General features: G+C 69.3%; 49 protein-coding genes and 2 pseudogenes (1 of these 51 running past the window's edge). 26 read left to right on the top strand and 25 right to left on the bottom strand.

The genetic code is table 11. The features are described 5' to 3' along the window. From L0977_RS07930 to L0977_RS07910, 4 genes and pseudogenes are all read left to right on the top strand, one after another. Positions 1-341 (top strand): annotated as a pseudogene (locus L0977_RS07930) (methyl-accepting chemotaxis protein); the annotation flags it as partial. Between the two features lie 32 nt (positions 342-373). Then, positions 374-1,939, top strand: coding sequence for a methyl-accepting chemotaxis protein (locus tag L0977_RS25555; protein ID WP_284309134.1), 1,566 nt, complete (start codon positions 374-376; stop codon positions 1,937-1,939). Positions 1,940-2,009: 70 nt separating this feature from the next. Then, the gene (locus tag L0977_RS07915; RefSeq protein WP_234264314.1) at positions 2,010-3,509 is read left to right on the top strand and encodes a M20/M25/M40 family metallo-hydrolase; all 1,500 of its coding nucleotides are present in this window, start codon (positions 2,010-2,012) and stop codon (positions 3,507-3,509) included. An 8-nt stretch (positions 3,510-3,517) separates the two neighbouring features. Beyond that, entirely contained in the window at positions 3,518-4,369 is an 852-nt protein-coding gene (locus L0977_RS07910) for an alpha/beta hydrolase (RefSeq protein ID WP_234264313.1), read from the top strand. Between the two features lie 16 nt (positions 4,370-4,385). On the opposite strand, the gene L0977_RS07905 is transcribed toward L0977_RS07910, so the two are convergent. From L0977_RS07905 to L0977_RS07890, 4 genes are all read right to left on the bottom strand, one after another. Continuing rightward, on the bottom strand, positions 4,386-4,877 hold the full coding sequence (locus L0977_RS07905) for a YidB family protein (protein WP_234264312.1): 492 nt from the start codon (positions 4,875-4,877) through the stop codon (positions 4,386-4,388). A gap of 72 nt (positions 4,878-4,949) precedes the next feature. Further along, the gene (locus L0977_RS07900; protein ID WP_234264311.1) at positions 4,950-6,125 is read right to left on the bottom strand and encodes an MFS transporter; all 1,176 of its coding nucleotides are present in this window, start codon (positions 6,123-6,125) and stop codon (positions 4,950-4,952) included. A 156-nt stretch (positions 6,126-6,281) separates the two neighbouring features. Then, positions 6,282-7,004 carry a 16S rRNA (uracil(1498)-N(3))-methyltransferase gene (locus L0977_RS07895; protein ID WP_234264310.1) on the bottom strand — a complete coding sequence of 241 codons (723 nt, stop codon included), beginning with the start codon at positions 7,002-7,004 and terminating at the stop codon, positions 6,282-6,284. Between the two features lie 11 nt (positions 7,005-7,015). Next, a complete protein-coding gene (locus L0977_RS07890; protein WP_234264309.1) occupies positions 7,016-8,119 on the bottom strand; it encodes an aminoglycoside phosphotransferase family protein in 1,104 nt (367 codons plus the stop codon). A 246-nt stretch (positions 8,120-8,365) separates the two neighbouring features. On the opposite strand from L0977_RS07890, the gene L0977_RS07885 reads away from it, so the two are divergent. From L0977_RS07885 to rsmA, 3 genes are read left to right on the top strand one after another with little or no spacing between them, the layout of a single operon-like run. After that, positions 8,366-10,741, top strand: coding sequence for an LPS-assembly protein LptD (locus L0977_RS07885; protein WP_234264308.1), 2,376 nt, complete (start codon positions 8,366-8,368; stop codon positions 10,739-10,741). Beyond that, on the top strand, positions 10,734-12,128 hold the full coding sequence (locus tag L0977_RS07880) for a peptidylprolyl isomerase (RefSeq protein WP_234264307.1): 1,395 nt from the start codon (positions 10,734-10,736) through the stop codon (positions 12,126-12,128). Before L0977_RS07885 ends, L0977_RS07880 begins: the two co-directional genes overlap by 8 nt. A gap of 23 nt (positions 12,129-12,151) precedes the next feature. After that, a complete protein-coding gene (rsmA, locus tag L0977_RS07875) occupies positions 12,152-12,943 on the top strand; it encodes a 16S rRNA (adenine(1518)-N(6)/adenine(1519)-N(6))-dimethyltransferase RsmA (RefSeq protein ID WP_234264306.1) in 792 nt (263 codons plus the stop codon). 215 nt (positions 12,944-13,158) lie between these two features. On the opposite strand, the pseudogene L0977_RS07870 reads toward rsmA, so the two are convergent. The 5 genes and pseudogenes from L0977_RS07870 to bfr all read right to left on the bottom strand — a co-directional run. Then, a pseudogene (locus L0977_RS07870) lies at positions 13,159-13,554 on the bottom strand (barstar family protein); the annotation flags it as partial. A 51-nt stretch (positions 13,555-13,605) separates the two neighbouring features. Further along, positions 13,606-14,040, bottom strand: coding sequence for a ribonuclease domain-containing protein (locus tag L0977_RS07865; protein WP_234264304.1), 435 nt, complete (start codon positions 14,038-14,040; stop codon positions 13,606-13,608). Between the two features lie 209 nt (positions 14,041-14,249). Continuing rightward, positions 14,250-16,553: an NADP-dependent malic enzyme gene (locus L0977_RS07860; protein WP_234264303.1), complete on the bottom strand. Its 2,304-nt coding sequence runs from the start codon at positions 16,551-16,553 to the stop codon at positions 14,250-14,252. A gap of 194 nt (positions 16,554-16,747) precedes the next feature. Continuing rightward, a complete protein-coding gene (locus L0977_RS07855) occupies positions 16,748-16,978 on the bottom strand; it encodes a (2Fe-2S)-binding protein (RefSeq protein ID WP_234264302.1) in 231 nt (76 codons plus the stop codon). Between the two features lie 157 nt (positions 16,979-17,135). Then, positions 17,136-17,612 (bottom strand): bacterioferritin, encoded by a 477-nt coding sequence (gene bfr, locus L0977_RS07850; RefSeq protein ID WP_234264301.1) that lies wholly within the window; start codon positions 17,610-17,612, stop codon positions 17,136-17,138. Positions 17,613-17,813: 201 nt separating this feature from the next. Between bfr and L0977_RS07845 the strand changes: the two genes are divergently transcribed. The 15 genes from L0977_RS07845 (at position 17,814) to L0977_RS07775 (ending at position 32,347) form a co-directional block, all read left to right on the top strand. Then, positions 17,814-20,051 carry a TonB-dependent hemoglobin/transferrin/lactoferrin family receptor gene (locus L0977_RS07845; RefSeq protein ID WP_234264300.1) on the top strand — a complete coding sequence of 746 codons (2,238 nt, stop codon included), beginning with the start codon at positions 17,814-17,816 and terminating at the stop codon, positions 20,049-20,051. A 34-nt stretch (positions 20,052-20,085) separates the two neighbouring features. Next, on the top strand, positions 20,086-20,640 hold the full coding sequence (locus tag L0977_RS07840) for a HugZ family pyridoxamine 5'-phosphate oxidase (RefSeq protein ID WP_234264299.1): 555 nt from the start codon (positions 20,086-20,088) through the stop codon (positions 20,638-20,640). A 46-nt stretch (positions 20,641-20,686) separates the two neighbouring features. Further along, positions 20,687-21,769, top strand: a complete 1,083-nt coding sequence (locus tag L0977_RS07835) for a hemin-degrading factor (RefSeq protein WP_234264298.1) — start codon at positions 20,687-20,689, stop codon at positions 21,767-21,769. Positions 21,770-21,782: 13 nt separating this feature from the next. After that, positions 21,783-22,217 (top strand): glyoxalase, encoded by a 435-nt coding sequence (locus L0977_RS07830; protein ID WP_234264297.1) that lies wholly within the window; start codon positions 21,783-21,785, stop codon positions 22,215-22,217. Between the two features lie 36 nt (positions 22,218-22,253). Then, the gene (locus tag L0977_RS07825) at positions 22,254-23,216 is read left to right on the top strand and encodes a heme/hemin ABC transporter substrate-binding protein (protein WP_442786619.1); all 963 of its coding nucleotides are present in this window, start codon (positions 22,254-22,256) and stop codon (positions 23,214-23,216) included. After that, positions 23,213-23,659 carry a VOC family protein gene (locus L0977_RS07820; RefSeq protein ID WP_234264295.1) on the top strand — a complete coding sequence of 149 codons (447 nt, stop codon included), beginning with the start codon at positions 23,213-23,215 and terminating at the stop codon, positions 23,657-23,659. The genes L0977_RS07825 and L0977_RS07820 overlap by 4 nt, the downstream gene beginning before the upstream one ends. Continuing rightward, positions 23,656-24,765, top strand: a complete 1,110-nt coding sequence (locus L0977_RS07815; RefSeq protein ID WP_234264294.1) for a FecCD family ABC transporter permease — start codon at positions 23,656-23,658, stop codon at positions 24,763-24,765. Before L0977_RS07820 ends, L0977_RS07815 begins: the two co-directional genes overlap by 4 nt. A gap of 27 nt (positions 24,766-24,792) precedes the next feature. Further along, complete coding sequence (locus tag L0977_RS07810; protein WP_234264293.1) at positions 24,793-25,665, top strand: heme ABC transporter ATP-binding protein; 873 nt, start codon at positions 24,793-24,795, stop codon at positions 25,663-25,665. A gap of 47 nt (positions 25,666-25,712) precedes the next feature. After that, the gene (locus L0977_RS07805) at positions 25,713-26,138 is read left to right on the top strand and encodes a hypothetical protein (protein WP_234264292.1); all 426 of its coding nucleotides are present in this window, start codon (positions 25,713-25,715) and stop codon (positions 26,136-26,138) included. A 145-nt stretch (positions 26,139-26,283) separates the two neighbouring features. Beyond that, the gene (locus L0977_RS07800) at positions 26,284-27,513 is read left to right on the top strand and encodes an ABC transporter substrate-binding protein (RefSeq protein ID WP_234264291.1); all 1,230 of its coding nucleotides are present in this window, start codon (positions 26,284-26,286) and stop codon (positions 27,511-27,513) included. Between the two features lie 8 nt (positions 27,514-27,521). Continuing rightward, a complete protein-coding gene (locus L0977_RS07795; protein WP_234264290.1) occupies positions 27,522-28,385 on the top strand; it encodes a branched-chain amino acid ABC transporter permease in 864 nt (287 codons plus the stop codon). Beyond that, on the top strand, positions 28,382-29,368 hold the full coding sequence (locus L0977_RS07790; RefSeq protein WP_234264289.1) for an ABC transporter permease subunit: 987 nt from the start codon (positions 28,382-28,384) through the stop codon (positions 29,366-29,368). Before L0977_RS07795 ends, L0977_RS07790 begins: the two co-directional genes overlap by 4 nt. Beyond that, positions 29,365-30,111 carry an ATP-binding cassette domain-containing protein gene (locus L0977_RS07785; protein WP_234264288.1) on the top strand — a complete coding sequence of 249 codons (747 nt, stop codon included), beginning with the start codon at positions 29,365-29,367 and terminating at the stop codon, positions 30,109-30,111. Before L0977_RS07790 ends, L0977_RS07785 begins: the two co-directional genes overlap by 4 nt. Then, complete coding sequence (locus tag L0977_RS07780; protein ID WP_234264287.1) at positions 30,104-30,811, top strand: ABC transporter ATP-binding protein; 708 nt, start codon at positions 30,104-30,106, stop codon at positions 30,809-30,811. Before L0977_RS07785 ends, L0977_RS07780 begins: the two co-directional genes overlap by 8 nt. Positions 30,812-30,841: 30 nt before the next feature. Next, positions 30,842-32,347, top strand: a complete 1,506-nt coding sequence (locus tag L0977_RS07775) for an amidase (RefSeq protein WP_234264286.1) — start codon at positions 30,842-30,844, stop codon at positions 32,345-32,347. A 5-nt stretch (positions 32,348-32,352) separates the two neighbouring features. Here L0977_RS07775 and L0977_RS07770 read toward each other — a convergent pair whose 3' ends face one another. Then, the gene (locus tag L0977_RS07770; protein WP_234264285.1) at positions 32,353-33,345 is read right to left on the bottom strand and encodes a carbon-nitrogen hydrolase family protein; all 993 of its coding nucleotides are present in this window, start codon (positions 33,343-33,345) and stop codon (positions 32,353-32,355) included. A 107-nt stretch (positions 33,346-33,452) separates the two neighbouring features. Between L0977_RS07770 and L0977_RS07765 the strand changes: the two genes are divergently transcribed. Next, on the top strand, positions 33,453-34,373 hold the full coding sequence (locus tag L0977_RS07765) for a helix-turn-helix domain-containing protein (protein ID WP_234264284.1): 921 nt from the start codon (positions 33,453-33,455) through the stop codon (positions 34,371-34,373). On the opposite strand, the gene L0977_RS07760 is transcribed toward L0977_RS07765, so the two are convergent. The 10 genes from L0977_RS07760 to L0977_RS07715 all read right to left on the bottom strand — a co-directional run bounded on the left by L0977_RS07760 (position 34,370) and on the right by L0977_RS07715 (position 44,678). Then, entirely contained in the window at positions 34,370-35,281 is a 912-nt protein-coding gene (locus L0977_RS07760) for an AraC family transcriptional regulator (RefSeq protein WP_234264283.1), read from the bottom strand. The genes L0977_RS07765 and L0977_RS07760 overlap by 4 nt on opposite strands. Positions 35,282-35,365: 84 nt before the next feature. Beyond that, positions 35,366-36,496 (bottom strand): DUF1513 domain-containing protein, encoded by a 1,131-nt coding sequence (locus tag L0977_RS07755; RefSeq protein WP_234264282.1) that lies wholly within the window; start codon positions 36,494-36,496, stop codon positions 35,366-35,368. A gap of 15 nt (positions 36,497-36,511) precedes the next feature. Continuing rightward, entirely contained in the window at positions 36,512-37,594 is a 1,083-nt protein-coding gene (locus L0977_RS07750; RefSeq protein WP_234264281.1) for an imelysin family protein, read from the bottom strand. Continuing rightward, entirely contained in the window at positions 37,591-39,096 is a 1,506-nt protein-coding gene (locus tag L0977_RS07745) for a di-heme oxidoreductase family protein (protein ID WP_442786618.1), read from the bottom strand. The genes L0977_RS07750 and L0977_RS07745 overlap by 4 nt, the downstream gene beginning before the upstream one ends. A gap of 111 nt (positions 39,097-39,207) precedes the next feature. After that, the gene (locus L0977_RS07740) at positions 39,208-40,404 is read right to left on the bottom strand and encodes an imelysin family protein (RefSeq protein ID WP_234264280.1); all 1,197 of its coding nucleotides are present in this window, start codon (positions 40,402-40,404) and stop codon (positions 39,208-39,210) included. A gap of 99 nt (positions 40,405-40,503) precedes the next feature. After that, entirely contained in the window at positions 40,504-40,809 is a 306-nt protein-coding gene (locus L0977_RS07735) for a hypothetical protein (protein WP_234264279.1), read from the bottom strand. A gap of 88 nt (positions 40,810-40,897) precedes the next feature. Then, on the bottom strand, positions 40,898-43,075 hold the full coding sequence (locus L0977_RS07730) for a TonB-dependent siderophore receptor (RefSeq protein WP_234264322.1): 2,178 nt from the start codon (positions 43,073-43,075) through the stop codon (positions 40,898-40,900). Between the two features lie 58 nt (positions 43,076-43,133). Further along, positions 43,134-43,304, bottom strand: coding sequence for a hypothetical protein (locus L0977_RS07725; protein WP_234264278.1), 171 nt, complete (start codon positions 43,302-43,304; stop codon positions 43,134-43,136). Further along, entirely contained in the window at positions 43,301-44,461 is a 1,161-nt protein-coding gene (locus tag L0977_RS07720) for a PepSY-associated TM helix domain-containing protein (RefSeq protein ID WP_234264277.1), read from the bottom strand. The genes L0977_RS07725 and L0977_RS07720 overlap by 4 nt, the downstream gene beginning before the upstream one ends. A gap of 7 nt (positions 44,462-44,468) precedes the next feature. Further along, positions 44,469-44,678 carry a hypothetical protein gene (locus tag L0977_RS07715; RefSeq protein ID WP_234264276.1) on the bottom strand — a complete coding sequence of 70 codons (210 nt, stop codon included), beginning with the start codon at positions 44,676-44,678 and terminating at the stop codon, positions 44,469-44,471. 356 nt (positions 44,679-45,034) lie between these two features. Between L0977_RS07715 and L0977_RS07710 the strand changes: the two genes are divergently transcribed. Further along, complete coding sequence (locus L0977_RS07710) at positions 45,035-45,538, top strand: hypothetical protein (protein WP_234264275.1); 504 nt, start codon at positions 45,035-45,037, stop codon at positions 45,536-45,538. Positions 45,539-45,554: 16 nt separating this feature from the next. On the opposite strand, the gene L0977_RS07705 is transcribed toward L0977_RS07710, so the two are convergent. Genes L0977_RS07705 through L0977_RS07685 form a run of 5 tightly spaced genes read right to left on the bottom strand, consistent with a single transcriptional unit; the run spans position 45,555 to position 49,965 of the window. After that, positions 45,555-45,851, bottom strand: coding sequence for a DUF2218 domain-containing protein (locus L0977_RS07705; protein ID WP_234264274.1), 297 nt, complete (start codon positions 45,849-45,851; stop codon positions 45,555-45,557). Further along, on the bottom strand, positions 45,848-46,684 hold the full coding sequence (locus L0977_RS07700; RefSeq protein WP_234264273.1) for an ABC transporter ATP-binding protein: 837 nt from the start codon (positions 46,682-46,684) through the stop codon (positions 45,848-45,850). Before L0977_RS07700 ends, L0977_RS07705 begins: the two co-directional genes overlap by 4 nt. Further along, on the bottom strand, positions 46,684-47,757 hold the full coding sequence (locus tag L0977_RS07695) for a FecCD family ABC transporter permease (protein WP_234264272.1): 1,074 nt from the start codon (positions 47,755-47,757) through the stop codon (positions 46,684-46,686). The genes L0977_RS07700 and L0977_RS07695 overlap by 1 nt, the downstream gene beginning before the upstream one ends. A gap of 43 nt (positions 47,758-47,800) precedes the next feature. Further along, positions 47,801-48,769, bottom strand: a complete 969-nt coding sequence (locus tag L0977_RS07690) for an alpha/beta hydrolase (protein WP_234264271.1) — start codon at positions 48,767-48,769, stop codon at positions 47,801-47,803. Further along, on the bottom strand, positions 48,766-49,965 hold the full coding sequence (locus tag L0977_RS07685) for an iron ABC transporter substrate-binding protein (protein ID WP_234264270.1): 1,200 nt from the start codon (positions 49,963-49,965) through the stop codon (positions 48,766-48,768). The genes L0977_RS07690 and L0977_RS07685 overlap by 4 nt, the downstream gene beginning before the upstream one ends. Positions 49,966-50,112: 147 nt before the next feature. Between L0977_RS07685 and L0977_RS07680 the strand changes: the two genes are divergently transcribed. Both L0977_RS07680 and L0977_RS07675 read left to right on the top strand, forming a co-directional pair. Next, positions 50,113-51,099 (top strand): helix-turn-helix transcriptional regulator, encoded by a 987-nt coding sequence (locus tag L0977_RS07680; RefSeq protein ID WP_234264269.1) that lies wholly within the window; start codon positions 50,113-50,115, stop codon positions 51,097-51,099. A gap of 187 nt (positions 51,100-51,286) precedes the next feature. After that, positions 51,287-52,413, top strand: the 5' portion of a protein-coding gene (locus L0977_RS07675; protein WP_234264268.1) for a TonB-dependent receptor. The gene runs 1,000 nt beyond the window's last position; 1,127 of the gene's 2,127 nt are visible here — the first part of the coding sequence; its start codon is at positions 51,287-51,289; the stop codon falls past the right edge of the window.

Here is a 52,413-nt window from a genome sequence, read left to right as displayed (position 1 = left end):
AGATGACGCAGCAGAACGCGGCGTTGGTGGAAGAGAGTGCGGCGGCGGCGGAGAGCCTGCGGGAGCAGGCGCAGCGGTTGGCGCAGGTGGTGCAGGTGTTCCGCGTCGACGCCTCCGCCAGCGCGGTGGCCCCGGTGTCTTCGCCCGTGTCGCCACCGCCGGTGGTCAGGGCGCCGCAACCGGCACCGCGCGTGGCGAGCGCACGGCCCGCCCCACCGGCCCGCAAGCCGGAGCCGGCCGTGCCGGCTGCAGCACGGTCCGCACCGGTACCCAAGCCAGCCCCGGCGCCAGCGCCCGTGGCCGCCAGCCCGTCCGACGAGGGCGACTGGGAAAGTTTTTGACGGCGTAACGCCCACCTGAAAGGACACGGATCATGGGACTGCAAGCCCTTATGCGGCATTTCTCCATTCGCCTGCGGATGCTGGGCGCGATCGGCGTCGTCATCGGCTTGCTGGTCATGCTGGGCGGTTCGGGCCTCTGGGGCATGCAACGCCTGCAGCAGATCAACCACCACTTTGCCGAGCATGCGTTCGCGGAAACGGTGGCCCTGTCCAAGCTGCGTCTGGCGCTGGCGGACCTGAGCCGCCATGAAAAGGACATGGTGATCCAGTACGAATCGCCGGAACAGCTGTCGCTGGCACACATGCAGTGGGAAAAGACCCGCGGCGTGATCCAGGGCCTGATTAACGAGATGTTGCAGGGCGACGAGGACGAGGACAACGTGGTGCTTCGGGCCATGGTGGCCAAACTGGGTGACTATGCGGCCGCGGCCGAGCCGGTGGTGGCCAACATCAAGAACGGTGGCTACGACAGCGCCACGGTCGCCAACCGGATGCTGGGCAAGGCCCATGAGCGCTTCGACAGTCTGTGGAACGACCTGAACCAGATCGAGCGCATCATCGGTGGCGAGGCCGATCGGCTGCAGCAGGCCGGGGCGGACACCACGCAGCAGACCATGATCTGGTTCGGGCTGGCCGTGGGCATCGCGATGCTGATCGTGGTGCCCACCACGCTGGCGAACATGCAGAGCATCTGCCGTCCGCTGGACCGTGCGAAGGACGTGGCCGCCGCCATCACGCAGGGCGACCTGACGCAGGACATCACGCCCGAGGGCAAGGACGAAGTGACCGAGCTGACCACGGCGCTGGCTGGCATGCAGGCTTCGCTGGCCCGCATCGTGGGCGAGGTGCGCCGCAGCAGCGATGGCATCAGCACGGCCAGCATCGAGATCGCGTCGGGCAACCAGGACCTGTCCACGCGCACGGAGCACACCGCCAGCAACCTGCAGCAGACCGCCAGCAGCATCGAGCAGATCAATGGCGCGGTGCGCCAGAGTGCCGAAGCGGCGCGGCAGGCCAGCACCATGGCTCAGACCAACGCCGAGGTGGCGGCGCGCGGAGGCCAGGTGGTGTCGCAGGTGGTCTCGACGATGGAAGCGATCAACCACAGCAGCAAGAAGATCAGCGACATCATCGGCGTGATCGACGGCATTGCCTTCCAGACCAACATCCTGGCGCTGAACGCGGCGGTGGAAGCGGCGCGAGCGGGCGAGCAGGGCCGGGGCTTTGCGGTGGTGGCCGGTGAGGTGCGCAACCTGGCGCAGCGCAGTGCCGAGGCGGCCAAGGAAATCAAGGGCCTGATCGGCGCCAGCGTCGAAAACGTCGAAGCCGGCAGCCGGCTGGTGAGCGAAGCGGGCAACACCATTGGCGAAATCGTGGCCAACGCCGACAAGGTGGCGGCGTTCATCAACGACGTCACCACCGCGGCCAGCGAGCAGTCCCAGGGCATGGGCCAGGTGAACAGCGCCGTGGCCCAGCTGGACCAGATGACGCAGCAGAACGCGGCGTTGGTGGAAGAGAGCGCGGCGGCGGCGGAAAGCCTGCGCGACCAGGCGCAGCGGCTGGCCCAGGTGGTGCACGTTTTCCGGCTGAGCGCCTGAAGCCGGGGCGTGCGGCCCCAGGCCAGGCTGCCTATACTGGCAGGATCGTGTCCGCCAAGGTCTGCCCGCCATGAATGCCCGCCTGCCCCAGCCATTGCCGCTCGAACCCGGTGCCCTGCAAGCGCACGTTGACAGCGCCTGGCGCGAGCACCTCGTCCCGGCGCTGACGCGCTACATCGAGGTGCCGGCCAAGTCGCCCGCGTTCGACGCCGACTGGGCCGCGCACGGCCTGCTCGAACGGGTGCTGCAGTCGGCCGCCGACTGGGTGCGGGCTCAGCAGGTGCCGGGCCTGACGCTGGAGATCGTGCGCCTGAACGACGCCCAGGGGCGCCCGCGCACGCCGGTGCTGTTCTTTGAAGTGCCGGCCAGCGCGGGGCGCGACGGCACGCCGGCCCCGGCTTCCGGCCAGACCGTGCTGATGTACGGTCACCTGGACAAACAACCCGAGTTCACCGGCTGGCGCAGCGACCTCGGCCCGTGGACGCCCAAGATCGACGACGGCAAGCTCTACGGGCGTGGCGGTGCCGATGACGGCTACGCGGTCTACGCCAGCATCGCCGCCGTGCAGGCGCTCAAAGCGCAGGGCGTGGCGCACCCGCGCATCGTGGGCCTGATCGAGACCTGCGAAGAAAGCGGTTCGGGCGACCTGCTGCCCTACATCGACGCCCTGAAGTCGCGCCTGGGCGATGTCGGCCTGGTGATCTGCCTCGACAGCGGCGCCGGCAACTACGACCAGCTCTGGCTCACCACCAGCCTGCGCGGCATGGCCAGTGGCGTGCTCAAGGTCGAGATCCTCACCGAAGGCATTCACTCGGGCGACGCTTCGGGCCTGGTGCCGTCGAGCTTCCGGATCATGCGGCAGGTGCTCGACCGCCTGGAAGACAGCGTCACCGGCCGGCTGTTGCCGGCCAGCTTCCATTGCGAGGTGCCGGCCGAGCGCATCGCGCAGGCACAGGCCACCGCAGCCATCCTGGGCGAAGAGATCTACAAGCGCTTTCCCTGGGCGCACCACGATTGCGGCGGCAGCACGCTGTTTGCGCTGCCCACCACCACCGATCCGGTCGAAGCCCTGCTCAACCGCACCTGGCGGCCCACGCTCAGCGTGACCGGTGCCGAAGGTTTTCCAGCGATGAAAGATGCCGGCAATGTGCTGCGGCCCTACACCGCGTTCAAGCTCAGCCTGCGCCTGCCACCGCTGGTGGACGCGGCCCAGGCGGTGCAGCAGCTCAAGACGCTGCTCGAAGACAACGCGCCCTACCAGGCCAGAGTCACCTTCGAGGGCGAAGGCGCGGCCAGTGGCTGGAACGCACCCGCCACCACCGCCTGGTTCGATCAGGCGCTGCAGGACGCTTCGCAGGCGCATTTCGGCGCCGCCTGCGGCAACATTGGCCAGGGCGGCACGATTCCGCTGATGAATCTGCTCAGCCAGGGTTTTCCGAGCGCGCAGATGATGGTGTGCGGCGTGCTCGGCCCCAAGAGCAATGCGCACGGCCCGAACGAGTTCCTGCACCTGGACTACGCACGCCGCCTGACGGCGTCGGTGGCGCAGGTTATCGCGCGCATGCCCTGACCCAGTCCATGAGCGACACGACCCAGGCCCCTTTCACCCTGCGCGATGGCCTGAACATCGCGTTGTTCGACTGGCCGCTGCCCCCGCGCCAGCGGCCCCGGGCGGTGGTGCTGATCGTGCACGGGCTGGGCGAACACGCCTGGCGGTACGACCCGCTGGCGACGCGGCTGAATGAATGGGGGTATGCGGTGCGCGCCTACGACCAGCGCGGCCATGGCGAATCGGGCGGGCGCCAAGGCACCCTGCCCTATGACGATGCGCTGCTGGAGGACCTGGCCGAGGTGATCGACGACACCCGGCACCACATCGCCCAGCCGTGGTCCTGCCCGCTGATCCTGCTGGGGCACAGCATGGGCGGGCTGGTGTGCGCCAGCTTCGTGCAGCGCGGCCTGGCCCCGGTCGATGCGCTGGTGCTGTCCTCACCGGCGCTGGACGCGGGTCTGAGCGGCCTGCAAAAGCGGCTGATTCCTTTGCTGTGCCGGTGGGCGCCGAATCTGGCCGTGCGCAATGGGCTGGATGCCACCCGCATTTCGCACGATCCGGCGGTGGTGGCCGCCTATGCACAGGATCGCCTGGTGCATGACCGCATTTCGCCCCGCCTGGCCCGTTTCATCGCCACCAACGGCCCCCGGGTGGTGGCAGCGGCACCGCGCTGGAGCGTGCCCACCTTGTTGCTCTACGCCGGCGATGACCATCTGGTGCGGGCCGACGGCAGCCGCGCATTTGCCGCGATGGCGCCGCGCGAAAAGGTGTCGAGCCACTGCTTCGACACCTTCTATCACGAGATCTTCAACGAGCCCGATCCCTCGCCGGTGTACGCCCGGCTGAGGCCCTGGCTCGACGCCCAGGCCCAGACCTGAGCCGGGGCCGATCGCCTCAGCGGCGCAGCAGACCGCCCAGGGCACCGGCCAGCGCGCCCAGGTCGGGCCCCTGGCCACCGGCGCCTCCGCCCAGCAGGGCCCCCAGATCGTTCAGCGCATGGTCGGCAGGCACTTGGCCCTTGGGGGTCAATTGGTCGATCAGCCCGGGCAGGATCTGCGCCAACGTGCCGGCCGCCTGCTGCGAGTTGCCGCCGAACTGGCGGGCCACCTGGCCCAGCAGGTCAGGCCCCAGGGCGCTGCCGAGCGCATCGGCGGACACCGGCTGGTTGGCGCCGTGGCCGATCCACGACTGCACCACGTCGGCCAGTCCGCCCTGCTGCAGCTTGGCCAGCAGGCCCGAGAGGCCCCCGGCCTGGTTGATGAGGGTGGTGGCCAGGCCGATCAGCGCTGCGGCGTCGAGGCCGCCAGGGGCGGAGCCGGTCTTGCCGTTGTTGCCACCCAGGGCGGCGTTGGCGGCGGCGCCCACCAGTGAATCCAGAAGTCCCATGTCGTGCTCCCATGCGAAACCCCGGGGCATCCGGGGCGGGGGTCGAGAAACCGCAGCGGGGCTGCGGCGCGTTCAGGCCGGATTGTGGGACCGGCGCTGCCGCCCCGCAAGCCACAGCAGGGCCGCTCCGGTGAGGCCCACGGGCACCAGGGAACCGAGGTTCAACCAGGTCCAGCCCTGGGTGGTGACGAGGGCGCCGGAGGCGAACGAGGTCACCGCCATGACCGCAAAAACGAAGAAGTTGATGGCGGCCTGTGCGCGGTCTTTTTCCTCAGGTGTGTAGGCCTGCAGCGACAGCGTGGTGCTGCCGGTGAAGAGGAAATTCCAGCCCACGCCCAGCAGGAAGAGCGCGACCAGGAACTGGTGCAGGTCCACACCGGAGAGTGCGATCCCGATGCAGGCCAGGTTCAGAACGACGCCCACGCCCATGATGGGCAGCACGCCGAAGCGCTTGATCAGGTGCCCGGTGAAGAACCCGGGGGCAAACATGCCGATCACATGCCATTCCAGCACCAGGGCCGCATCGTCGAACCCGAAGCCGCAGACATCCATGGCCAGCGGCGTGGCCGCCATCAGCAGGTTCATGACCCCATAACCGAGCGCGGCGCTGGCGGTGGCCACGATGAAAACGGGTTGCCGCATGATCGCTTTCAAGGGCCGGCCGACCGGGGCGTGTGCCCGCTTCGGCGGCAGGGGCGGAAAGCGCAGGAAAGCCATCACCAGCATCGAAACCAGGGCCACCACCGTCAGTGCCAGGTAGGCGCCCGCGAACGGCACCTCGAACAGGTTGCGGGTGCGCGCCGCCAGGTTCGGGCCGAGCACCGCGCCGACCAGGCCGCCGGCCAGCACCAGCGACACCGCCTTTTCCCGGAAGGCCGGCGCGGCGAGTTCGGCTGCGGCAAAGCGGTAGAGCTGGCCGTTCGCGCTGTAGTAGCCCGCGATGACGGTGGCCGTCACGAGCAGCCAGAAGTTCTTGTCGAAAGCGGCCCAGGCGCACAGCAGGGCGGACCCGAGCGCGACCAGCAGCCCGATCTGGAACGAACCCTTGCGCCCGAAGAGCGATTGCGTGCGGGCCACCAGGGGTGTCGACAGCGCACCCCCGACCACATAGCCCATCACCGGCAGCGTGGCCATCCAGCCCTGTGGCGCCAGCGAAAAGCCCACCAGGCCGTTGATGGCGATGAAGACCACGTTGTTGGTCAGAAACAGGCCTTGTGCGGCGGCCAGCAGCCAGAGGTTCCGATTCATAAGTCGACGTTTATACAGCGGCGGACCGACGGACGCCATTGGTGTCCTGTCACGCCTGTGGGCCTTGGGGCGGTCTCTTCGGTGTTGGCGAGAGGACGCTGTTCGTGCAGGCCGATGCGGTGGAGGCCGCCAGTGGCCTGCCGGCGGGGACCTGGATCAGAGCACCGCGCGGGCCAGGGCCGCCAGCGCGGCGGTTTCGGCCCGCAGCACGCGCGGCCCGAGCGTGACGGGCACGAAGCCTGCGCTGCGGGCCTGGGCGTCTTCCTGGGGCGACAGGCCGCCTTCGGGGCCGCTGAGGAACAACAGCGCCGCATCGGGTGGCAGCGGTGCGAGCAACTGGCCCAGCGGTTGCGAGCCCTCGGCCAGCGACAGCACGCAGCGCTGGCCCTGGAAGGCGGCGGTGGAGCCGACCCAGCGGGCAAAGTCCTGCACCGGGGCCACGTCCGGCACCCGGTTGCCGCCGCACTGTTCGCAGGCCGCGGCCGCGACCGATTGCCAGTGCGCCTGTTTTTTGACGGCCCGGTCGCCGCTGAGGCGCAGCACGCTGTGGGCCGTGTGCAGGGGCTGCAGGCCGGCGACGCCGAGTTCGGCGGCTTTTTCCACCAGCCAGTCCATGCGCTCGTTGGCCGGCATGCCCAGGGCCAGGTGCACGCGGCGCCCGGCTTCGCGCTCGGCGTCATCAAAGGTGTCAACCCGCACCGCGACATCGCTGCGGCCCATGCGCAGGACGGTGGCGTGCCATTGCCCGCCGTCGCCGTTGAACAGCGTGATCGCGTCGCCCGGCTGCAGGCGCAGCACCTGCACATGGCGCGCGGCCGCAGCGGGCAGGTCCAGCTCGGCGCCGGCGTGCAGCGGGACGGGGCAGTGAAAGCGCGGCATGTCAGAAGGGCTCAGACGCGGCCGAAAGCGAAGCCGCTGGCGGCCTGCAGGCCTTCCACCTCGTCGATCAGGCGCAGCAGCGGCGCCAGTTCGCGGTAGCGGTGCGCGGTGGCGCGGATGTAGGCAATGAAGCGCGGCGCGTCGGCCAGGTATTTGGGCTTGCCGTCGCGCAGGGTCAGGCGGGCGAAGATGCCGGCCACCTTCAGGTGGCGCTGCAGCCCCATCCATTCGACGGCGCGGTAGAAGGCGCCGAAATCGCTGTGCCAGTCCTCGAAATCCATCAGGCCGGCCTTGCGGGCCTTTTCCCAGTAGCGCACGGTGATGTCGATGACAAAATCTTCCTCCCAGGTCAGGAAGGCGTCGCGCATCAGGCTGGCGATGTCGTAGGTGATGGGGCCGTGCACCGCGTCCTGGAAGTCCAGCACACCCAACTGCTGTGCGGGCGTGGCGCCCGGCTGCGGCGGGATCATGAGGTTGCGCGGCATGAAATCGCGGTGCACGTGCACGGTGGGGGCGGCCAGGCAGCGTGCCACGATGGTGTCGAAGGTCTTCTGCAGGGTGGCGGCCACGGCGCCCTCGACCTTGACCTGCCGGTGTTGCGCCAGGTACCAGTCGGGGAAGAGCTGCAGCTCGCGGCGCAGCAGGGCGTCGTCATAGGGCGGCAGTTCGCCCGGTTTCGAGGCGAGCTGCCAGGCCAGCAGCGCGTCCACCGCCTGCAGATAGCGGGCCTGGTTGGCGGACGGGTTCCCGGCATCGATCCGGGCCATCAGGGTGTCGGGGCCCAGGTCGCTGAGCAGCAGGAAGCCTTGTGCCTCGTCCCAGGCCAGGATCTCGGGCACCAGCAGGCCGGCGCTCTTCATCAGGCCCGCCACCTGGACGAAAGGCTGGCAGTTCTCCCGTTCGGGCGGCGCGTCCATGACGATGCGGCTGCCGCCGTCGGCGGTGTCGAGGCGCAGGTAGCGGCGAAAGCTCGCATCGGCCGAAGCCAGCCGCAGGGAGGCCGGGTCCAGCCCCTGGGTCGCGCTCAAGGGGGTGAGCCAGTGCCGGAAGGCGGCCTCGCGCTGCGGATCGGTCCAGGTGACGGCCAGAGTGGGGTCGGAATGGGAGGGGGTCATCGGTCGAGGACGCCGGTCGGCCCGGGGGGCGGCTGGCATGGAATAATTGGCGCGATTCTACAAATCGGCCCCCCGGCGAAGAGGCCGGCCGCATGTTGCTCCAGGGGCGTCCCGAAATCGGGTCGACGGAGCGTGTTTCACCAGTCATCCGGGTTGCTCGTCTTGCCACACCACGCCTCGCTTCCTGTTTCGCGCCAAGCGCTCCGCGCCCGGGCTTCCCGGCTCCGCCGCGCCGACGTCCTGGCTGTGCCCGAGCCCACCCGCCTGGTCCGGGCGATGCAGGGGGTCATGGCCTGCCTGGCCATCGGCACGTTGCCAGCGGCCTGGGCCCAGACCGCCGCCGAAGAGCGTCCGCTGCCGTTGCGGGTTGGCACCTCGCTGCTGGAACAGCTGCCGCAGGACGTGCGCAAACAGACGCCAACCTTTGTGTTCGGCGAGCAGATCGAAGGCAAGACCGACGGGGTGACCGTGATCGAAGGCGAGGCCGAGCTGCGCCGCCACGATGCCGTCATCCGGGGTGACCGGATTGAATACGACAACGCTTCCGGTGAAACCAAGGCCCAGGGCCGGGTGCTTGTGAACAAGCAGGGCGACCGCTTTCAGGGCCCTGAGCTGCAATACAACACCAACACCGAAAAGGGGCATTTCCAGGAGCCGACCTACGAGTTGTTGCGCAACGATGCCCGGGGTGACGCCAGTCGCGTGGAGTTTCTCGGCGACGGCAAGGCTGAGGTGTACAACGGCCGCTATTCGACCTGCCCGCGTCCGCCGGGCGCCACCTGGAACCCGGACTGGCTGCTGCGGGCCGAGCGCATCGAGCTGGACAACGTCGAGGAAGTCGGCGCGGCCCACAGCGGCGTGCTGGAGTTCAAGGGCGTGCCGTTCCTGGCCATGCCCTACCTGACCTTCCCGCTGTCCGACAAGCGCAAGTCGGGCGTGCTGCCGCCCAGCGTGAGCGTGGATTCCGTGAGCGGCTTTTCCGTCACGGCGCCCTACTACCTCAACCTCGCGCCGAATTACGACCTCACGCTGGAGCCGACCTACATGGCCAAGCGCGGGGTCGATCTGACGGGTGAGTTCCGCTACCTGCAGCCGAACTACCTCGGGCAGGTGCGGGCGTCCTACATGCCCTCGGACTCGCTGCGCGACATGGACCGCTGGGCCTATTCCTGGCAGCACAGCCAGAACGTGGGCCAGATCACCGGCTCGGATTCGCTGCGCGTGGGGGTCAACCTCAACCGCGTGGGCGACGACAACTACTGGAGCGATTTCCCGCGCGCGCTGCGCTCGCTCACTTCGCGCCTGCTGCGCAACGACGCGGTGGCGGTGTGGCGCCAGGGGCCCTGGGTGGCCAACGTCGGGGCCTACACCTACCAGACCCTGCAGCTCGACGATTCGCCGATCACGCCGCCTTACGACCAGTTGCCGTCGACGACGCTGACCTACAGCCAGCAGGACCGCTCCCTGCTGGGCATGCCGGGCTGGGATTTCACCGTGCAGACCAATGTCACCCGGTTCCGGCGCGCGAACTTCGTGCCAACCGAAGGCATTCAGGGCAACGGCGAGCGCGCCTTTGTCATGGCCGAGGCGACCCGCCGCTGGGAAGCGCCCGGCTGGTATGTGCAGCCCAAGCTGCGCGTGCACAGCGCGCAGTACCGCATGGACGACGTGCTGCTGGGCAGCAGTCGCAGCGCTTCGCGCACCCTGCCGACCCTCAGTGTGGACAGCGGCATGGTGTTCGAACGCCAGGCCGCGTACTTTGGTCGCAACTACCTGCAGACGCTGGAGCCCCGGCTGTTTGCGACCTGGACGCCTTATCGCGACCAGAGCTATCTGCCCAACTTCGACTCGGCCTCGCGCAGCTTCAACTGGGCGGCCATGTTCACGGAAAACGCCTTCGGCGGCAACGACCGCATCAGCGACACCCGCGCGCTCACGCTGGGCCTGAGTTCGCGCCTGATCGACCCCGAATCCGGGGCGGAAATCGTGCGCCTGGGCTGGGCCCAGCGCGCGCTGCTCAAGGACCAACTGGTGACCCTGCCGGGGGGCTCGGCGGTCACGGAGCGGCTCAGCGACATGCTGCTGACGGCCCGCGTGCAGTGGGACCCGCTGTGGGCGCTGGATTCGACCGTGCAATACAACCCCAAGAGCCGCGAATCGGCGCGCTCGACCATCGGCGTGCGCTACACGCCAGGGCCTTACAAGGTGTTCAGCGCGGCCTACCGGGTGCAGCGCGAGCGCAGCAAGCAGCTGGACATCGGCTGGCAATGGCCCCTGTCCGAACTCTGGGGTGAGGCCGGCAAGCCGGTGCCCAATGGCGCACTTGGCCCTGGCCAGTGGTACGCCGTGGGGCGCCTGAACTACAGCGTGATGGAGCGCAAGCCCGTGGACGTGGTGGCCGGTTTCGAATACGACGCAGGATGCTGGGTCGGCCGGGTGGTGCTTGAGCGCCTGCAGCTCAACACCACCAGCGCCAACCAGCGAGTGCTGTTCCAGCTCGAATTCTCCGGCTTCTCGCGCCTGGGCGGCAGTTCGCTCGAAGCGCTCAAGTCGCACATTCCCAAGTACCAGTATCTGCGGCAGGAAACGTTGCCGGCGAGCCGCTTCGAGCAATATGACTGATCTTTTCCCGTCCTCTTTTTTCAAGGGCCAGCCCCTCCGGTTCGCCGCGGTGCTGATGGCCTGCTGCCTGTCGGTGGCTTCCGCGCAAGGCCTGCGCCCTGCCGCCGCCGGGTCGGCCTGGGGCCTGCCGGCAGCGGCACCCGCCGCCTCGCGGACCGCGGATTACATCGTCGCGCTGGTCAACGGTGAACCGATCACCAACCACGACGTGCGCCAGCGCCTGCTGCGCGTCGAGCAGCAGCTCGCGCGCCAGGGCGCCAATGTGCCCAACCGCAGCCAGTTGCTGCCCGAGGTCGTGGACATGCTCATCAACGAGCGTGCCCTGGTGCAGTCGGCGACCGAAGCCGGTATCCGCGTCGACGACGCCAGCCTCAACCAGGCCGAGCTGAGCGTGGCGGCCCAGAACCAGCTGACCATCGAAGGCCTGCGCCAGCGGCTGACGGCCGAGGGGCTGGATGCGGGCCAGTTCCGGCGCGAACTGCGTGATCAGATCCTGCTGCAGCGGGCGCGTGAGCGCGAGGTCGAACAGCGTGTGAAGATCACCGACGCCGATATCGACGCTTTTCTGCGCGAGCAGCGCACGCAGGCTGGGGCAGCGGCGGCCGGTCTGGACCTGAGCCATGTGCTGGTGCTTGTGCCGGAAAACGCCAGCGAAGCACTGGTGCGCGAGCGGCAGGCCCGGGCCCAGCAGGTGGCCGACCGGGCCCGGGCGCCCGGGGCCAACTTTGCGGCCCTGGCACGCGAATTCTCCGACGCGCCCGAGGGGGCCAGCGGAGGGGGCTTCGGCATGCGGCCTGCCGACCGCCTGCCCGAGCTGTTCGTCCAGGCGGTGCGCGATCTGCCAGTGGGCGGTGTGGCCGGGCCGATCCGCAGCCCTGCGGGTTTTCACGTGCTGCGCCTGAACGAACGGCAGCAAGCCGGTGCTCCCGCCCTGAGTGAGGTGCAGACGCACGCCCGCCACATCCTGCTGCGCACGGGTCCGCAGATGAGCCAGGCCCAGGCCGTGGCGCAACTGGCGCGCTGGCGCGAGGAGATTTCGGCGGGGCAGGCTAATTTCGAGACGCTGGCGCGAGAGCACAGCCAGGACGGCTCGGCCAGCAATGGCGGCGACCTCGGCTGGGTCGGGCCCGGCCAGTTCGTGCCCGAGTTCGAGTCGGTGATGGACGCGCTCCAGCCCGGCCAGCTCTCGCAGCCGGTGGTCAGCCGTTTCGGGGTCCATCTGATCCGCGTCGACGAGCGCCGCGAGCGCACGCTCAGCGACCGCGAACAGCGTGAGCTGGCCCGCGACGTCCTGCGCGACCGCCGCGCCGAGGAGGCGCTGCGGGTGTGGATGCAGGACGTGCGGCAACGGGCCTTCGTCGAACAGCGCGACGATCCGCGGCCCTGAGGGCGGCCTCGACCGCCTGACCCATGAAGCACATTCCCCGCAAGCGGTTCGGCCAGCATTTCCTGGCCGATGCCGGCGTCATTGACAGCATCGTGCGCGCCATCGACCCCCACGCCGGGGAGCCGATGGTCGAAATCGGCCCTGGCCTGACCGCGCTGACCCAGCCGCTGGTGGAGCGCCTGGGTCGGCTCACCGTCATCGAGATCGATCAGGACCTCATTCCCCGGCTGCGCGCACATCCGCAACTGGATGTGGTGGCGTCGGACGTGCTCAAGGTCGATTTCACGGCGCTGTCGCAGCGCCTGTGTGGGGCCTTGCCTGAGGGGGGATCAACCGCTCCCCGGATGCGCGTGGTGGGCAACCTGCCCTACAACATCTCCAGTCCCATCCTTTTTCACCTGCTCGACCACGTGGCGGTGATCCGCGACCAGCACTTCATGCTGCAGAAGGAAGTGATCGACCGCATGGTGGCTGCACCGGCGACGGCCGATTACGGTCGCCTGTCCGTGATGCTGCAGTGGCGCTATGCCATGGAGAACGTGCTGTACGTGCCGCCTGAGTGTTTCGACCCGCCGCCCAAGGTGGACAGCGCCGTGGTGCGCATGGTGCCGCTGGCGGCACCGCCGGCGATCGATTTCCGCACCTACGGCGAGCTGGTGCAGACGGCGTTCAGCCAGCGGCGCAAGATTCTGCGCAACACGCTGGGGCGCTGGCTGGAGCAGCGGGGATTTGGCGGCCAGTTTGATCTGCAGCGGCGAGCCGAAGAGGTGCCGGTGGCCGAATACGTGGCACTGGCGCAGGCGCTGCAGGCATAAAAAAGCCGCTGCGTCGGCAGCGGCTTTTGGGGAGGAGGGGGCAGAGACGCCCGCCGCCCAGACGCCGATCAGGCTGCGGCCATCCAGTAACCGGCGTTGAACGGGCTGCTCATGCGCAGCGCCATGGGGCTGACGTCGACGATCTTGTCGGTCGGCATGGGCTCTTCACCCTCGCCTTCCGCCGACTCTTCACCCCGGGGCGAACGCGCGACCGAGAACGAATAGAAGCAGCGGAACGGGATCTTGCGGTCGGACCAGTAGTCGGCCACATCGCGGAAGATGTCGAGCAGCTGTTCGCGCGCTTCCTTGTCGAACTTGCTGTTGGCCGGGATGTGCTCCAGCACGACGATGAAGCCGGTCTGCGGGCCCGACTTGTGGACCAGATCGGTCATGCAGTCGTAGAGCGCATCGAAGTTCTTGCCGAAATGCGGCGGCAGGGTGTACTGCGAGGCGATGAGTTCCAGCACGTCCTGTTTGCTCTGGGCCTTGGCCAGGTTGGCGTAGAGGAAGTGGTGACCCAGTTGCTCGGCGCAAGCCTGCAGGTCTTTGACGCTGTAGGCGCGAATCGACTGCACGATGTTGCTGCGTACGTTACGAAGTGGCGTGTCCATCTCCGCGGTTCTTTCCAAGTTCAAGGTTGAGAAGCTGTGCTCTGGATGGGATCACTGCACGATCAGCCGAAAGCTGCTGTAGTGGTCCTCGGTGTAATAGCAGGCGTCAGGGATGCGGGGTTTCTGGCCGCCGCAAACGATGCGGCGGGCGCCTCGATGGCTCAGGCCCGGCGTGGGGACGGTGTATTCCCGGTAATAGCCGCGTCGGGCACCGGGCAAAAGCCGCTCTCGGTTACCGAACACCGTGCCATCCTTTTCGTACCGGAAAGGGCCGCCCTGGCGAATCTGTTCCATCACTTCACGCCCCTGGGGGGGCAATCGGGTGAGCGAGACGGAAGCGACCGCCGATCCGGGCAGGGTGAGCGCCTCAGGCGATCGTGCTTGCACCAACAGGGTGCCCAGCGTGGCCGCCAACGCCAGGGCGACCGTCCAGATCTTGCCCTGACCACTCCCCCAGAAACCCGACCGAGCCCGCTTCAGACCCATGAAAACCCAGCTCCTGATGCAATCAACCCGCCTCCGGCACGGGGGTTCAAGTCCATGACCACCGGTGCTCAAGGGGCGGGTTAACCCTGTCTTTCAAGGCGATGAGTGTGCCCTAATCGCCACAAAAAAGCAAGCGAATGCTGAATAAACAGGCAGGGTTGATGGCGGTGAAATGTGAGATAAGTCAGTGCTTGCTCTTGTGAATCGCCTTAATGGCTCACGTTGGCTTCAGCGACTGTCAGGGCCGTCATGTTGACGATGCGGCGTACGGTGGTGCTGGCGGTCAGGATGTGGGCGGGTTTGCCCACGCCCAGCAGCACCGGGCCGATGGCGATATTGCCGCCCGCTGCCGTCTTGAGCAGGTTGTAAGCAATGTTCGCGGCGTCGATGTTGGGGCAGACCAGCAGGTTGGCGTCGCCCTTGAGCGTGGTGCGCGGCATGAGCGAAAGCCGTGCATCGGCATCCAGCGCCACGTCGCCGTGCATCTCGCCGTCGACTTCCAGCCAGGGGGCGTTCTTCTGCAGGATGGCAAGCGTCTCGCGCATCTTGATGGCGCTGGGCTGGTTGGACGAGCCGAAGTTCGAGTGCGAAAGCAGCGCAGCCCGGGGCGTGATGCCGAAGCGCATCATCTTGCGCGCGGCCATCTGGGTGATTTCGGCCAGTTGTTCGGCGGTCGGGTCGTAGTTGACGTGGGTGTCGACCAGGAAGACCTGTCGCCCGGGCAGCATCAGCGCGTTCATGGCCGCGTAGCAGGTGGCGTTGGGGCGTTTGCCAATGACCTGGTCGAGGTAGTCCAGGTGCATGGCGGTGTTGCCCCAGGTGCCGCAGATCAGACCGTCGACGTCGCCGCGGCGCAGCAGCATGGAACTGATCAGCGTCAGGCGCCGACGCATCTCGATCTTGGCCATGTGGGCCGTGATGCCGCGCCGCTCCATCAGCTGGTGGTAGGTCTGCCAGAGTTCGCGGTAGCGGTGGTCCTGTTCGACGTTGACCACGTCGTAATCCACGTCCTGCTTGAGGCGCAGGCCGAATTTTTCGATGCGCTGGGCGATGATGGCTGGGCGGCCGATCAGGGTGGGACGGGCCAGGCCTTCGTCCACGACGATCTGGCAGGCGCGCAGCACGCGCTCTTCTTCGCCTTCGGCGTAGGCCACGCGCTTTTTCGCCGCGGTCTTGGCTGCGGCGTAAATGGGCTTCATCACGGTGCCCGAGGCCAGCACGAAGTTCTGCAGCTTCTCGCGGTAGGCGTCCAGATCGGCCACCGGCCGTTGTGCCACGCCGCTGTCGGCAGCGGCCTGGGCCACGGCGGGGGCGATCTTCATCATCAGGCGCGGATCGAACGGCTTGGGGATGAGGTATTCGGGGCCGAAGGCCAGCTTCTCACCCGCGTAGGCTGCAGCGACGACCTCGTTCTGTTCGGCCTGGGCCAGCTCGGCGATGGCGTGCACCGCGGCGATCTCCATCTCGTCGGTGATGGTGGAGGCGCCGGCGTCCAGCGCACCGCGGAAGATGTAGGGGAAACACAGGACGTTGTTGACCTGGTTGGGGTAGTCCGAGCGGCCGGTGGCGATGACCGCGTCGTCGCGCACCGCCTTCACGTCCTCGGGCGTGATCTCGGGGTTGGGGTTGGCCAGCGCCATGATGACCGGGCGTGCCGCCATCTTGGCCACCATCTCCTTCTTGAGCACGCCACCGGCGGACAGGCCCAGGAAGATGTCGGCGCCTTCGATGGCTTCCGAGAGGGTGCGCTGATCCGTCTTCTGGGCGAACTGGATCTTGTCCTCGTCCATCAGTTCGGTGCGCCCTTCATAGACCACGCCGGCCAGATCGGTGACCCAGATGTTTTCGCGCGGCAGGCCCAGTTTGAGCAGCAGGTTCAGGCAGGCCAGCGCCGCCGCGCCCGCGCCCGAGGCGACCAGCTTGACGTTCTTGATGTCCTTGCCCACGACCTTGAGGCCGTTGATGATGGCCGAGCCCACGCAGATGGCGGTGCCGTGCTGGTCGTCGTGGAAAACCGGGATCTTCATGCGCTTACGCAGCTCGCGCTCGACGTAGAAGCAGTCCGGGGCCTTGATGTCTTCGAGGTTGATGCCGCCGAAAGTGGGTTCGAGCGCGGCGATGATCTCCACCAGCTTCTGCGGGTCCTTCTCGTTGATCTCGATGTCGAACACGTCGATGCCCGAGAACTTCTTGAACAGCACGCCCTTGCCTTCCATCACCGGCTTGGACGCCAGGGGGCCGATGTCGCCCAGGCCCAGCACGGCGGTGCCGTTGGTGATCACGGCCACCAGGTTGCCGCGGCTGGTGTACTTGAAAGCGTTGACCGGGTCGGCCACGATTTCCTCGCAGGGCGCCGCGACACCGGGAGAGTAGGCCAGTGCCAGATCACGCTGGTTGGTCAGCTGCTTGGTGGCGGCGATGGCCACTTTGCCGGGGGTGGGCTGCTCGTGGTATTCCAGGGCGGCGCGGCGCAGTTCGGCGCGCTTGTCGGCTTGGTTCTGGGGGGTGGTCATGGTTGTCTCCCGACAGTGGTTATCCTGCAATGTGGAACCGGGTTGCGCATTCTAAAGCGCTCACCCCGAAATGCCCATAGGGGCGCCATTACGCAGGCAGGTCAGTATGGCTTTGTGGTGGAGCGGCGCCAAGGGGCTCCGCACAACGACAGAGGGCGCCCGTGGGCGCCCTGTCAATGCATGGGGGAGGCGGTTCAGGCGGCCATCACCAGCGCGGGTGGGCTGCTGACCGGATCGTTGCGTTGCAGGTGGGCCGCCGGGTGGCCCGGGCGGCATTCGGACCACACCGCGCGTGCGCAGCCTTCGCACTTGCCGCACTGGGTGGCCACCCCGAGTTCCAGCTGCAGATCGTCAAAAGCCATGCCCGCGCGGGCAGCATGCGCGATGGTCTTGTCACTGACGCGATGGCAAACGCAGACGATCATGGCAGGAGGCATTCCAAGTGGGATGGTCCTGCGAATGATAATGGCTCCTATTTATTGAAGCAAATCCCCAGTACGTCCAAGGGGTATTGCCCCGGTGCGGCGGGCCGGAGCCGCTTCCGGCGGCCGCCAGGACTATGGCGGAACGGCTTGGCGCCGCTCAGTCGGCGTCGCCCATCTGGCTTTGCAGGTAGTTGGGCAGGCCCACCTTGTCGATCAGCTCGATCTGGGTTTCCAGGAAGTCGATGTGTTCCTCGGTGTCGTCGAGGATGCCCTGCAGCAGATCGCGCGAGACGTAGTCGCGCACGCTTTCGCAGTGGGCAATGCCGTCCTTGATGGTGGCCTGTGCCGCGCGCTCCAGCGCGAGATCGCTGTTCAGGATCTCGGGCACGTCCTCACCGACATGCAGCTTGCCCAGGTCTTGCAGGTTGGGCAGGCCGTCGAGCATGAAGATGCGGTCCATGAGCTTGTCGGCGTGTTTCATTTCGCCGATGGACTCGCTGTATTCCTTCTTGGCCAGCTTGTCGAAGCCCCAGTGCTTGAGCATGCGGTAGTGCACGAAGTACTGGTTGATGGCGGTGAGCTCGTTCTTGAGCTGGGCTTGCAGATGGGCAATGGCTTGGGTGTCGCCTTTCATGGGAATCCTTCCTTGGAGATGGGGGTGTTGACGGCCGATTCTCCGTGCGATTCCCGGGGTTGCCCACCAGGGTGAAACGCCCTTGTTTGTAAATGCTAATGATTCTCATACAATGACAAAGGAATCATTCTCAGCCAGCCAGCCCCCGTTGCCGCAACGGGCCGCCTCGCCAGCGATGTTCATCACTTCACTGGTACTGGCATGGCCTCAAAAGCTCTCCGATCTTCTTCGTCCGCCCGCGCTGCTGTGCCGGCGCTGTCTCCCTTGTGTCTGGCCTGTGCGGCCGCGTTGAGCGTGCCCGGGGCGGCCTGGGCACAGGCGGCCGCGGTCACGCTCAAGGAGGTGGTGGTCAGCGGCTCGCGCAGCGAGCGGGCGCTGGACGAGGTGCCGGCCAGCGTCGACGTGCTGACCGGCGAGGACCTGGACGGCGCGCAGGTGCAGGACATCCGCGACCTGGCGCGCGAGCTGCCCAACGTGAGCGTCAAGCGCGCGGCCCAGCGCTTCAGCGGTGTGTCGCCCGGCGGGACCGGGCGCGATGGCAACGCGGGCTTCAATGTGCGGGGGCTGGAAGGCAACCGCGTGCTGCTGACCGTGGACGGTATCCGCGTGCCGCGTGAGCTCACCAGCGGCGTGTTCGGTTCGGCCTCTTTCGGGCGCGACTACTACGACCTGGGCCTGATCTCGCGCGTGGAAATTCTGCGCGGGGCCAGCTCGGCGCTGTACGGATCGGACGGTCTGGCGGGCATGGTGGCGATGTCGACCACCGAGCCGGCGGAACTGCTCAAAGCGGGCCAGACCTTCGGCGGGCGCGTGGGCCTGAAGCTGGACAGCGAAAACGACAGCCGGGGCGTCGGGCTCACCTTGGCGGGCCGGCCCAGCGACACCCTGCAGTGGCTGGGCAGCGTGCAGGTGGGGCGCAGCAGCGAACTCGACAACCAGGGCACCAACACGGCGCTGAACAGCACGCGCACGGCCCCCAATCCGCAGAAAGACCAGGACGTGTCGGTGCTGGGCAAGCTGGTGTTCACGCCCGGGGGTGGTCAGAAGCACACGATCACGCTGGAGCATGTGGACAAGTCGTCCGAGGTCGAGGCCTACACGGGCCGCACGGCCTCGGCCTCCTCGGGGTCGGTGCTCGACCTGGACGGCACCACCGACATGCGCCGCTCGCGCCTGAGCTGGGACGGCCGCTTCCGCATCGACAGTGCCTGGGCCGATGAGCTGCGTGCCACGGTCGGGGTGCAGGACTCGGACTCGCGCGAGGTCACGCACGAGCAGCGCACGGTATCGCCGACGCAGCGATCGCGCGACGTGACCTACAGCGAGCAGCTCTGGCAGGGCGTGCTGCAGGCCGAAAAGACCCGCGCGCTGGGCGGCGACTGGAGCCAGAAGCTGGTGTACGGTGCCGACGTGACCGTGTCGCACATGGACAACCTGGTCACCGGCACGGGCGCGCCGTCCTACGAGCGCTACCCGCTCAAACGCTTCCCGGAAACGCGCGAAACCACCACGGCGCTGTTCGTGCAGAGCGAATTCGCGACCGACCGCTGGAGCGTGATCCCGGCGCTGCGGTACGACCGCTTCGAACTCAAGCCCCGCAACGACGGCCTCTATCCACTGGAGGCGGCAAGCCTGTCCGACAGCGCTTTCTCGCCCAAGCTCGGCGTGATTTTCCGGCCGGCATCGAACTGGAGCCTGTTCGGCAACCTGGCCGCCGGGTTCCGGGCGCCGAGCCCGCTGCAACTGAACAACTATTTCGAGAACCCGTTCGGCAACTACCGCACGATCCCGAACCCCGACCTCAAACCCGAAACCAGCCAGACGCTGGAGCTGGGAACGCGGGGTTCGACCCACGGCCTCCAATGGGAAGCCGCCGTGTTCAACGGGCGCTACAAAGACTTCATCGAAGAACTGGTTGCCGTGGGCGGCAGCATGTTCACGCCCGCCGACCCGCTCACCTACCAGGCGGTCAACCGCGGGCGCGTGCGCTTGCATGGCTTTGAGCTCAAAGGCCAATATGCGCTGGGCAAGGCCACGAACCTGCGCGTGGCGTTTGGCCAGACGCAAGGCAAGGACACCGTGACCGACCGGCCCCTCAACTCGGTCAATCCGGCCAAGCTGGTCGTGGGGCTGGATCACCGCCTGGGGGCCTGGAAGCTCGGCGCCGCACTGACCCACGTGGCCAAGAAGTCCACGAGCGACATCGACACCAGCGGCACGCCCAACCAGTTCGCCACGCCGGCCTACACCACGCTGGACCTGAGCGCGAGCTGGCAGGTGACGCCGTCGACGCGCCTGAGCGCGGCTTTGCGCAACGTGACCGATCGCAAGTACTGGGAATGGACCAATGTGCGCGGCATCGCTGCCCATTCGCCCGTGCTCGATGCCTACACCGCACCGGGCCGCAGCCTGGCCCTGGCGCTGGTCACCGAGTTCTGACCCCCTGCCCCATCGACCTCCAGGAGCCCTTTTCATGGCCGACACCCCCGACCTGAGCGCCGTTCGCGAAGCCTGCCGAGCCTTTCCTGCGCGCTTCCAGACCCTGTACCTCGGCACGGCCGCGGCCGACGGTCAGCCGGAAGCCAGTTACGCCCCGTACGTCGCCGACGGGGGCAGCTACTGGGTCTATCTGAGCGATCTGGCCCGCCACAGCGCCAACCTGCGCGCCAACGGCCGGGCCTCGGTGCTCTTCATCGAGCCGGAGGCTTCGGCCAAGCACCTGTTTGCGCGCGAGCGGCTCACGCTGGCCTGCGTGGCCGCAGAGTGCGCGCGGGGCGCGGACCGCTTCGAGGTGGTGATGGACCTGTTCGATCGGCGGTTCGGCAAATTCATGCAGGTGATCCGCCCGCTGCAGGACTTTCGCCTGTTCGAACTGCGCCCGCAGTCGGGGTCGTACGTGGCGGGTTTTGCCAGGGCGTATGCGCTCGACGGCGCGGACCTGGGGGCCGTGCGCCACCGCAACGAACAAGGCCACCAGGCGCCCGATGCCGCGGCCGAGCGCCGCCTGAGCGAAAGCCTGCCGTCGTGACGGCCGCCGCCGGCGTTTCCAGCCCCACCCCTTCCAGGAGTTCCCCATGACAGCGGTCCTCATCCGCGAACAGTTTGCCCAGGCGCGCCAGCGTGGTCTGCGTGCCCGCGACGCTGCCCAGGCCATCGGCCAGAGCGAAGGGGCCGTGGTGGCGGCCCATGCCGGCATGCAGGAAGGCCCGCTGCGCGCCCTGCCCTTGCTGCCCCGCTGGCTGGAGATCCTGCAGTCGCTGCAGGCCTGCGGCCCGCTCATGGCGCTGACGCGCAACGAGAGCACGGTGCACGAAAAGACCGGGGTCTACCAGCAGCTGTCGGCCAACGGCCCTGTGGGTCTGGCGCTGGGCGAGGACATCGATCTGCGGCTGTTCTTCGACCGCTGGCACGCCGGCTTCGTGGTGACCGAGGTGCCGGCCCAGGGCGAGGCGCAGGCCAGCCTGCAGTTCTACGATCCGCACGGTCAGGCCGTGCACAAGATCTACCCGCGGGCGCAGACCGAGCGCACAGCCTGGGAACAGGTGCTCCAGCGCTGGGCCGATCCCGGGCAGGCCGTGGTGTTCGAGGCCGGTGCCGCCCCGCGCACCCTGCCCGCCCCGGCCGATACCGCGGCCCGCTGCGCGACCGAATTCGCCCAGGCCTGGGCCGGCATGAGCGACACCCACCAGTTCTTCGGCCTGCTGCGACGCTTCGGCCTGGAGCGGCAACAGGCCCTGAGCCTGGTGGAAGGCCGTTTCACCCGGCGCGTGGCGACCGACGCCGTGCGTCAGCTGTTGCTGGCGGCGGCACTGGACGGCACGCCCATCATGGTGTTCGTCAGCAGCCCCGGGTGCATCCAGATCCACTCCGGGCCGGTGCAGCGCGTGGAGCCGCTGGCCATGCGTGGCCAGACCTGGCTCAACGTGCTCGATCCGGGGTTCAACCTGCACCTGCGCGAAGACCGGATCGCCAGCGCCTGGGTGGTCGAAAAACCCGGGGACTGCGGCACCGTGAGCTCGCTGGAGGTGTTCGACACCGAAGGCGCGCTCATGGCCATGTTCTTTGGTGCGCGCAAGCCCGGCCAGCCCGAACTGGCGGGCTGGCGCGAACTGCTGGCGCCGCTGTCTCCCCAACCGGCGGGTGCCGTGCCCGCCTGACGCCCAATTCACCATGACCTCACTCGGTACCACCCTGCGCGCGACCGAAATCAAGGCCTTCGTGCCGGCACGCGACTTCGCGCTGTCCCAACGCTTCTACGCCGACCTGGGCTTCGAGAAGCGCTCCGAAGGCGGCGGCGTGGCGTACTTCCAGGTCGATGGCTGCGCCTTCCTGCTGCAGGACTTTCACGTTCCGGCGCTGGCCGACAACCTGGTGATGCACCTGCTGGTGCCGTCGGTGGACGCCTGGTACGCCCACGTGCAGACGCAGGACCTGGCAGGTCGCTACGGGGTGCGCGTCACGCCGCTGGTGGTCCAGCCCTGGGGCATCACCGAATTCGTCGTCATCGACCCTGCCGGGGTGTGCTGGCACATCGGCCAGAACACCCCGGGCTTTGTGCCTCAGGGCCGCCTGCCGGGCGCCGCCGAGGAGGCCGACCTGCCATGAGTGCCTTTGTTCCGTCCAACGATCATGAAACCCTTTCTGCCCTGCCCACCCTCCGCCAACACCTCGCGCAGAAGCGTGCTCAGAAAGCTCTCGCTCGCCGGCCTGGCTGGCTCGGCGGTGGGCGTCGCTGGCTGGCCTTTGCGGGCGATGGCTGCGCCTGCGGATGCGAAGTCGCCGAACCCCGGCGCCCCGCCGGGCAGCGCCGCTGACGGCGCGCGCCTGATCACCTTGGGCGGCGGCATCACCGAGGTGGTGTACGCGCTGGGCGCGCAGGCGCTGCTGGTGGGCACCGACACCACCAGCCTGTACCCGGCGGCGGCCCAGGCCACGCCCAAGGTGGGCTACCTGCGCCAGCTTTCGGCCGAAAGGCTGCTGGCTTTGCGGCCGACCGCCGTCGTGGCCGGTGCCGATGCCGGCCCGCCGGTGGTGCTGGACCAGATTCGCAGCGCGGGCGTGAAGGTGGAACTGGTCGCGGCCGACCACAGCTGGGAAGAAGTGCGACGCAAGGTGGCCGCCGTGGGCCGCGCAGCCGGGCGCGAGGCCGCGGCCCAGGCGTTGCAGCAGCAGCTCGACGCCCGCTGGCAGGCGGTGCAGGAGCGTGTGCGCGCGCAACCGCCTGCCCGGCCGCCGCGCGTGCTGTTTGTGCTTTCGCACAGCGGCAGCCCGCAGGTGGCGGGCGAACAGACCGCGGCCGACGCCATGATCCGTTTCATGGGCGCGCGCAACGCGCTGGGCGGCTTCCAGGGCTACCGGCCCATGACCGCCGAAGCCATGGCCGCGGCAGCGCCCGACGTGATCCTGACCACCACGCAAGGCCTGGAGGCCGTGGGCGGCGCCGACGCCTTCTGGCAACGCCCGGAGGTGGCGCTGACGCCGGCGTTTCGCCAACGCCACACGCCGCGCGCGCTGGTGCACCTGGACGCGCTGGAACTGCTGGGCTTCGGTCCGCGCCTGCCCGACGTGGTGGAGCGCCTGCACCGCCAGGTGGTGCGGGCATGACCGCGATCCGCACGCCCGATCTGCAGCGCGCGCTGGCCGACTACACCGGCACGCTGGGCTTTCGCTGCCTGCAGCAGGTGCCCGGGGTCTGGGCGTGGCTCACGCAGGGCTCGCTGCGCCTGCAGCTCTGGGCGTTCGGTGCCACGCCGGGGCGCTGGGAGCGTGCCGATCCCGAGGTCGGGTGCTTCCAGGCCGAGCACCACAGCGTGGCCGTGATGCGCATCCACGCCTTGCACGCCAGCGTGTCGCGCGCCTTGCGTGCCAGCGGGCGGAGCGACCGGCTCGACGGCGAAGGCCTGCAGCTCATGCCCTGGGGCGCCTGGGAGTTTGCGTTCCGGGACGGCGATGGCCATGTCATCCATTGCGTCGACTGGGGGCTGGTGCCGGCTTCCGTGTCGGCGCGCACCGGGCGCGCAGCCGGGCCGTCGGCGGGGTGCGCATGAGCGGCGGCGCGACGACGGTGGCGCCCCGCATCGGGCGGCGCCTGCAGCCGGCGGGGGTGCCGGGCCTGGGGCGTGTGCCCGGCCCCTGGCTGCTGGGTCTGCTGGCCGCGCTGCTGGTCGGGGTGTTCGTCTACGCCGCCGGGCGTGGTGCTTACGGCCTGCCGCTGGCCGAACTGCCGGGCGTGCTGGCGGGGCTCGCGGCGCCGGCCGGGGCCGAGCGCAGCGCGGCCGAGCTGGTGTTCTTCAACATCCGGCTGCCGCGTCTGCTGCTGGGGCTGGTGGCCGGCGCCGGGCTGGGCATGGCCGGGGCGCTGATGCAGGGCCTGTTCCGCAACCCGCTGGCCGACCCGGGCCTGATTGGCGTGAGCAGTGGCGCGGCGCTCGCGGCCGGTATCACCATCGTGCTCGGGGCAGCCTGGTTTCCCGACCTGCCGCGCGCGCTGGGCAGCTGGACGCTGGTGCTCATGGCCTTTGGCGGCGGGCTGACCGTCACCGCGCTCATCTACGCGCTCTCGCGCAGCGACGGCGGCACGCGTGTCGGGCTGATGCTGCTGGCCGGTATCGCGGTCAACGCCCTGGCCGGCGCGGGCCTGGGGCTGCTGAACTTTCTGGCCACCGACGAACAGTTGCGCAACCTGCAGTTCTGGCTGCTCGGCAGCCTGGGCGGTGCACGCTGGAGCGCCGTGGGGCTGGTGGCGGTACTGACCGGCGTGGCCCTGGCGATCGGCTGGCGGCTGGTCGGGGCGCTCAACGCCCTGGCCCTGGGTGAGGCGCAGGCGGTGCTGCTGGGCGTGCCGGTCGAGCGCATCAAGCGTGTGGTGATCGTCGTCACCGCGCTGGCCGTGGGGGCGGTCACCGCCACCACCGGGATCATCGGTTTCATCGGCCTGGTGGCGCCGCACATGGTGCGCTTGCTGGCCGGGCCGGACCACCGCTGGGTCGTGCCCGGCTCGGCCTTGCTGGGCGCCAGTCTGGTGCTGCTGGCCGACGCCGTGGCGCGCACGGCCCTGCAGCCGGCCGAATTGCCCCTGGGCGTGCTGACCGCGCTGGTGGGGGTGCCGTTTTTTCTGCTGCTGCTCCGGGGTGGCCATGCGCGCGGGCTGTGAACGCCCGGACCTGAAAGGATGCCGCCGATGAATGCCCGTGTGCCCCTGACCTCTCTGGCGCGCCCCGCCGGCCCACCCTGGCCGACCGGGGCGGCCCCTGGCCTGGTGGCACAGGGCGTGGGTGTGCGTGTGGGCGCCAGCCTGCTGCTGCAGGATGTGGATCTGGCGCTGGCGCCCGGTGAAGTGGGGGCGGTGCTCGGCCCCAACGGGGCCGGCAAGTCCACCCTGCTGTCGGTGCTGGCCGGTCTGCGCACACCGAGCACCGGCCAGGTCTGGCTGGGCGGGGCGCCGCTGGCCGGGCAGGACCTGTCGACCCTGGCGCGCTACCGCGCCGTGATGTCGCAGGACACGGCCGTCGCCTTCGATTTCACCGCCCGCGAGGTGGTGGAACTCGGCCGCTATCCGCACCGGCTCCGGCCCTCCCGCCACGAAGCGGGCATCGTCTCGGCCGCGCTGGCGCTGACCGACGTGCAGCACCTGGCCGAGCGGCCGGTGGCCGGCCTCAGCGGCGGTGAGCGGGCGCGGGTGCAACTGGCGCGCGTGCTCGCGCAGATCTGGGAATGGCTGCCCGGCGAGCCGGCCCGCTGGGTGCTGCTGGACGAGCCCACCGCTGCGCTGGACCTGCGCCACCAGCACGAAACGCTGTCCGTCGTGCGCGAATGGGCCCGGCTGCAGGGCGTGGGCGTGCTGACGGTGCTGCACGACCCCAATCTGGCGCTGCGTTATGCCGACCGCGTGTGGGTGCTGGAGCGCGGCCGCCTGCGCGCCAGCGGACTGCCGCAGGCCGTGCTCTCGCCCGAACTGCTGCACGCGGTGTGGGGCGTGCGGGCGCAGCCGGTGCACGACGCCGACGGCTGCCCGCAACTGCTCATCGCGCCCACGAAGCGGTCCGCCTGTTAGGGCGGTCCACCTGCCCTCGAGGCTGTTCCCGACAAGGAGGTTTGCCGATGCCGATGTCCCAACCCCTGACGCGGTGGCGCGATGCGCCGCCGGTGCGCGATCTGGTGCACGAACACGGCGTGATGCTGCGGCAGATGGCCGGTCTGCAACAGCGCGTGAGCGCGCACTGCCAGGCACAGGCGGTGCGGGTGGCGGCGCTGGAAAGCCTGAACCTGCGCCTGCAGGCGGAACTGGTGCTGCTGCGCACGGCGATCTTCTGGGGGCTCGGTGCCGGCGCCGTGATGCGGCGCCCTCCCGTGCGCCACCGGCTGCCGGCGCATCCGGCCGAGGCGATGCGCGAAGCCCAGGCCGTCATCTGCCAGACCGGTTGCGTGGGGCATGCCCATCCCTGGCTGCAGGCCGAAGGCCAGTGCAGCCGCACGGGCCTGGCCTGCGAGCGCTACGCCGGCAACGCCAGCGAGAACGCCGGATAGCGTCGAACCCTGCAGGGGTTGCGCTCACCCTGCGGAAGTTGCGCGGAAGTTGGGCCGCCTCGCTCCAGGGGCATTGGCGGCATGACATGGCTGAAATATCGTTGCTCCCACATGGGCCCGACGGGCTGATACGAGGAGCAACGCTTTGAAGACAAATCGCCGTTCTTTCACGGGTGCACTGGCCACTGGCCTGCTGGCTGCACCCCTGGCCAGCCTGACGTCCCTGGCGCGTGCCCAGGGCAACGACATCGTCATCGGCAGCATTCAGGACATGTCGGGTCCGCTGCAGCCGTTCGGCCGCGGCAAGAGCAATGTGCTCAAGTTCGGTGTGGCCGAGATCAACGCCGCCGGCGGACTGCTCGGGCGCAAGCTGCGCATTGTCGAGTACGACACCCAGTCCAACAACCAGCTCTACGCCCAGTTCGGCCAGCAGCTGGCCTTGCGCGACAAGGCCATCGTCGCCTTCGGCGGCGTGACCAGCGCAGCGCGCGAGGTGGTGCGCCCGGTGCTGCGCCGCGCCAACGTGCCGTACTTCTACAACATGCCCTATGAAGGCGGCGTGTGCGACCGCAACACGGTACTCACCGGGGTCACGCCCAGCCACGCGTTGCGCACCATCGTGCCGCACCTGATCAAGCACCACGGCAAGAAGCTCTACGTGCTGGGTGCCGACTACAACTTCGGCCAGCTCTCGGCCAAGTGGATCCGCCGCCTCGCGGCCGAACACGGTGGCGAAGTGGTGGGGGTGGAGCTGTTTCCGATGGACGCGGCCAACTTCAACACCACCATCGCCAAAATCCAGGCCGCCGCGCCCAACGCGATCATCAACAGCTTCGTCGGCCCGGCACACGGCAGCTTCTACGGCCAGTGGGCCGCCTCGGGCATGAAGGGCAAGGTGGCCCTGGCTTCGCAGACGTTCGGTGACGTGGGCGAGCACCTGCTCATGCCCAAGGAAATCACCGACGGCGTGATCGTCTGCACCAACTACTTCGAGGAATTGGACATCCCGTCTAACAAGGCCTTCATCAAGGCCTACCGCGACGCGGGCAACAAGGACTACGTGAGCAACACCACGATGAACGAGTACGTGGCATTGCGCCTGTGGGCCGCTGCGGTGGCCAAAGCCGGCAGCCTCGATCGAAACGCGGTGCTGAAGGCGCTGGAGTCGGGCCTGTCGATCGACGCGCCGCACGGCAAGGTCTCGCTGGACGCGGCCACCCACCACTGCACCTTCGACATGTACCTGGCCGAAGTGCGCGGCGGCAGCTATCGCGTGCTGGACAAGGCCAGCGCCGTGAACGCGATCGACATGGTCGGGCAGTGTGACCTGGTGAAAAACCCAGCCACCAACCAGCAGTTCGATCCCAAGATCTGACGCTGCGTATGGAACACCTCGTACTGTCTTTCCACTTGCTGTATGCCATCGCCCTGCTGGTGCTCACCAGCCTGGGCCTGGCCATCGTCTTCGGGATGATGCGTGTGGTGAACTTCGCGCACGGCGAGTTCCTCATGATCGGCGGCTACACCCTGGTGCTCTGCGTCCAGGCCGGCATCAACGTCTGGCTCGCGATGTTCGTCATCGCACCGCTGGTGGTGGGGCTGGTGGGCTACGCGCTGGAGCGGCTCATCATCCGCCATCTCTACGGCCGGATGCTCGACACCATCCTGGCTACCTGGGGCGTGAGCCTGGCGCTGATTGGCCTGGCGACCTGGGCCTTTGGCTTTCAGCAGCGCGGCGTGGTCTCGCCGCTGGGCAGCTTTCAGATCGGCGGACACCAGGATTCCTGGTACAGCGTGCTCATCATCGCGGTGGCGTTCGTGCTGGTCGCGGCCACTTGGTGGGTGCTGCGGCACACGCGCATCGGCCTGCTGGCGCGCGGCACGATGCAAAGCGCCGCCATGGCCGAGGCGCTGGGCATGAACACCTCGCGCGTGTACGCCTGGACCTTCGCCGCTGGCGCCGCCGTCAGCGGCCTGGCGGGTGCGGTGATGGCGCCGCTCACCGGCGCCGTGCCCACCATCGGTACCGCCTACGTCACGCGCGCCTTCATCACCGTGATCACCGGCGGGGCCAACGCCATCACCGGCACGGTGGTGGCCAGCACCCTGTTCGGCACGCTCAGCGAGGCCGTGACGCGCTGGGCCACCCCGGTGGCCGGGCACGTGGCGTTGCTGGCTGCGGCCATCGTGCTGCTGCGGCTCATGCCCTCGGGCATCACCGGACGCTTCTTCCGGAGGTCGCTGTGAGTTTCGGTTTGCGCAGGTGGCAACCGCTGCTGTGGGTCGGCGGTCTGGTGGTGTTGTTCGGCGTGGCCGGGGTGGTCGAACTGGCCACGCTGGTGAGCCTGAATGTCTATGTGATCCTCTCCATCCTGGCGCTGAGCATGGCGCTGGTGTGGGGCGTGGCCGGCATCTTCAGCTTCGGCCAGTCGGTGTTCTTCGGTCTCGGCGCCTACGCCTACGCGGTGCTCGCGCTGGGCGGCCAGGGCAGTGCCGTGGCGCTGGCGGCCTCGGTCGTGGTGCCCTGCGTGGGCGCTGCGCTGATGGGCTACTTCCTGTTCTACGGCCGCATCAGCGATGTGTACCTGGGCGTGATCACGCTCACCGCCTCGCTGATCCTGTTCCACCTGGTCAACACCGTCTCGGGCGCGGACTTCCGCCTCGGTGGTGTGGCGCTGGGTGGCTACAACGGCATTCCCGGCGTGCCGCCGCCCGCGCTGCCCGGGGGGCAGGAGCTGGACTTCGTGCAGCTCTACCTGCTCTCGGCCGGCGTGCTGGTGCTGGTGTACGCGGGCCTGCAGTGGCTGGTGCGCTCGCGCTTCGGCCTGGCGGTGGCGGCGGTGCGCGAGCACGAACTGCGCGCCGAGCTGCTGGGCTACGACGCGCGCGCCTACAAGCTGGCGGTGTTCGTGATCGGCGCGGGGATTGCCGGGCTGGCCGGCGCGCTGCACGCGGCCTGGGGCGGTTTTGTCGGGCCCGACGTGTTCGGCATCGGTTTTGCCGCGCAGATCATCATCTGGGCCCAGGTCGGCGGCGTCGGCCTGCTGGCCGGGCCGGTGGTGGGTTGCGTGCTGATCCAGTGGCTCACCACCTGGCTGGGCCAGACCCGGCTGGCCGACACCAACCTGGTGCTGGGCGTGATCTTTGTGCTGTGCGTGCTGCTGCTGCCCGCCGGCCTGCTGCCCTGGCTGCGCGAGCGTCTGCGTCGCTCGACGGGGGCGTCGTCATGAGCGCGATGCAGGTACCGCCCGTGTGGGCGGTGGACACCGAAGGTCTCACGGTGCGCTTTGGCGGTGTGGTGGCGGTGGACCGGGTGAACCTGCAGGTGGCGCGCGGCGAGCTGCGCTGCCTGATCGGCCCCAACGGCGCTGGCAAGAGCACCCTCTTCAAGACGCTCACCGGCCAGCAGAAAGCCAGCGCCGGCCGGGTGCGCATCCTGGGCCAGGACGTGGGCCGTCTGGAGCGGCACCAGATCGCGCGCCTGGGCGTGGGCGTGAAGACCCAGGTGCCCAGTGTGTTCGACGGCCTCACTGTGGCCGCGAGCCTGCGCGTGGCCGCTGGTCGGCACCGCGAGCGGCGGCCGGTGGACACCGTGGTGGACGAGGTGCTGGAGCAGCTGCGCCTGGGCGCGGTGCGCGACCGCCAACTCGGCGCGCTGGCCCATGGCCAGCGGCAGTGGGTGGAGCTGGGCATGGTGTTGGCGACCGATCCGCAACTGGTGCTGCTGGACGAACCGGTGGCGGGCATGAGCGAGGAGGAGACCGCGCGTACCGCCGAGCTGATCCTGTCGATCCGTGGCGGGCGCGCGGTGGTGGTTGTGGAGCACGACATGCGCTTCGTGCGCCGCATCGCCGACCGCGTGACCGTGCTGCACCGGGGCGCCGTGTTGCGTGACGGGCCGGTGGCCGAGGTGCTGGCCGATCCGCTCGTGCGCGATGTATATCTGGGGCGTGAGGAGCATGTCCGTGCTTGAACTGCAAGGCGTTCGTGGCGGCTACGGCCGCATCAACATCCTCGACAGCATCGCGCTGCGTGTGGACGATGGCGAGGTGCTCGGCGTGCTGGGCCACAACGGCATGGGCAAGACCACGCTGCTGCGCGCCATCGTCGGCGAGATCCCGGTGAGCGCTGGCGAGCTGCGCTGGCAGGGCGAGTCGATCGCGCGCCTGCCGACGCACCGGCGCGTGGCGCGCGGCATCGGCTACGTGCCGCAGGGCCGGCGCATCTTCCCGCTGCTGTCGGTGCGCGAGAACCTGCTGTTCGCGGCCTCTGTGCACGGTGGGCGGCAGGCTGCGCAGGTGGTGGACGAGGTGCTGGCCGATTTCCCCGCGCTGCCGCGCCTGCTGGAGCGGCCTGGTGGCCTGCTCAGCGGCGGCGAGCAGCAGATCCTGGCGCTGGCGCGCTGCCTGTGCACGCGCCCGAAGCTGGTGCTGCTGGACGAACCCACCGAAGGCATCCAGCCTTCCATCATCGAAGACATGGTGCTGCTGCTGCGCTCGCTGCGGCAACGCCACCAGCTGTCCATCGTGCTGGTGGAGCAGAACCTGGACTTCCTGCGCGCCCTGTCCGACCGCATCGTCGTGCTGGAGAAGGGCCGCACCGTGCGCGAGGCGCGCGCCAGCGACACCGCTGCCATGGCAGCGCTGGTCGAGTCGGCCGAGTTCACCGGCTGACCCTCAACCTGCTTTTTTCAGAGGAGAACCATGGCATTCAACCTGCCGAACAAGGACCGCCTGCACCGCCTGGGCGCGGAGCTGGGCATCGACGTGGACGCGGACTACGCGCAGACCGTGCTGGACATGCTGGCACCGCTGGTGCCCGAGTTCCGCGCGCTGGACCGCCTGCCGCACGAGCCCTTGCCTGTGCACTACCCGCGCGCCGGTGGCACGCGCCCCGAGCCGCAGGACAACCCCTGGGGCGCCTGGTGGATGCGCACCGACATCCGGGGCGCGGCGCAGGGCAAGCTGGCCGGCCTGCGGCTGGCGATCAAGGACAACGTGCAGATCGCCGGCGTGCCGATGATGAACGGCGCGTCGCTGCTCGAAGGCTTCGTGCCCGATGGCGATGCCACGCTGGTCACGCGCATCCTCGATGCCGGCGGCCACATCGTGGGCAAGTCGGTCTGCGAGTATTTCTCGTTTTCCGGCGGCAGCGCCACCAGCGCCACCGGCCCGGTGGAGAGTCCGCGCAACCCGGGCCACACGCCCGGCGGCTCCACCACCGGCAGCGCTGCGTTGCTCGCGGCCGGCGAGGTGGACCTGGCCATTGGCGCCGACCAGGCCGGCTCGATCCGCATCCCGGCCTCTTTCTCGGGCATCGTGGGCCTCAAGCCGACCTACGGCCTGGTCCCCTACACCGGCGTGATGGGGCTGGACTACACCATCGATCACGTGGGCCCGATGGCGCGCGACGTGGCCGGCGTGGCCTTGTTGCTGGAGGTGATCGCGGGTGAGGACGGCATCGACGGCCGCCAGCGCAACCTGCGCGTGGACCGGTACACCGAGGGCCTGGACCGTGGCGTGAAAGGCCTGCGCATCGGCGTGGTGACGGAGTCGTTCGGCCTGCCCGAGTCGCACCCCGGCACCGACGCGGCGGTGCGCGCCGCTGCCGATGCGTTGCGCGCGGCCGGCGCGATCGTGGACGATGTGTCGATTCCCTGGCACCGTCACGGCTTCGCGATCTGGAGCGCGATCGCCAACGAAGGGACGTACCACACGCTGTACGGCGGCCAGGGCGCGGGTCACCTGACCACAGGCGCCTACCCGCTCGGGCTGATGACCGCGCTGGGCGGGCTGCGCGAGCGTGCCAACGAGATGCCGCACACGCTCAAGATCGGCATGCTGCTCGGCGCCTATGTGCATGAGCAGTACCAGGGGCGCTACTACGCGAAGGCGCAGAACCTGCGCCGCCGCCTGCGCCAGGCCTACGACGACGCGCTGGACGGCCGCGACCTGCTGCTGATGCCGACCACGCCGTTCCCCACGCTGCCGATTCCGCCGGCCGATGCCAGCGTGGCCGAGGTGATCCAGCACAGCTGGACCATGCTGGCCAACACCAGCGCGTTCGACCTTACCGGCCACCCTGCCATCAGCGTGCCGTGCGGCGAGACCGACGGAAAGCCGGTGGGCCTGATGCTGATCGGCCGCCATTTCGACGACGCGTTGGTGCTGCGCGCGGCGGCGGGCCACGAGCGCCTGAGCGCCCGCTGAACGGCTCAGGCATCGCCCATCGCCCGCACCGTGCCCTGGACCACGGCGGCCTGGGGCAGCGCGGTCTGTGGCGCTCGGTTCACGTCGAAGCTGAACACGTCGGGGCGGCTGTAGTGGCCGGCGCCGTCGGCGAAGAACTTGGCGAACGCGATCATGGAGAGGTCGAGGTCGGCGTAGATCACGGCCTCGGTGTCGCGGTGCGGCTCGGCCAGCCATTTGCCGTTCGGTCCCATGAAGCCGCTGATGCCGCCGCCCACGGTGGGCGCGTCCGGGCCGGGCTTCATGCCCAGGCGCTCGACGATCTCTTCCGACACGCGGCCCTGCACCAGGATCACGTAGGTCTGCGCGCAGATCGCGTGCGCGGCGGCCAGGGTGGTCGAGTAGTGATCGAAGTCGCCCGCGTTGGGGTCGCCGTGGGTGGCGTTGATGGCGGGCCAGGAGGCGACGTGGATCTGTTCACCCATGGCGGCCAGCGCGTGGCGGTTCAGGTCCATGCTGTGCTCGAAACAGATGAGACCACCGACCTTGGCGAAGCCGGTGTCCACCACGAAGACATCGCGCCCGTCGCCGCGTCCCCACACGGTGCGCTCGGCGTTGGTCGGGTGCAGCTTGCGGTGCCGCGCGACCAGGCGCCCTTCGGGCGAGAACCATGCCATGGTGTTGTAGAGCGTGCCGCCCTCGCGCTCATTGACGCCCATGCAGACCCAGATGCCGGCCTCGCGCGCTGCCGTGGCGATCTGATCGGCCTGCGGGCTCGGGAACTCGATGGCGTTGCGGTACAGCTCGGCGAACAGCGGTGCCGCGTACTTCGAGGTGTGGGACCAGATCCAGTGCGGGTAGCCTGGCAGGAAGGTCTCCGGAAAGGCGACGAGGCGCGCGCCGCCCGAGGCGGCCTGGTGGATGAACTCGATCGTGCGCTGCACCCCGGCCTCGAGGTTGAGAAAGGGCGCGGCGGCATGCACGGCGGCGACGCGCACGGATTCAAAGGAAGTGGTCATGGTAGGAACCTGTGTGAGATACCCGCGAACCTTGCGGTGGCCGCATCATCTGTGGGCGCCCCCCGGCGGGTCTATCGGAATCCATTCGCCGTTGTCAAAATCGTTCCATGAGCACGCCCGCCCTCCCAGCGCCGGATGAGGTCTTTCTGCCGGGCCAGACCCACGGCATCGCGCAACGCTCCGAAGTGCAACTCCTGCGCGAGAGCGCTCCCCTGCGATGGCGCGGCCTGTACGCTTCGCTGGTGCAGGAATCGCCCTGGAGCGCGGACCTGCCGGCGGCGTCGACCGCAGGCATCGCCTACTGCGTGTCGAAGGCCAGCCCGGTGGCGCGCACCTTGTCGCGGGTGCGCCGCGAGGCGGTGCTCAGGCCGCAGCAGTTCAGCCTGTTGCCGGGGCAGTCCACGAGCCGGTGGGCGATCTCGGGGCGCCCCCGCATCCTGCACCTCTACGTTCACGACGCGATTTTTCGACAGGTCGCCGACGAGCTCTACGGCAGCGCTTCGCCCCTTCGAGAGCTGATCCCCCGGCTGTGCACGCACGACCCGGTGATCGCCCACCTGGCCGAGACCACCATCGAACTGCTGTGCGAAGGTGACACCGCCAGCCGCTACCAGGCCGACCACCTGGCTTACCTGCTGGCGGGCCGGCTGCTCAGCCACCACTCCAGCCTGACGCCGCGCAAGAGCGTCGCGGTTCCGGCGCCGCGCACGCACCGCTGGCGGCGGCTGCTCGATCACATCGAGGACCATCTGGCGGACGACCTCTCGCTGGAGGTGATGGCCGAGCGCGCGGGCATGCCCGTGACCCAGTTGTGGCGCTCGTTCCGTGCGCACCTGGGCACGAGCCCCCACCAGTACATCCTGCAGCGGCGCCTGGAACACGCCCGGCGCCTGCTGGAAGACGGTACGGAGCCGATCGCCGAGATCGCCGTGCAGGCCGGGTTTTCCAGCCAGAGCCATCTGGCCAGTGCCTTCAGGAAACACTTCCAGATCACGCCGGCCCAGCACCGGCGCCAGCGGCGCGCTTAGTGCCGGCGCGGTGCGCGCACCTCACCCACGGTCGTGCGGTAGGCGCGAGGCGACAGACCGGTGGCCTTGCCGAACACGCGGGCCAAGTGGTCGGCACCCGAGAAGCCGCACTGCCGGGCCACGAGGTCCATGGGCAGCGCCGTCGTCTTCAGGAGGCGGCTGGCCTGGGCCACGCGCAGCTCGGTCACGTACTGCAGCGGCGAGCGCCCGGTAGAGGCCTTGAAGCAACGCATGAAGTGGTACTTGGTGAGTCCGGTCTGGGCGGCCAGGTCGTCCAGACTGAGGTCTTGCGCGAGGTGTTCCTTGATGTGGTCGATCAGCCGTGCGAGTTGGCCCGAAGGCAGCTTGCGCGCTGCAGGGGCGGCGGTGCGTGTGTTCCACTGCTGCGCCAGTTCGTTGGCGATCACGGTGCAGTAGCTGTCCACCAGAATCTGGGGGCTGCCGGTCGAAGCCTGCTGCATGAGCTGCGTGAGGGCGCTGTAGATCATGGGGTTGGCAAAACCCCGCTGCGAAAGCTGCCACAGGCCATCGTTCGGATTGCGGTGGCCAAGTTCGTCGAACAGCGCGGTCAGGTCGTCGGCGGAGAGCGCGAGCAAGGTGACGTCTGCGCAGCCGTCCTTGAGCCAGCGGTACCCATTGCCCGCCGGGAACACGTGCAGCGGATGCGGATGGCTGCTGAAGTGGTCGCGGAAACCCCAGCCGAAATCGAACAGTGCGCGCTTGAGCCGGTACTGATTGGCCGCCAGCAGCACCACCTCGTCCTGCGGCGGGATGTCCACTGTATGGGCATCGAAGGTGCAGTGGATCAGTCGACCGCGGCATCGGCCGCGCAGCGGCGTGACCTGATCCAGGCGGAAGTCGGGCGAACGGGACAGCACGTTCGCCAAGTGCGGTGTGGCGGTGTTCATGGGCAGCGAGCGTTCACCCTTCCGGCCGCCAACGGGCCGGGCACCCGATTTTGCCACCGGGATCACATTGGGGCTGCATCCGTTTCAGGGGCGCGCCCAGGCCAGCCAGTGGTTGTCGAGCTGCAGACGCGCGCCGGCAGCGGTGTTTGGTGTGGGCGTGGCGACGCTGCTCTGGCCGGGCGCCGTGGTGGTCATGACGTCGCGTTCGCCGCCGTTCCACCAGCGCTGGCCGAGGGGCTGCGCCGCCAGCGCGTAGGCCTGGCGGTGGGGGCGCAGCGCTTGCCAGCGGCCCTGGGCGTCGAACAGCGCCAGCGTGTCGGCGCGCGGGCAGCTGACGACGAAGCCGCCGCCCGGGCGGGCGCAGATGTCGCCGCCATAGCCCTGCACGACCGGTTGCTGCTCGGCCGCGCGCAAAGCCCGGCCATCCCACACGGCCAACACCGGCGCGGCCGCCTTGGCGGCGGCGTCCGGGTGCTCGGCCTGCAGGGCCACGCCGACGCGGCGCGAAACCGGGTCCCAGGCGAGGTGGCGGATGCTCAGGTACGGATCGTCCAGGCGCCACTGGCCGAGAAGCTGGCCGTCGGCCGGGTCCAGGGCCACCAGCGAGGCGTCCATGCGCCCGAGGTCGCGTTTGGCCCGTCCGGTCTCGGGCAGGGTGGGAATGCCGCCGTTGGCCACGATGAGCGTGCCGGCCGGCAGCCCGGCCACCGCCTCGGGCAGGGCCAGCAGGGCGTGCGGGTCGCGGCCGGCGGTCGCCCATTCGGCCGTCTTCTCCAGACTGCGGGCGTTGCGCACGCCGAGCCGGCCCTGGGTCGTGTCCAGATCGGTTTCGGTGGTCCACAGCGTGGTGCCGTCGGTGCTGGCGATCACGTGGCCGTTGAAGCGGCGGTCGTCGTCGATCCAGTGCCACCGCACCGCGCCGTCACGCGGCTGCCAGCGCAGCAGCCAGTCGCCCGGCCGGCGCGCGGCGGCGAGCACGCTGCCCCCCGGCTCGACCCACAGGCCGTGCGCGCGGGTGGGCACCTCCAGGTGGTGGCGCACCGACCAGTGTGCGCCCGCGACATCGATCAACCCGATGTGCTGCTGCGCGCCATCCTGCCACGCCGCAGCCAGCGTCGCGTGGCCCGGGGCCGCGCCCGGGCCGCTGCCTCGCACCGCCCAGGCGGGCATCGCGCCCAGCGCGGCCAGTGCCAGCAGGCTGTGGCGGCGGATCACGGGGGCGTCCCCCGGTCAGTCACCATCGGCATCGGAAAAACCCAGCGGCACGTCGAGCGCGCTGGCGACTTCGTTCTGGTAGAGCACGGTCACGGCCTTCATCTGCTGGGCCAGGGCCAGCAGGGCCTGGGGCGGCGTCTGGGGTGAGAGCGCGGCAAAGCCCGCGTCGACCTTGTCGAGCGCCTGCGCCCAGCGCTGCGCCAGCGCCAGTTGGCCCTTGCCCATGAGCAGGGCTTCGATCGGCACCAGGGCTTCGCCAGGTGCCGGGGGCGTGGCGTACTGCCCCGGCGCCAGCCGGGCCTGGGCGCGCAGGCTCTGCCACTGGGCCTGCCAGTCGGCCACGTCGGCCTCGCGCGTGCTGCGGGCGAAGCCGGGTGCGCGGCCGTTGGCGCTGCGCAGGGGTTTTTCGATGTAGGCCCAGCGCAGGCGCTCCAGGCCACCCAGCCACTGGTTGATCCATTCGGCGAACGCGGCGCCGGTGTCTTCGGCGCTGTCGCTCCAGTCTTTGTCGGCGCGCGCCTCGAAAGCGGTCTGCAGGGCGGCGGCTTCGGCTTCGATGCCCTGGGCCACCAGCGTGGCGTAGGCGCAGGTGGCGGCCGGCAGCGGCGCGTCGGGCGGTGCGGCCCACAGCAGCTGTTCCAGCGCCGGGAAGCCCTTGGCCGGGCTGCCGACGCGTTCCAGGTCGGCCAGCGACTGGGGCGCGCGATCGAGCGCCTTTTTCAGCAGGGCCGGCCGCGGGGGCCAGAAATCGATCTGCCGCTGCGAACGGCGGGCCACCACCGGGCCGATGGCGGGCGTTGCCAGCGCCTGCCAGGCCAGCAGCGTCTGCTGCCACTGCGTCCGCAGGGCCGACAGCGGGGCCGACTGGGCGCAATGCGCCTGCGCCGTCTGCACCAGCCGCGTGGCTTCGGCGTGGAAGGCCTGCGCGCGGGGCTGCTCGTGCCGGCCGTAGAGGCCTTGCAGCGCCTGCTCGGCGGTGTAGTAGGGCATGGCGACCTGGGCCTGCGCGGTCAGCGCTGCAGTGGCCAGCAGGGCGCCGAGCCAGGGCGCGCGGACAGCACGGGCACGGAAAGAGGGGGCAGACGGCAGGGGGTTCACAGCGACTCCACAAACTTGACCAGGGCTTCGCGGTCGCGCTGGTTCATGCCGAGCACCGTTTCCTTGGCACCCTGCGCTTCACCGCCATGCCAGAGTATGGCCTCCAGCACGCCGTTGGCGCGCCCGTCGTGCAGCAGGCGGGTGTGGCCGTTGACGGCCTTGAACATCCCGATGCCCCAGAGCGGCGGCGTCTTCCATTGCTGGCCGCTGGCCTGGAAGTCGGGGCGCCCATCGGCCAGATCGGGGCCCATGTCGTGCAGCAGCAGGTCGGTGTAGGGCCAGATGCGCTGGCCGGCGATGCTGGCGCTGGTCAGGTGCGGAAACGGCGGTGCGCCGGTCACGTAGCTGGGCCGGTGGCAGGTGGCGCACTGGGCCTGCGCGAACAGGGCCTGACCGCGCAGCACCTGCGGGTCGTCCGGCTGGCGCCGGGCCGGCGGGGCCAGGGTGGCGGTGTAGAAGATCACGTCGCCCAGGGTCTTGTCGTCGATTTCCGGCTGATCGGCACGGGCCATCGCCGCGGGCACCAGCCCGTCACGGCCCTTGCGCCGGCCGCCGCCGTGCGGTGCGGCCAGGCAGTCTTTCTGGGCCGGGGTGCAGGTCTCGCGCCAGTTCACGCTGCTGGTGATGCCCATGTCGCCCAGAAAGGCGCCGGCGCTCTGGTGTGCCACGGTGCCGGTGTTGGCTTTCCAGCCGAAGCGGCCGATCACCTCCTTCTGCGCGAAAGCGTCCCAGATGCGGTTGGGCTGGCCCTGGATGGGGCCGCCGGCCGCCGCCTGGTCGCGCGCATTGGCCAGGATCTCGCTTTCCGGGATGGCTTCGAGCAGGCCCAGGCCAATGACCTGGGGTGCGATGCGCGGGCTGACCATCACGTCGGGCGCCATCGGTCCGTAGCCCAGCTTCGTGAAGCGGTAGACCGGTTTTTGCAGCGTGTAGCGGGTGCCATCGGCAAAGCGGCCGGGAACGGGCTGCACGCGGATCTCGACCTGCCCTTCGGGCTGGACGCCCTGGATGGCGGCGTTGTTGAGCTGGTCCCCGTAAACCGGCTCGGGCTTGACGCCGGCGTGCGGGTCGGGCGTGCCCGGCACCGACAGGCGGAACAGCAGCGCGACGGTGTTCTCGGGGTCGGGGCCGAGGGTGTTTTTCCACTCGGGGGGGGCGCCGCGGCCGTCCATCACGTGGCAGCCGGCGCAGGAGCGGGCGATGAAATGCGGGCCCAGGCCGTCGCGCGCGGTGGTGGAGGCCGGTGCCTCGACCCAGTTGCGCTTGAAGAACGAATTGCCGATGACGAAGCGCGTCTGCTCGGCATCGGTGAGATTGGCCAGGCCGAAAGAAAACGCCTGGCGGCCAGTGGCGAAAACGGTGCCGCGACCGCCGGTGCGTTCACCCAGCGGGTCGGGGTCGGGTTCGGCGCTGGCCCGGACGTGGAGGAACAGCAAGGCCGATGCGGCCGCGACAGCCCCCATGGCTAGCGTGAAACGGCTGGCTGCGGGATGGAGTTTCATGGTGTCGGGGATTCTGCAGGGGTGGCCCGTCGGGGCTGGAACGGGCCCGGCGCGGCACCCCGTGGGCGCGCCGGGCCAGAAAGAGCGGCACCAGGCCGCTCCGGTGCGGCCTCAGGGTTCGACCAGGGTCAGCTTGGCGATGCCGACGGCCCCGGCGGATTCCACCAGCAGCTTGGACTGCTCGACCAGGCTGGCGATGGTCTTTTCGATCACCGGGCGACCGGCCGAGCCCTGGATGATGGCGCGGTCGAACGGGGCCGGGATGCCCTCGGCCAGCTTGACCGACTCGGCGATCTGCACGGTCACCTTGTCGCTCAGCGCCGGGTTCTTGGTGGCCACCAGATCGCGCACGCCCGGGCCCTTGAGCAGGCTGCCGTCGCGCTGGCGGTACTGGCCCAGCCACACGTTCTGGATGCCCTTGGCGTTGGTGGCGGCATCGCGGTGGGTGTTGTCGGAGAAGCAAGAGTGTTCGTCTTCCTGGTCCTGCGAGTTCAGGGCCACTTCCAGGCGTTCGCCCGAGAGTTCACCGCGCGAGAGCGAGCCCAGGCCCACGATGATCTTGCGCACCGATTCCTTGCCGCCCTTTTCAAACTTGGCTCGGTAGTTCTTCTTGCCGGGTTCCCAGGCCTTGGTGACGGCCGCCAGGTCGTCGATCAGCAGCGAGGTGGCCACCGTCAGGTATTGGGCGCGGCGCTCGGCATTCTTGCCCTTGCCCACCACGTAGTCTTCGAAGCTGCGGTTGCCCGGGCCGGTTTCGCTCAGGTCCTGGCCCCACAGCAGGAATTCGATGGCGTGCCAGCCGGCGCTGATGTTCTCTTCACCGCCGCGCTCGTTGAATTTGGCCAGGTTGGCCTTGGTGATCTTGAACTTCGGGTTGTTGACCAGGCCGCTGTCGGGCTTGCCTTCGACGTAGTCCACATAGGCTTCGTCCAGCGGCCAGGCATTGATCTGGCCTTCGGGTCCGTTGTCGTCGTCGATCGGGCCACCGTAGAAACGGAACGCCTCGGTCTGGCCATAGAACTCGCGCGCGTTCAGCCAGGCCTTGCGTGCCTTGTTCAGGCCTTCGGCCGAGGGCGCGGCCACGAAGGCGGCGATGGTGGCCTGCATGTCCCGGGCGCTGGACAGGGCGTCGCTGTAGTTGGCGTGCACCAGGGTGGCGTAGTGGCGCGCCACGGCCTTGTAGTCGACCGCAGAGGTGGCGGTCGGGGCCGTGACCGCGATGGAAGGCGTCTGCGCCTGGGCGGCCCAGGGGGCCAGGCCCAGGGAAGACAAGGCCAGCACGGCGGCGGCGATGGACGAAGGTTTCATGGTGCTCCTGCTCCTTTGAGTAAATGAGAACAATTTCATTCTAGACCCGCGCCACCGCCGTGCGCGGGCGGTGGCGCCATTTTGGATGCCGGCCACGCATCAGGATGGTGGATCGGCGCGGTCGACATCCTGCCAGGCCGCGATCACCGGCGCGGTGGGGCGCAAGGTGTACTGGCGCCCGCCGGAGGGCACGCTTTGCAGCAGGCCGGCGCGCACGAGCGAGACGCACAACCGCGTCACCGAACTGTAGGCCACCGGGACGCCGCGCTGGCGCAGCGCGGCGTAGGCGTCCTGCCAGCCGCGGGGCGTGGGTCCGAAGCGGCAGAACTGCGCCAGCACCTCCAGCCGGTAACGGGTCGGCTGGAGGCCGGCTTGCGCGATCAGGGCGGCCAGTCGCTCGGGCATGGCGGTCAGCCCTTTTCGCCCCGGCGGTCGGTGCGGCGGCGGGTGGCCGGCCGCCGGCGTCCTGGCCACGGGGTATGCACGGCGGTGATCAGAACCGGTGCTTGAGTGTCAGCAGCACCGAGCGGGGTTCGGCCCAGGCGTACTGGCTGTAGAAGCCCACTTGCGAGTAGTAGCGCTTGTCGGTGGCGTTGTCGATGTTGAGCTGCAGGCTGGTCTGCGGGCTGATTTCGTAGCGCGCCATCAGGTTGACCAAGGTGTAGGCCGCCTGCTCGATGCGGCTGACGTTGCCCGTCGGGTCAAGGCCTTCGCCGTAGTGACCGCCCACCCAGTTGACGCCGCCGCCGAGCACCAGCTTGCTCCATGCGCCGGGCAGGCGGTAGCTGGTGAACACCTTGAGCATCTTGCGCGGCATGTCGGAATTGACGTCCTTGTTCGCGGCGTCCTGGGCCTTGAACTGCGACAGGCCCACGCTCAGGTTCCAGCCGGGCTGCAGTTCGCCCGACACGTCCAGCTCGAAGCCCCGGCTGCGGGTGCCCTGGGCCGCGTAGTAGGCCTGAGCGGGCGGGCTGGAGCCCGGCACCATCTGGCCCACGTCGGCCTGCGCGAGGTTGTCCTGATCGATCTGGAACAGGGTCAGGCCGGCGTTCAGGCGGCCATCGAGGTACTCGGCCTTGATGCCGACTTCCTTGCTGTTGCCTTCGATCGGGTCGAGGTAGCGGCCGTTGCGGTCGCGTTCGCTTTGCGGGTTGAAGATGCTGGTGTAGCTGGCAAAGGCCGAGTAGGTGTCGTTCAGGTCGTAGACCAGGCCGGCGTAGGGGGTGACCTTGCTGTGCTTGATGGCGTAGGCGCTGCCGTAGTAGTCCAGGCCCGACTTCTTCCATTCGGTGGCGCGTGCGCCCAGGATCAGCTTGAGCGGGTCGGTGAGGGACAGCTTGGTGGCGGCGTAGAGGCCGGTCTGCGTGGTTTTGAAGGACTCGTAGTCGTAGCGGTCGCCCCAGACCGGTTCGGCCGAATGGCCCGTCCAGTTGCGGAAGTCGCCCACGTCGGGCCAGCTCAGGGCGGGGTACCCGTCGGCGTCGAACTTCTGGGTCGAGTGCTGCAGGCCCACCGTCAGCTCGTGCCGGCGGCCGAAGGCGTCGAACGGGCCGCTGGCCTGCAGGTCCACGTCGTCCTGCTTGCGGCTGGTGGCGTAGCGGCCGGGCCAGGCCGTCAGGCCCAGGCCGGTCTGGCGATCGACGACCCCGTAGATGTAGAGCAATTTGGAAAAGCCTCCGGTTTCGCTGTGCTGGACGGTGCTGCGCAGCTTCCAGTCGTTGTCCAGCCGGTGCTTGAGTTCGGCGAAGGCCACTTTGTTGGTGGCCTTGTAGCGCGTCCAGTCGGCGGAGGTGGTGGTGGACGGGTCGAAGTCCGTGCGCGAACCGTCGCTGTACCACGCCGGAATGCCGCCCCACGACGGGCTCTTGGGGTCGTTGACCTGCTGGCTGGCGCCGACCGTGAGCTGGGTGCGCGGCGTGAGATCGGCCGCCACCGTGCCGTAGAACTCGTTGTGGTCTTCCCCGGCGCCCTGGCGCACGGAATCCTGCTTCTGCAGCGCACCGACGACGCGGGCGCGCACGCTGCCGTCGGCATTGAGCGGGGTGCTCAGATCGACCATGCCGTGGGTCTGCTGGTGGTTGCCCAGGCCCAGTTCCAACTGGCCGGTGAAGACCTTGCTGGTGGCGCGCTTGCGCACCATGTTGATCGCGGCCGACGGGTTGCCCACGCCCACCAGCAGCCCCGCCGCCCCGCGCACGATTTCGATGCGGTCGTAGATGGCCACGCCGGACAGCGATTCACCGGCCGACCAGCCGGCTTCCCAGGCGGTGGCGACGCCGTCGACCTGCAGGTTGGTGATGTCGAAGCCCCGTGCGGCAAAGCCGTAGCGGGCGCTGTCGAACTCCTGGGACGAGATGCCCGCGGTCTGTTCGACGACGTCTTTGATGCTGTTGAGGCCCTGGTCGTCCAGGCGCTCGCGCGTGACCACGGTGACCGACTGCGGCGTCTCGCGCAGCGTCAGGGTCAGGCCCGTGGCGGTGCTGGCGCCCTCGGCGGTGTACGACTGGGTGTTTTCGGTGGTCAGGGTCGGCGTGCTGCTGGCGCGGACCGTCACGGTCTTCAGCGTGTGCGCCTCGCTGCTGGTCTGGGCATGGGCGCTGGTGGCGACGGCCAGGCCCGCCGCCAGCAGGACGGCGGTGGACACGGGGGAGTGGGCAAAGGGCAGGGACATGGTGGTCAAGCGCAAGTGAGGAAAAGAAGGGGTCGGGCGGCCGTCGCGGCGGCCAGCGTCAGGCGCGGGGCCGCCGCCAGCCGAACCAGGCGCTCAGCAGCACCGGCAGGCCGAGGCCGATGGCCGCGAGGTGGTCGCCCCAGTCGTCGGAGACCAGGCCGGAGATCAGGCCGATCAGGCACAGCAGGCCCACGACCAGCGGCCAGCGAAAGATCTGCCACAGGCTCATGGGGCTTCTCCTGCCGGACTCAAGGCGCCGCCGGCGGCGGGCGCCTGGCGCTGTGCGCGGGCCTGGCGCCGCCGCGCGATCCAGAGGTACAGGCCGCTGCCCAGCACGATGATGGTGATGACGTCGAGCACCGCCCAGAGGATCTGCATGGGCCGGCCGCCGTAGTCGCCGAAATGCAGGGGCTGCGACACCAGCAGCGCGGTCAGGTACCAGGGCAGCGGGGCCGCGGCGCTGACTTCCGCGGTCTTGGCGTCCACCAGCACCGGCAGCAGCAGGCGGGCGGTTAACGGCTCGTTGCCGCGCAGGAAGAAGGTGGTGTGGTGCGGGCTGGAATAGGCGGTGCCCGGGAAGGCCACGAACGACAGCTTCATGCCGGGCGCCTCGGCCAGCGCCGCGTCGTGGGCGCGTTGCAGCGGAGCCCGTTCGGCCACCGGGGTGACGGGCTGGCCCTGGTAGGGCGCGAGCAGGCTGCTCAGCTCGGTGTACTGCCAGTACTTGATGAGCAGGTCGGCCCACGTGTTGATCATGCCGGTACCGCCGACCACGAAGGCCCACACCAGGGTCACCACGCCCAGCAGGTTGTGCAGGTCCAGCCACTTCACGCGCGGCGAGCGGTCGCGCCGCACCTCGCCGAAGCGCAGCTTGCGCATGAAGGGCGCGTAGAGCACGGTGCCGCTGACGATGGCGGCCAGCATGAGCAGGCCCATGAGCCCCAGGAAAAGCTTGCCCGGCAGGCCGGCGAACAGGTCGACGTGCAGCTTGAACATGACCCACATGAAGCCCTGGTCGAAACGCGGCTGGGCCAGCACCTCGCCGGTGCGCGCGTCCAGCACCACCGAGCGGAAGTCGTCGGTCGGAGCGGGCGTCGGTGTCAGCGTGAAGAACCAGAGGTTGTCGTCGTCCTCGTCGGGCGAGGCGAACTGCACCACCCGGTCCGGGTGCTGCGCCTGGGCGGTGGTGAGCAGCCGGTCCAGCGGGACCTTGGGCGTGTCGGCGGCCATGGCCGGGGCCTCGACCTCGGTGCCCAGCAGGTGGCCGATTTCGTGGTGGAAGATCAGGGGCAGGCCGGTGATGCACAGCAGCAGCAGGAAGACCGTGCTGATCAGGCTGCTCCAGGTGTGCACCCAGCTCCAGGTGCGCAGGCTGCGGGGGCTCATGATGGGTTCAGTGTTTCCAGTTGAGGGTGATGGACAGGCTGCGTGGCGCCGCGCAGCACCTCGACCCGGCGCACACCGCGGTGTCCATGTCGCCATGCAGCAGTCCCGTGGCAACGGGCATGCCGATGCCGTCTTCCTGGAAGTTGGTGATGTCGAAGCCGCGGGCCGCGCGAGGCGGGCGGTGAACGCCCGGAGCAGCAAGGGTGCGAAGGAACATGGAACGCGAGACACCAGGTGTCTTCCTGAAGGAGCGGAAGGGACATTGCTGGCTCGCGCGGACGGCGGCACGCCCGCAGCGGGGGCGTGGGTGTCCGGATGGTGGCTGGCTGTTATTAAATGATAACAATTTTCATTTGATTTTTAAGATGCGTATCTAAAAAACGACACCCTGTCCGCCGCGGGCGGCGGACACCCGCAGACAGCCCTGGGCGCTGTTTTCAGAAGGAGAACGTCGTCATCGGGGTGGGGTAACGGGAAAAACGGACAGGCTTTTGCGCTTGATCAACAGGTATTTCCAGCACCGCTTTGAAATTCATATGAGAATCATTCTCATAAATTCACAAGGAGGTCGGTATGGCGATGTCGATGGACAGCGGGGCGGCGGCGCGGCGCGCTCCCGCATCAGGAGCAGGACTGTCAGCAAGCCCGCGGGTGCTGGCCTGGGCGCGGGCGGCGCAGCGGGAAGGCCGTCTGCTGACGGCGATGGCGTTCTACCGCCAGGGGCTGGCCCAGGCCTTCGGGGCGCTGCACGCTTCCGTGCCGGCCGAGGCCTGTGCGGCCATGGACGGGCTCGTGGCTTGCAGCGACGGGCTGGCGGCGCTGAACGAAGCGCAGGGGCGCCCCGACATGGCGGCCGAGGTGCTGGGCGAACTGCACCGCACGCTGCTGCGCCTGGTCTGCAGCCCCGATGCTTGCACACAGCGCCGGCAGGCGGCGCTCTGGCACAGCCACGCCTCGCACAGCGCTTTGATGGCGCTGGCGCAGGCGCACGGCTGGAGCCCTGCCATCGACGCGGCGGTGCGTGCGGGCTGCCTGGGCTGGCGGGTGCGGGGTGGGCCGGCTGGCACCCCGCACTGACGCCGTGTGAAGGCGGTCAGGCCAGGGGTTCGATGGCCTGCCAGTCGACCCGCAGCGGGTCCTTGCGCGAGAACAGCTCGATGTGCGCGTCGATGGCGGCCTGCACCCGGGCCAGTTGTTCGGCGTCGGCGGCCTGGCAATCGAAGCGCAGCAGCGCGGCGTCCGCAGTCAGCAGGCAGCGGCCCCAGGGAAACGCGGCATCGCCCTGGTGCGCGTCGTGGTGCACGGGGATCTTGCGGCTGAAGTGGTAGCACAGGCGCTGCAGGATGCGGCTGGCTTCGGGCGTGGCGACGTGGCCTTGGCGACGGATCATGAGGTGGCGGCAAGCGGGCTGGGGACGGAATCGGAAGCGGCATTGGCGGTGGCGTCGGCCAGCACCATGAGGTGCCCTTGCGAGCAGGTTTCGACGCGGGCGCGCACACCGTAGACCTGCCGCAGCAGCGCGGGCGTCAGGATCTGGGCCGGTGCCCCGGCGGCCGCGAGCGCACCGTGGTGCAGCACCAGCACCTGGTCGCAGAAACGCGCGGCGAGGTTCAGGTCGTGCACCGCCACCAGGCACAGCGTGCCGGTGGCGCGCGCGTGGCGCCGCAGGGTGTCGAGCACGGTCAGTTGCCAGCGCAGGTCGAGTGCGCTGGTGGGTTCGTCGAGCAGCAGCAGGCGCGGCGCCCGCACGATGGCCTGGGCCAGGCCGACCATCTGGCGCTGCCCGCCCGAGAGTTCGTCCATGCGCCGCAGGCCCAGTGCGGCCAGATCCAGCTCGGCCACCACCTGTTCGATCGCCGCCGCACGCCGCTCGGCCGGCCATTCGCTGCGGCCGGCGCGCAGCGCGCTCTGCCAGATCTCGTAGGCCAGCAGCGAGGTCGGTTGCGGCAGCGCCTGCGGCAGGTAGCCGATGCGCCGCAGGCGTTCGCGGGTGGGCAGCGTGGCCATGTCGGCGCCGTCCAGCAGCACGCGGCCGCTGGCGGGCAGCAGGCCGGCGATGGCTTTGAGCAAGGTCGATTTGCCGGCGGCGTTCGGGCCGACCAGCGCGACCAGGCTGCCGGGCGCCACGGCGGGCAGGCTGATGCCGCCGATCACCCGTTGGCCGCCGTAGCCAGCCACCAGTGCGTCGAGTTGCAGGCCGGAGGAAGCAGGGGTCTGGTCCATCACAGTCTCCGCTGGCGCAGCACCAGCACCATGAACAGCGGCACGCCCACCAGCGCGGTGACGATGCCGATGGGCAGCACCACGCCGGGAATCACCGCCTTGCTGAGGATCGAGGCGGCCGACAGCATGAGCGCGCCGGCCAGCGCCGCGCCGGGCAGCAGGTAGCGGTGGTCTTCGCCCAGCAGCAGGCGCGCCATGTGCGGCCCGACCAGGCCGACGAAGCCGATGGTGCCCACGAACGACAGCGCGGTGGCGGCCAGCAGGCTCACACGCAGCAGCGTGACCAGGCGCAGGCGTTCGACAGGGATGCCGAAGCTGCGCGCCTGGTCTTCGCCGGCACGCAGCGCGGTGAGTGCCCAGACCTGGGTGGCCGACCAGAGCATGCAGAGGCCGAGCACGGTGCCGACGATGGCGATCTTGATGCCGGTGGCGCGGCCCAGGCTGCCCATGGTCCAGAACACGATCTGCTGCAGCGCATTGCTGTCGGCCACGTACTGCAGCAGCCACAGCAGGGATTCGAAAGTGAACAGCAGCGCGATGCCGAACAGCACCACCGTGTCCACCGTGGCACCCTGGCGCCACGACAGCCACTGGATCAGGCCGGTGGCGCAGGCGGCGCCGATGAAGGCGAACACCGGGACGGCGAGGTTCTCCGTCCAGGCGATCCAGGTCACGCCGCTGACCACCGCCACGGACGCGCCCACCGCCGCCGCCGCCGACAGGCCGAGCGTGAAGGGGCTGGCCAGCGGGTTGTTGAGCGCGGTCTGCATTTCGGCGCCGGCCAGGCCCAGGCTGGCCCCCACCAGCAGCGCCATCACCGCGTAGGGCAGGCGCACCTGCCAGATGATGACCTGCTGCGCGGTGGGCACGCTGTCGGGCCAGAGCAGGCCGCGGACCACGTCGGCGAAGCTCAGGTCGGAAGGGCCGATCGCCATGTCGGCCACGGTGCAGGCCAGCAGGGCCAGCGCCATGACGCCCAGCACCAGGAAGCGCCGACGCGCGAACTGCGCGTAGCGGCCGGCCAGCGCGGGCGGGGCCGACAGGCCGGCGGCGGGGGAGGAGGGGGCGGTCATGGGGGCTTCTTTTTTGGGGGCTTCTGAAGGGCTGGGCGCTGGCTCAGGTGGGGCGCGGCGGCGCTGCCGGGCGCTGCGCGAGCGCGATGGCGTCCACCAGCGCGGGCAGCATCACCGCGCCGTGGTCCAGGCCGGGCAACACCGCGAAGTCCACATCGAGTTCGGGCCAGTGCGTTGCCTGCAGCCTTTCGGCCAGGGTGCGGGCGTGCGCGATCATGTGGCGCTCGCGCTGTACCCGGGCGCGCTCGGGCGTGGCGGCCGCGTCGGCGTGCTCGTCGCCGCCGACCCGAAGCTGCAGGTGGACCTGGAACGGCCGTGTGCTGGGGGCGGCATGGCGCTGCACGAAGGCATCGACCTCGCGCATCACCTGGGCGCCGTTCCACCAGAGCGAAGGGCTGGCGGTGGCGCAGCGCGTGAACAGGGCCGGCCGGGTCAGCAGCGCCTGCACGCCCAGCAGACCGCCGTAGGAGTGGCCGAAGAAGCTCAGGCGCCGGTCGTCCACGGGCAGCGCGGCGCGCACGCGCGGCAGCACCTGCTGCGCCACGAAATCCAGCCAGCGGTCGGCGCCTCCCCGGTCGGCGGCGGGCAAGGCGCCCGGGGCGGGCGGGGTGTAGTCGCGCTGTCGCAGGCGGTGGTCGTAAGGCGCGTCGCCCGGGTGGCCGATCGCGATCACCACCAGCGGGTCGGGGCGCAGTTCCGCCGGGCGCGATGCGCTGTTGCGGGCCAGTTGCGCTGCGAGCGCGAAGGTGGCGTTGCCGTCGGGCAGCACCAGCACCGGGTGGCCGCCGGCGGGCGCCGGCGCGGCGGGGGCTTGCACCCAGACGCGCCAGGTGTGGCCGCTGTCGGGGTCGTGCCAGTCGGCCTGTGTGGTGCCGGGCAACTGGGCCGGGCCGTCGCCCAGGCTGTCCAGCGGTGTCCGGGCCCGCAGCGGCCGGGCCGGTGCGCAGCCCGCCATGCCGAACCCGCCGGCCATGGCGGCGGCCGACGCGATCCAGGTGCGGCGCCGGGTCACAGGCTGGTCCAGTACACGCCCTCCAGCGGAATGGGCAGGAAGTGCTGGTACAGGTTCTGCAGCGTGACGCGCGGGTCCAGGTCCTGGAAGCGTTCGGGGTAGAACCACTGCGCCATCACCTGCACCGCCACCACGTTCAGCGGCGAGTTGTAGAAGTGGTGCCAGATCGCGTGCGCGCGGCCGGGCCGCGTGGCCTGCAACTGGTCGATGAAGCGGCGCTGCGTGGCGCGCTGGAGCGAGGCTTTGGCTTCGGCGGGGGTGGCGTCGGCGCCGAGCACCACGCGCAGCGGCATCTGCCTGGCGGTGGCCAGGCTGCCGATGCCGGTGCCGATGTAGTGCTGCGGCTGCTGCGCCAGCAGCAGCTCGGGGTTGAGGGTGCCGTGCTCGCCAGGGATCAGGCCCTTGGCCACGTTGGCGCCGCCGGCCGCGTCGAGCAGCACGCCCACGAGGCCGACCATGGTGGCGCAGCACTCGTCCGCAAGGCCGACGCGGTTTTCCAGAAACACGCTGGGCTTGCGCGCGGGTGCCCCCGGGCCGGCCAGGCGTTCCGTCACGCGCGCGAGCTGCTGGCGCCACTCGGTGTTGAAGGCGGTGGCGCGGTCGCTTTTGCCCAGCACCTTGCCCAGCAGAGCGATGCTGGTGGGCGTGTTCTTCAGCGGGTCCTGGCGGAAGTCCACGAACAGCACGGCGGTGCCGGCCGCTTCCAGCCGCGAGACGATTTCGCGGTCGCCCTTGCTCGGGCCGTGCCCGCCGGCCAGGCCGAAGATCGCCACCTGAGGCCGCAGCGCGATGGCCTGCTCGTCGCTGAAGGTGCTGCTGCCTGCGCGGCCGATGCGGGCCACCCGATCGAGCTGGGGAAACTGGCGGCGCCACTGCGCGTAGCCGGCCGGGTCCAGCGTTTCGTAGTCGCCCATCATGGCCACCAGGCGCCGCGACGGGTCACCGCCTTCCAGCAGGCCCAGCACCGGCAGCAGCCGTCCTTCACCCAGCAGCACCCGGTCCACCTGGGTGGGCACCGACACCGAACGCCCGGCGAGGTCGACCACGGTCTGCCGGTCGGCAGCCTGTGCCCAACCACTGAGCAGCACCAGGGCGAAGGCTGCCAGACGCCGCGTAGCCCGCGCCAGACCGGGTGTTTGTGGTGTTGGCGACACGCGGTCGGCCGGCCAGTGTGACGAGGCGCCCAATGCGTTCATAATTGAGAATGCTTCCTATTATCGAGATTGCCGAGCATCGCACAAAAAGCGGGCCGCCGTGTTTGCTGTGGCAAGAAAGATGTTTGGAAATCGCGCCATGCGCCCGGCCGGGCGCAGCCTGTCTGTCTGCCCGTTGATCACACCGCCATGTCCGTCTCCTCCCCGCTGAACGTGTCCATGTCTGCCGTTGAACAGGCGCCACCGGCACTGCAGTTGCAGAACCACCTCAGGCACATGCACGTGCTGCGGCCGGGCCTGCACGTGCACGCCGACGACATGGTGGACACGCAGGACTTCACCGCGGTGGGCGAGATCGAGCAGGGCCTGCGCATCGTCATGCTGCTCGAAGGCTCGGTGGACGTGAGCTACGGGCATCGGCGCGTGGTGCTCAACAGCGCAGCGGGCGAACGCAGCCGGCCGGGCCGGTGCGGCCCGGTGCCGCGGGGGCTGTTGGTCTCCATCGCCGAAAGCGACCGCTTCGAGCGGCGTGCGCGGCAGGGCTACCGGGCGCGCCGGTTGAGCATCGGCATGGGCGAACCCTGGCTGACGCAGGTCATGGCCGGTGCCGCGCTGCCACCGGTGGACGATTTCGTGCACGCGCACCTGGCCATGCAGGCCTGGCAGCCGTCCGCGCGCGCGGTCGCCATGGCCGAACAGCTCGTGCACACGCCGGCGCTCAGTGGTCCGTTCCTGAACCTGTACATGGAAAGCCGGGTGCTGGAGCTGGTGAGCGAAGCGCTGGCCTGCCTCGGATCGCCAGCGGGGTCCGCCCCAGCCCCCGCGCCGGCGTCCGCCGGCACCCGGCTGCTGCCGCACGAATACCGGCGCATCCGGGCGCTGCACGCGTTTTTGCAGACCGACCAGGCGTTCGATCTGTCGCTGGACGAGCTGGCGCACCAGGCCGGCACCAACGCCAACACCTTGCAGAAGCACTTCCGCGCGGTGTATGGCACCACCGTGTTCGATCACCTGCGTGAGTGCCGCCTGCAACGCGCGCGCCAGGCGCTGGAGCGCGACGGGCTGAGCGTGTCGCAGGCGGCGCTGCTGGCCGGCTACAGCAGCGCCGCCAATTTTGCGACTGCTTTCCGCAAGCGTTTTGGTCTGGCCCCCAAGCTGGCGCGCGGCCGGTTCTGAAGCGGCGCTCGGGGCGGTGCGGCGCAAACATCTTTGTGGGCGGCGCAAACGTCCGGCGTGGGCGCGCATGCCATCATCGGTTTGTCAATGATTGCGAATCAATCGTATCGAATGGGCTGGTGACCAGGTCCCCGGAGGGAGGGGTCGCCGGGCCCTTTTCCGATCTCCCAACCAGGAACCCCTGTCCATGAAAACGTCGTCTGGCCGCCGGATGCGGCCCAATCCTTTTGTCCTGGCATTGCTGGCGGGCAGCACCGCCGCGATGGCACAGACCCCGGCCAGCAGCGCCGAAGACACCGTGCTGGCGCCGGTGGTCGTGCGCAGCAAGTACGAACGCGAAGACCTGCCCGCCCGGGCGCCGGGCAACAAGGCCGCTTCGGGTGCGCGCCTGGGCATCCTGGGCGCCACGTCCATCATGGAAGCGCCCGTGCACGTCAACGCCTACACGCGCGAGCTGGCCGAGGACTGGTCCGCGCTGACGCTGCAGGACGTGCTGGAGAACGACTCCGCCGTCGTCTTCACCACCAACAAGAACCACCTGCTGCAGAACTTCAACCTGCGCGGCCTGGACATGGGCGCGATGGACATCGCCACCAACGGTCTGTACGGCATCGCCCCGGCCAATTCGGTGCCGGTGGAGATGTTCGAACGCATCGAGGTGCTGCGGGGCCCGAACGTGCTGCTTTCGGGCATGCCGCCGCTGTCCAGCGTGGCGGGCACCGTCAACATGGTGACCAAGCGCGCGCTGGCGCAGCCCGTGACCGACCTGACGCTGACCTACGGCTCCGAGTCGTACTTTCAGGGCCATGTCGACGTGGGCCGCCGTTTCGGCGATCAGCAGCGGCTGGGCCTGCGCTTCAACGGGGTGTACGGCTCCGGCGACATGGGCGCCAAGGGCGAAGAGCAGAGCCGCCGGGTCGGCGCGCTGGCGCTCGATTACCTGGGCGACAGCGCCCGCTTCTCGCTCGATCTCTACAGCAGCGTCAACAAGATCGACAACGGCAGCCCGGGCATGTTCAACTTCCTGGGCAATGCGTCGATCCCTGGCGTGGGCCGGCTGCTGTCGCCGCCTTCGGGCGACACCAACATGTTCCGCGGCACGCACGGTGAGTACGACAACAGCGGCGTGCTGGCGCGCGCCGAGGTCGACTTCTCCCGGGACTGGCAGGGCTATTTCGCGGTCGGGGGCTCCGAGGCCGAAGGCCAGGGCCTGCTGTTCGGCACGCGCGCCTATGTCACCGGTGAGGACGGCACCACACGCGGGGCGATCTACAACGTGCACACGAAATCCGAGCGCCGCACGGCCGAAGCCGG

The organism is Hydrogenophaga sp. NFH-34, assembly GCF_021401345.1.
GTDB classification, from domain to species: Bacteria; Pseudomonadota; Gammaproteobacteria; order Burkholderiales; family Burkholderiaceae_C; genus Hydrogenophaga; species Hydrogenophaga electricum.
This window is presented reverse-complemented; position numbering and strand designations above follow the sequence as displayed.

Excerpts from the sequence above, each read along its gene's own strand:
- L0977_RS07765 (WP_234264284.1), top strand. The coding sequence starts at position 33,453 with ATGAGCACGCCCGCCCTCCCAGCGCCGGATGAGGTCTTTCTGCCGGGC.
- L0977_RS07735 (WP_234264279.1), bottom strand. The coding sequence starts at position 40,809 with ATGCCCGAGCGACTGGCCGCCCTGATCGCGCAAGCCGGCCTCCAGCCG.
- L0977_RS07865 (WP_234264304.1), bottom strand. The coding sequence starts at position 14,040 with ATGGGTCTGAAGCGGGCTCGGTCGGGTTTCTGGGGGAGTGGTCAGGGC.
- L0977_RS07695 (WP_234264272.1), bottom strand. The coding sequence starts at position 47,757 with ATGACCGCCCCCTCCTCCCCCGCCGCCGGCCTGTCGGCCCCGCCCGCG.
- L0977_RS07855 (WP_234264302.1), bottom strand. The coding sequence starts at position 16,978 with ATGATCGTCTGCGTTTGCCATCGCGTCAGTGACAAGACCATCGCGCAT.
- L0977_RS07720 (WP_234264277.1), bottom strand. The coding sequence starts at position 44,461 with ATGAGCCCCCGCAGCCTGCGCACCTGGAGCTGGGTGCACACCTGGAGC.
- L0977_RS07810 (WP_234264293.1), top strand. The coding sequence starts at position 24,793 with ATGAATGCCCGTGTGCCCCTGACCTCTCTGGCGCGCCCCGCCGGCCCA.
- L0977_RS07910 (WP_234264313.1), top strand. The coding sequence starts at position 3,518 with ATGAGCGACACGACCCAGGCCCCTTTCACCCTGCGCGATGGCCTGAAC.
- L0977_RS07775 (WP_234264286.1), top strand. The coding sequence starts at position 30,842 with ATGGCATTCAACCTGCCGAACAAGGACCGCCTGCACCGCCTGGGCGCG.
- L0977_RS07830 (WP_234264297.1), top strand. The coding sequence starts at position 21,783 with ATGACCTCACTCGGTACCACCCTGCGCGCGACCGAAATCAAGGCCTTC.
- L0977_RS07705 (WP_234264274.1), bottom strand. The coding sequence starts at position 45,851 with ATGATCCGTCGCCAAGGCCACGTCGCCACGCCCGAAGCCAGCCGCATC.
- L0977_RS07730 (WP_234264322.1), bottom strand. The coding sequence starts at position 43,075 with ATGTCCCTGCCCTTTGCCCACTCCCCCGTGTCCACCGCCGTCCTGCTG.
- L0977_RS07860 (WP_234264303.1), bottom strand. The coding sequence starts at position 16,553 with ATGACCACCCCCCAGAACCAAGCCGACAAGCGCGCCGAACTGCGCCGC.
- L0977_RS07715 (WP_234264276.1), bottom strand. The coding sequence starts at position 44,678 with ATGTTCCTTCGCACCCTTGCTGCTCCGGGCGTTCACCGCCCGCCTCGC.
- L0977_RS07840 (WP_234264299.1), top strand. The coding sequence starts at position 20,086 with ATGGCCGACACCCCCGACCTGAGCGCCGTTCGCGAAGCCTGCCGAGCC.
- L0977_RS07845 (WP_234264300.1), top strand. The coding sequence starts at position 17,814 with ATGGCCTCAAAAGCTCTCCGATCTTCTTCGTCCGCCCGCGCTGCTGTG.
- L0977_RS07915 (WP_234264314.1), top strand. The coding sequence starts at position 2,010 with ATGAATGCCCGCCTGCCCCAGCCATTGCCGCTCGAACCCGGTGCCCTG.
- L0977_RS07900 (WP_234264311.1), bottom strand. The coding sequence starts at position 6,125 with ATGAATCGGAACCTCTGGCTGCTGGCCGCCGCACAAGGCCTGTTTCTG.
- L0977_RS07725 (WP_234264278.1), bottom strand. The coding sequence starts at position 43,304 with ATGAGCCTGTGGCAGATCTTTCGCTGGCCGCTGGTCGTGGGCCTGCTG.
- L0977_RS07890 (WP_234264309.1), bottom strand. The coding sequence starts at position 8,119 with ATGACCCCCTCCCATTCCGACCCCACTCTGGCCGTCACCTGGACCGAT.
- L0977_RS07700 (WP_234264273.1), bottom strand. The coding sequence starts at position 46,684 with ATGGACCAGACCCCTGCTTCCTCCGGCCTGCAACTCGACGCACTGGTG.
- L0977_RS07745 (WP_442786618.1), bottom strand. The coding sequence starts at position 39,096 with ATGAAACTCCATCCCGCAGCCAGCCGTTTCACGCTAGCCATGGGGGCT.
- bfr (WP_234264301.1), bottom strand. The coding sequence starts at position 17,612 with ATGAAAGGCGACACCCAAGCCATTGCCCATCTGCAAGCCCAGCTCAAG.
- L0977_RS07880 (WP_234264307.1), top strand. The coding sequence starts at position 10,734 with ATGACTGATCTTTTCCCGTCCTCTTTTTTCAAGGGCCAGCCCCTCCGG.
- L0977_RS07835 (WP_234264298.1), top strand. The coding sequence starts at position 20,687 with ATGACAGCGGTCCTCATCCGCGAACAGTTTGCCCAGGCGCGCCAGCGT.
- L0977_RS07785 (WP_234264288.1), top strand. The coding sequence starts at position 29,365 with ATGAGCGCGATGCAGGTACCGCCCGTGTGGGCGGTGGACACCGAAGGT.
- L0977_RS07795 (WP_234264290.1), top strand. The coding sequence starts at position 27,522 with ATGGAACACCTCGTACTGTCTTTCCACTTGCTGTATGCCATCGCCCTG.
- L0977_RS07895 (WP_234264310.1), bottom strand. The coding sequence starts at position 7,004 with ATGCCGCGCTTTCACTGCCCCGTCCCGCTGCACGCCGGCGCCGAGCTG.
- L0977_RS07710 (WP_234264275.1), top strand. The coding sequence starts at position 45,035 with ATGGCGATGTCGATGGACAGCGGGGCGGCGGCGCGGCGCGCTCCCGCA.
- L0977_RS07740 (WP_234264280.1), bottom strand. The coding sequence starts at position 40,404 with ATGAAACCTTCGTCCATCGCCGCCGCCGTGCTGGCCTTGTCTTCCCTG.
- L0977_RS07685 (WP_234264270.1), bottom strand. The coding sequence starts at position 49,965 with ATGAACGCATTGGGCGCCTCGTCACACTGGCCGGCCGACCGCGTGTCG.
- L0977_RS07770 (WP_234264285.1), bottom strand. The coding sequence starts at position 33,345 with ATGACCACTTCCTTTGAATCCGTGCGCGTCGCCGCCGTGCATGCCGCC.
- L0977_RS25555 (WP_284309134.1), top strand. The coding sequence starts at position 374 with ATGGGACTGCAAGCCCTTATGCGGCATTTCTCCATTCGCCTGCGGATG.
- rsmA (WP_234264306.1), top strand. The coding sequence starts at position 12,152 with ATGAAGCACATTCCCCGCAAGCGGTTCGGCCAGCATTTCCTGGCCGAT.
- L0977_RS07805 (WP_234264292.1), top strand. The coding sequence starts at position 25,713 with ATGCCGATGTCCCAACCCCTGACGCGGTGGCGCGATGCGCCGCCGGTG.
- L0977_RS07760 (WP_234264283.1), bottom strand. The coding sequence starts at position 35,281 with ATGAACACCGCCACACCGCACTTGGCGAACGTGCTGTCCCGTTCGCCC.
- L0977_RS07820 (WP_234264295.1), top strand. The coding sequence starts at position 23,213 with ATGACCGCGATCCGCACGCCCGATCTGCAGCGCGCGCTGGCCGACTAC.
- L0977_RS07680 (WP_234264269.1), top strand. The coding sequence starts at position 50,113 with ATGTCCGTCTCCTCCCCGCTGAACGTGTCCATGTCTGCCGTTGAACAG.
- L0977_RS07815 (WP_234264294.1), top strand. The coding sequence starts at position 23,656 with ATGAGCGGCGGCGCGACGACGGTGGCGCCCCGCATCGGGCGGCGCCTG.
- L0977_RS07905 (WP_234264312.1), bottom strand. The coding sequence starts at position 4,877 with ATGGGACTTCTGGATTCACTGGTGGGCGCCGCCGCCAACGCCGCCCTG.